General features: G+C 72.1%; 53 protein-coding genes and 3 pseudogenes (1 of these 56 only partly in view). 37 read left to right on the top strand and 19 right to left on the bottom strand.

The genetic code is table 11. The features are described from left to right. Positions 1-2019: pseudogene (locus ACZ60Q_RS22915) on the top strand (3-keto-alpha-glucoside-1,2-lyase-like domain-containing protein); its annotated part reaches 263 nt to the left of the window's first position; the annotation flags it as partial. Between the two features lie 216 nt (positions 2020-2235). On the opposite strand, the gene ACZ60Q_RS22910 reads toward ACZ60Q_RS22915, so the two are convergent. Further along, positions 2236-2820: a DUF998 domain-containing protein gene (locus tag ACZ60Q_RS22910; RefSeq protein ID WP_469637552.1), complete on the bottom strand. Its 585-nt coding sequence runs from the start codon at positions 2818-2820 to the stop codon at positions 2236-2238. 390 nt (positions 2821-3210) lie between these two features. Between ACZ60Q_RS22910 and ACZ60Q_RS22905 the strand changes: the two genes are divergently transcribed. The 7 genes from ACZ60Q_RS22905 to ACZ60Q_RS22875 all read left to right on the top strand — a co-directional run bounded on the left by ACZ60Q_RS22905 (position 3211) and on the right by ACZ60Q_RS22875 (position 11494). After that, on the top strand, positions 3211-3618 hold the full coding sequence (locus ACZ60Q_RS22905) for a YciI family protein (protein WP_469637549.1): 408 nt from the start codon (positions 3211-3213) through the stop codon (positions 3616-3618). A 7-nt stretch (positions 3619-3625) separates the two neighbouring features. Further along, positions 3626-4771, top strand: a complete 1146-nt coding sequence (locus tag ACZ60Q_RS22900) for an RNA polymerase sigma factor (protein WP_469637546.1) — start codon at positions 3626-3628, stop codon at positions 4769-4771. Between the two features lie 436 nt (positions 4772-5207). Next, positions 5208-5486 carry a polyprenyl synthetase gene (locus tag ACZ60Q_RS22895; RefSeq protein WP_469637544.1) on the top strand — a complete coding sequence of 93 codons (279 nt, stop codon included), beginning with the start codon at positions 5208-5210 and terminating at the stop codon, positions 5484-5486. Next, entirely contained in the window at positions 5476-6531 is a 1056-nt protein-coding gene (locus tag ACZ60Q_RS22890) for a polyprenyl synthetase family protein (RefSeq protein ID WP_469637541.1), read from the top strand. The genes ACZ60Q_RS22895 and ACZ60Q_RS22890 overlap by 11 nt, the downstream gene beginning before the upstream one ends. A gap of 59 nt (positions 6532-6590) precedes the next feature. Continuing rightward, positions 6591-7775 (top strand): oxygenase MpaB family protein, encoded by a 1185-nt coding sequence (locus tag ACZ60Q_RS22885; protein ID WP_469637538.1) that lies wholly within the window; start codon positions 6591-6593, stop codon positions 7773-7775. 144 nt (positions 7776-7919) lie between these two features. Then, complete coding sequence (locus ACZ60Q_RS22880; protein WP_469637535.1) at positions 7920-9848, top strand: HtaA domain-containing protein; 1929 nt, start codon at positions 7920-7922, stop codon at positions 9846-9848. 503 nt (positions 9849-10351) lie between these two features. Then, positions 10352-11494 carry a PQQ-dependent sugar dehydrogenase gene (locus ACZ60Q_RS22875; protein ID WP_469637532.1) on the top strand — a complete coding sequence of 381 codons (1143 nt, stop codon included), beginning with the start codon at positions 10352-10354 and terminating at the stop codon, positions 11492-11494. Between the two features lie 153 nt (positions 11495-11647). Here the strand turns inward: ACZ60Q_RS22875 and ACZ60Q_RS22870 are convergent, their stop codons facing one another. Beyond that, entirely contained in the window at positions 11648-12259 is a 612-nt protein-coding gene (locus tag ACZ60Q_RS22870) for a helix-turn-helix domain-containing protein (RefSeq protein ID WP_469637529.1), read from the bottom strand. 290 nt (positions 12260-12549) lie between these two features. On the opposite strand from ACZ60Q_RS22870, the gene ACZ60Q_RS22865 reads away from it, so the two are divergent. Then, positions 12550-13476, top strand: a complete 927-nt coding sequence (locus ACZ60Q_RS22865) for a LysR family transcriptional regulator (RefSeq protein WP_469637526.1) — start codon at positions 12550-12552, stop codon at positions 13474-13476. 60 nt (positions 13477-13536) lie between these two features. Here the strand turns inward: ACZ60Q_RS22865 and ACZ60Q_RS22860 are convergent, their stop codons facing one another. Then, positions 13537-14565 carry an aminoglycoside phosphotransferase family protein gene (locus ACZ60Q_RS22860; RefSeq protein WP_469637523.1) on the bottom strand — a complete coding sequence of 343 codons (1029 nt, stop codon included), beginning with the start codon at positions 14563-14565 and terminating at the stop codon, positions 13537-13539. A gap of 123 nt (positions 14566-14688) precedes the next feature. Between ACZ60Q_RS22860 and thpR the strand changes: the two genes are divergently transcribed. Then, positions 14689-15318 (top strand): RNA 2',3'-cyclic phosphodiesterase, encoded by a 630-nt coding sequence (gene thpR, locus ACZ60Q_RS22855; protein ID WP_469637520.1) that lies wholly within the window; start codon positions 14689-14691, stop codon positions 15316-15318. A gap of 254 nt (positions 15319-15572) precedes the next feature. Here thpR and ACZ60Q_RS22850 read toward each other — a convergent pair whose 3' ends face one another. Next, positions 15573-16061, bottom strand: coding sequence for a MarR family winged helix-turn-helix transcriptional regulator (locus tag ACZ60Q_RS22850; protein ID WP_469637517.1), 489 nt, complete (start codon positions 16059-16061; stop codon positions 15573-15575). 113 nt (positions 16062-16174) lie between these two features. Here ACZ60Q_RS22850 and ACZ60Q_RS22845 point away from each other — a divergent pair, with 113 nt between their 5' ends. Next, positions 16175-16585, top strand: coding sequence for an Ohr family peroxiredoxin (locus tag ACZ60Q_RS22845; RefSeq protein WP_469637514.1), 411 nt, complete (start codon positions 16175-16177; stop codon positions 16583-16585). 91 nt (positions 16586-16676) lie between these two features. On the opposite strand, the gene ACZ60Q_RS22840 is transcribed toward ACZ60Q_RS22845, so the two are convergent. Further along, positions 16677-18206: an alpha/beta hydrolase gene (locus ACZ60Q_RS22840; protein ID WP_469637511.1), complete on the bottom strand. Its 1530-nt coding sequence runs from the start codon at positions 18204-18206 to the stop codon at positions 16677-16679. A gap of 95 nt (positions 18207-18301) precedes the next feature. On the opposite strand from ACZ60Q_RS22840, the gene ACZ60Q_RS22835 reads away from it, so the two are divergent. Then, positions 18302-19372, top strand: coding sequence for a helix-turn-helix domain-containing protein (locus ACZ60Q_RS22835; protein WP_469637614.1), 1071 nt, complete (start codon positions 18302-18304; stop codon positions 19370-19372). On the opposite strand, the gene ACZ60Q_RS22830 is transcribed toward ACZ60Q_RS22835, so the two are convergent. Next, entirely contained in the window at positions 19361-20272 is a 912-nt protein-coding gene (locus ACZ60Q_RS22830) for a LysR family transcriptional regulator (protein WP_469637508.1), read from the bottom strand. The two genes, ACZ60Q_RS22835 and ACZ60Q_RS22830, sit on opposite strands and share 12 nt — an antisense overlap. A 233-nt stretch (positions 20273-20505) precedes the next feature. Here ACZ60Q_RS22830 and ACZ60Q_RS22825 point away from each other — a divergent pair, with 233 nt between their 5' ends. The 13 genes from ACZ60Q_RS22825 to ACZ60Q_RS22765 all read left to right on the top strand — a co-directional run bounded on the left by ACZ60Q_RS22825 (position 20506) and on the right by ACZ60Q_RS22765 (position 33815). Beyond that, a complete protein-coding gene (locus ACZ60Q_RS22825) occupies positions 20506-21000 on the top strand; it encodes a hypothetical protein (RefSeq protein WP_469637505.1) in 495 nt (164 codons plus the stop codon). A gap of 233 nt (positions 21001-21233) precedes the next feature. Next, entirely contained in the window at positions 21234-21884 is a 651-nt protein-coding gene (locus tag ACZ60Q_RS22820; RefSeq protein ID WP_469637503.1) for an MOSC domain-containing protein, read from the top strand. A gap of 227 nt (positions 21885-22111) precedes the next feature. Then, positions 22112-22324, top strand: coding sequence for a hypothetical protein (locus tag ACZ60Q_RS22815; protein ID WP_469637501.1), 213 nt, complete (start codon positions 22112-22114; stop codon positions 22322-22324). Between the two features lie 115 nt (positions 22325-22439). After that, entirely contained in the window at positions 22440-23378 is a 939-nt protein-coding gene (yhfZ, locus tag ACZ60Q_RS22810; RefSeq protein WP_469637498.1) for a GntR family transcriptional regulator YhfZ, read from the top strand. Positions 23379-23472: 94 nt separating this feature from the next. Beyond that, on the top strand, positions 23473-23859 hold the full coding sequence (locus ACZ60Q_RS22805) for a PRD domain-containing protein (protein WP_469637495.1): 387 nt from the start codon (positions 23473-23475) through the stop codon (positions 23857-23859). A gap of 76 nt (positions 23860-23935) precedes the next feature. Beyond that, a complete protein-coding gene (locus ACZ60Q_RS22800; protein ID WP_469637492.1) occupies positions 23936-24292 on the top strand; it encodes a DUF2620 domain-containing protein in 357 nt (118 codons plus the stop codon). Between the two features lie 43 nt (positions 24293-24335). Then, positions 24336-25670 carry a YhfT family protein gene (locus ACZ60Q_RS22795; protein ID WP_469637489.1) on the top strand — a complete coding sequence of 445 codons (1335 nt, stop codon included), beginning with the start codon at positions 24336-24338 and terminating at the stop codon, positions 25668-25670. A gap of 48 nt (positions 25671-25718) precedes the next feature. Continuing rightward, on the top strand, positions 25719-26675 hold the full coding sequence (locus ACZ60Q_RS22790; RefSeq protein ID WP_469637486.1) for a phosphotriesterase family protein: 957 nt from the start codon (positions 25719-25721) through the stop codon (positions 26673-26675). Position 26676: 1 nt separating this feature from the next. Next, entirely contained in the window at positions 26677-27804 is a 1128-nt protein-coding gene (locus ACZ60Q_RS22785; protein ID WP_469637483.1) for an aminotransferase class V-fold PLP-dependent enzyme, read from the top strand. A gap of 2 nt (positions 27805-27806) precedes the next feature. Further along, a complete protein-coding gene (locus ACZ60Q_RS22780) occupies positions 27807-28970 on the top strand; it encodes an alanine racemase (protein WP_469637480.1) in 1164 nt (387 codons plus the stop codon). 11 nt (positions 28971-28981) lie between these two features. Then, positions 28982-30262: a phosphopentomutase gene (locus ACZ60Q_RS22775; protein WP_469637477.1), complete on the top strand. Its 1281-nt coding sequence runs from the start codon at positions 28982-28984 to the stop codon at positions 30260-30262. Between the two features lie 131 nt (positions 30263-30393). After that, a complete protein-coding gene (locus tag ACZ60Q_RS22770; protein ID WP_469637611.1) occupies positions 30394-32607 on the top strand; it encodes a HelD family protein in 2214 nt (737 codons plus the stop codon). A gap of 83 nt (positions 32608-32690) precedes the next feature. Further along, positions 32691-33815 (top strand): AI-2E family transporter, encoded by a 1125-nt coding sequence (locus ACZ60Q_RS22765; protein ID WP_469637475.1) that lies wholly within the window; start codon positions 32691-32693, stop codon positions 33813-33815. Here the strand turns inward: ACZ60Q_RS22765 and ACZ60Q_RS22760 are convergent. Together ACZ60Q_RS22760 and ACZ60Q_RS22755 are read right to left on the bottom strand one after the other, a co-directional pair. Beyond that, the gene (locus tag ACZ60Q_RS22760) at positions 33725-34195 is read right to left on the bottom strand and encodes an alpha/beta hydrolase-fold protein (RefSeq protein ID WP_469637472.1); all 471 of its coding nucleotides are present in this window, start codon (positions 34193-34195) and stop codon (positions 33725-33727) included. The two genes, ACZ60Q_RS22765 and ACZ60Q_RS22760, sit on opposite strands and share 91 nt — an antisense overlap. A 164-nt stretch (positions 34196-34359) precedes the next feature. Further along, positions 34360-35997 (bottom strand): alpha/beta hydrolase, encoded by a 1638-nt coding sequence (locus tag ACZ60Q_RS22755; RefSeq protein WP_469637469.1) that lies wholly within the window; start codon positions 35995-35997, stop codon positions 34360-34362. 209 nt (positions 35998-36206) lie between these two features. Between ACZ60Q_RS22755 and ACZ60Q_RS22750 the strand changes: the two are divergent. Beyond that, positions 36207-36961: pseudogene (locus ACZ60Q_RS22750) on the top strand (helix-turn-helix domain-containing protein); the annotation flags it as partial. Here ACZ60Q_RS22750 and ACZ60Q_RS22745 read toward each other — a convergent pair. The 4 genes from ACZ60Q_RS22745 to ACZ60Q_RS22730 form a co-directional block, all read right to left on the bottom strand. Then, the gene (locus ACZ60Q_RS22745; protein WP_469637608.1) at positions 36953-37699 is read right to left on the bottom strand and encodes a class I SAM-dependent methyltransferase; all 747 of its coding nucleotides are present in this window, start codon (positions 37697-37699) and stop codon (positions 36953-36955) included. The pseudogene ACZ60Q_RS22750 and the gene ACZ60Q_RS22745 overlap by 9 nt on opposite strands. 249 nt (positions 37700-37948) lie before the next feature. Further along, a complete protein-coding gene (locus tag ACZ60Q_RS22740) occupies positions 37949-38806 on the bottom strand; it encodes an NmrA family NAD(P)-binding protein (RefSeq protein ID WP_469637467.1) in 858 nt (285 codons plus the stop codon). A gap of 12 nt (positions 38807-38818) precedes the next feature. Continuing rightward, entirely contained in the window at positions 38819-39763 is a 945-nt protein-coding gene (gene afsA / locus ACZ60Q_RS22735) for a 2-oxo-3-(phosphooxy)propyl 3-oxoalkanoate synthase (RefSeq protein ID WP_469637464.1), read from the bottom strand. Between the two features lie 548 nt (positions 39764-40311). Then, a complete protein-coding gene (locus ACZ60Q_RS22730) occupies positions 40312-40923 on the bottom strand; it encodes a LysE/ArgO family amino acid transporter (protein WP_469637461.1) in 612 nt (203 codons plus the stop codon). Between the two features lie 66 nt (positions 40924-40989). Between ACZ60Q_RS22730 and ACZ60Q_RS22725 the strand changes: the two genes are divergently transcribed. From ACZ60Q_RS22725 to ACZ60Q_RS22705, 5 genes are all read left to right on the top strand, one after another. Further along, positions 40990-41901: a LysR family transcriptional regulator ArgP gene (locus ACZ60Q_RS22725; RefSeq protein ID WP_469637458.1), complete on the top strand. Its 912-nt coding sequence runs from the start codon at positions 40990-40992 to the stop codon at positions 41899-41901. Positions 41902-42009: 108 nt separating this feature from the next. Further along, on the top strand, positions 42010-43080 hold the full coding sequence (locus ACZ60Q_RS22720) for a methyltransferase (RefSeq protein WP_469637456.1): 1071 nt from the start codon (positions 42010-42012) through the stop codon (positions 43078-43080). Positions 43081-43162: 82 nt separating this feature from the next. Next, on the top strand, positions 43163-43837 hold the full coding sequence (locus ACZ60Q_RS22715; protein WP_469637453.1) for a response regulator transcription factor: 675 nt from the start codon (positions 43163-43165) through the stop codon (positions 43835-43837). Next, positions 43837-45162, top strand: a complete 1326-nt coding sequence (locus ACZ60Q_RS22710) for a sensor histidine kinase (RefSeq protein ID WP_469637450.1) — start codon at positions 43837-43839, stop codon at positions 45160-45162. The genes ACZ60Q_RS22715 and ACZ60Q_RS22710 overlap by 1 nt, the downstream gene beginning before the upstream one ends. Positions 45163-45216: 54 nt before the next feature. After that, entirely contained in the window at positions 45217-46065 is an 849-nt protein-coding gene (locus ACZ60Q_RS22705) for an endo alpha-1,4 polygalactosaminidase (RefSeq protein ID WP_469637447.1), read from the top strand. A 15-nt stretch (positions 46066-46080) separates the two neighbouring features. Here ACZ60Q_RS22705 and ACZ60Q_RS22700 read toward each other — a convergent pair whose 3' ends face one another. Beyond that, positions 46081-46884, bottom strand: coding sequence for a VOC family protein (locus tag ACZ60Q_RS22700; protein ID WP_469637444.1), 804 nt, complete (start codon positions 46882-46884; stop codon positions 46081-46083). A gap of 315 nt (positions 46885-47199) precedes the next feature. Here ACZ60Q_RS22700 and ACZ60Q_RS22695 point away from each other — a divergent pair, with 315 nt between their 5' ends. Beyond that, positions 47200-47784 (top strand): DinB family protein, encoded by a 585-nt coding sequence (locus ACZ60Q_RS22695; RefSeq protein ID WP_469637441.1) that lies wholly within the window; start codon positions 47200-47202, stop codon positions 47782-47784. A gap of 25 nt (positions 47785-47809) precedes the next feature. Here the strand turns inward: ACZ60Q_RS22695 and ACZ60Q_RS22690 are convergent, their stop codons facing one another. The 5 genes and pseudogenes from ACZ60Q_RS22690 to ACZ60Q_RS22670 all read right to left on the bottom strand — a co-directional run bounded on the left by ACZ60Q_RS22690 (position 47810) and on the right by ACZ60Q_RS22670 (position 50934). Then, positions 47810-48475, bottom strand: coding sequence for a lysophospholipid acyltransferase family protein (locus ACZ60Q_RS22690; protein ID WP_469637438.1), 666 nt, complete (start codon positions 48473-48475; stop codon positions 47810-47812). Between the two features lie 421 nt (positions 48476-48896). Continuing rightward, positions 48897-49001 (bottom strand): annotated as a pseudogene (locus ACZ60Q_RS22685) (sugar ABC transporter permease); the annotation flags it as partial. Positions 49002-49386: 385 nt separating this feature from the next. Continuing rightward, a complete protein-coding gene (locus tag ACZ60Q_RS22680) occupies positions 49387-49548 on the bottom strand; it encodes a hypothetical protein (protein ID WP_352242116.1) in 162 nt (53 codons plus the stop codon). Positions 49549-50035: 487 nt separating this feature from the next. Continuing rightward, positions 50036-50227, bottom strand: a complete 192-nt coding sequence (locus ACZ60Q_RS22675; RefSeq protein ID WP_469637435.1) for a hypothetical protein — start codon at positions 50225-50227, stop codon at positions 50036-50038. After that, positions 50224-50934 carry an alpha/beta fold hydrolase gene (locus tag ACZ60Q_RS22670; RefSeq protein WP_469637432.1) on the bottom strand — a complete coding sequence of 237 codons (711 nt, stop codon included), beginning with the start codon at positions 50932-50934 and terminating at the stop codon, positions 50224-50226. The genes ACZ60Q_RS22675 and ACZ60Q_RS22670 overlap by 4 nt, the downstream gene beginning before the upstream one ends. 311 nt (positions 50935-51245) lie before the next feature. Between ACZ60Q_RS22670 and ACZ60Q_RS22665 the strand changes: the two genes are divergently transcribed. The 4 genes from ACZ60Q_RS22665 to ACZ60Q_RS22650 all read left to right on the top strand — a co-directional run bounded on the left by ACZ60Q_RS22665 (position 51246) and on the right by ACZ60Q_RS22650 (position 54813). Then, the gene (locus ACZ60Q_RS22665) at positions 51246-53279 is read left to right on the top strand and encodes an ATP-binding protein (protein WP_469637429.1); all 2034 of its coding nucleotides are present in this window, start codon (positions 51246-51248) and stop codon (positions 53277-53279) included. 115 nt (positions 53280-53394) lie between these two features. Next, the gene (locus tag ACZ60Q_RS22660) at positions 53395-53898 is read left to right on the top strand and encodes a GNAT family N-acetyltransferase (protein ID WP_469637426.1); all 504 of its coding nucleotides are present in this window, start codon (positions 53395-53397) and stop codon (positions 53896-53898) included. 191 nt (positions 53899-54089) lie between these two features. Next, complete coding sequence (locus tag ACZ60Q_RS22655) at positions 54090-54632, top strand: serine hydrolase (protein ID WP_469637423.1); 543 nt, start codon at positions 54090-54092, stop codon at positions 54630-54632. Then, on the top strand, positions 54613-54813 hold the full coding sequence (locus ACZ60Q_RS22650) for a hypothetical protein (RefSeq protein WP_469637421.1): 201 nt from the start codon (positions 54613-54615) through the stop codon (positions 54811-54813). The genes ACZ60Q_RS22655 and ACZ60Q_RS22650 overlap by 20 nt, the downstream gene beginning before the upstream one ends. 66 nt (positions 54814-54879) lie before the next feature. Here ACZ60Q_RS22650 and ACZ60Q_RS22645 read toward each other — a convergent pair whose 3' ends face one another. Continuing rightward, positions 54880-55683 (bottom strand): PepSY domain-containing protein, encoded by an 804-nt coding sequence (locus ACZ60Q_RS22645; RefSeq protein WP_469637418.1) that lies wholly within the window; start codon positions 55681-55683, stop codon positions 54880-54882. Positions 55684-55880: 197 nt separating this feature from the next. Here ACZ60Q_RS22645 and ACZ60Q_RS22640 point away from each other — a divergent pair, with 197 nt between their 5' ends. After that, entirely contained in the window at positions 55881-56129 is a 249-nt protein-coding gene (locus tag ACZ60Q_RS22640) for a DUF6296 family protein (RefSeq protein ID WP_469637605.1), read from the top strand. The last annotated feature ends 119 nt before the right edge of the window (positions 56130-56248 follow it).

Genomic DNA, 56248 nt, shown 5'->3' with positions numbered 1-56248 from the left:
CGTGCTGAGCACCGACGCCGACGTCGTACGAGTGACGGCGCCTTCGGCCTGCTCTACCGGGACGGCTACTTCTACCTGAACCTGTCCGTGGCGATCGACCTGGGCGGGGCGACGACCGACCCGCAGCCCGTACCGAACCGCGGTTCGACGATCAAGGTGAACAAGGAGACCGGCGAGGTCGACTACATCGCCGGGGGCCTGCGTACACCCAACGGCATCGGCTGGGGCCCGGAGGACGACATGTTCGTCCTCGACAACCAGGGCGGCTGGCTGCCCTCCTCGAAGCTGATCCACATCAAGCAGGACCGCTTCTTCAACCACCGCACCAACCCGTCGGGCCCCTTCGACGCGAAGCCGGTGACCAAGCCGGTGCTGTGGTTGCCGCAGAACGAGATAGCGAACTCCCCCAGTACGCCTCTACGGTTGGACGAAGGCCGGTTCGCCGGGCAGATGCTGTTCGGCGACGTCACCTACGGCGGCATCCAGCGCGCTTACCTGGAGAAGATCGACGGCGAGTACCAGGGGGCGGTCTTCCGCTTCACCCAGGGCCTGGAGGCGGGGGTCAACCGGTTCAGCATGGGCCCGGACGGCGCGATCTACGTCGGCGGCCTCGGCGCGGGCGGCAACTGGGGCCAGGAGGGCAAGCTGACCTACGGGCTCCAGAAGCTCTCCCCCAGCGGCGACAAGGCCTTCGGTATCCTGGCGATGCGCGCGAAGCCCGGCGGCTTCGAACTGGAATACACCGAGCCGCTCTCCGAGGAGACGGCCGCGAAACTCGCCGAGAGCTACCGGGTCGAGCAGTGGACGTACGCCCCGACCCCTGGCTACGGCGGCCCCAAGATCGACGAGGAGTCCCTCGACGTCGGTGCGGCCACCCTTTCCGAGGACCGCAAGAAGGTCACACTGACCATCCCCGGGCTCAAGGCGAACCGTGTGGTCCACGTCCGCTCGCCGCGCCCCTTCAGCTCCGCCGACGGCACGGAGCTGTGGAGCACGGAAGCCTGGTACACCCTCAACTCCCTGCCCGGCGAGCAGCCCCCGGCCACCCGGTACGAGGCGGAGGAGGCCGCCCTCAGCGGGGGCGCGGGCTTCGACACCGAGCACGCGGGCTACTCGGGCGGCGGCTTCGTCGACAACTTCGGCAACGAGGGAGCGGCGGTCACCTTCGATGTGGAGTCCGGGAAGACGGGAACCCACGACGTGGGTCTGCGCTACTCCAACGGACCCGATCCGGGGCCCGGCACCAAGACGGTGAGCGTCCACGTCAACGGGGAGAAGGTCCGGCAGACCAAGCTGCTGTCGACCACCGACTGGAAGACCTGGTCGACGGGGACGGAACGGCTGGAGCTGCGCGAGGGCCGCAACACGATCACCTACTCCTACGACAGCGGGGACACCGGCCATGTGAACCTGGACATGATCACCGTCCACCCCCAGGGCGCCCGCGTCCAGCTCTTCGACGGCACCGACCAGGCGGCCTGGCAGCATCCGGACGGCCGCACACCCAAATGGCCGGTGAACAGCGGGGAGATGGAGGTCGCCGGCGGGGACCTGCGCACCAAGCAAGGCTTCCAGGATTTCCGTGCGCACGTCGAGTTCCGGCTACCGAACCTCCCGCCGGACGTGACCGGCCAGGACCGCGCCAACAGCGGCGTGCATCTGCTGGAGCGCTACGAGATGCAGATCCTCGACTCGTACGGCGACACCACGCTCGCCGACAACGAGGCCGGGGCGATCTACACGAAGAAGGCCCCGGACGTGAACGCCGCCACGGCCCCGGAGACCTGGCAGAGTTACGACATCACCTTCCGCGCCGCCCGCTTCGACACCTCGGGCGCGAAGACGCAGGACGCCCGGGTCACCGTCGTGTGGAACGGTGTCACCGTCCACGACGACGTGGCCGTCGATGGCACGACCGGCGGCGGAGCGGCCGAGGGTCCGACGGCCGGGGCGATCAAGCTCCAGGATCACGGCAGCAAGGTCCGCTACCGCAACGTGTGGGTCGAGCCGCTCACCTAGGGGCCTCCCGTCCGGGACGATGCCGGGCTCGACGTACCGGTTTCGGGGTGGCAGCGGCCGACTGTCACCCCGGAGCCGTCCGCACCGGCGCTCCCGCCGCGCGCCGCACCGCTTCTGGTCCCGCCGCCGGTTCCGTGCCCGGCGGGGCCACCGCAATAGTGCGCCCGTGAGTCTCACCGCGCAGCGTCCGCCGCTGCTCCTCGACGTCGAACTCCGTCAGGCCGCGGCTCTCCGGCAGGAGACAACCACCAGGAACGGCCACAGCGCCTGGGCGAACGTCACCACACGCTCGGCGACGCCGGGCGCCCCCGCGCTCTGCAGTTCCGCCAGGAACCACAGAGCGCTCGCGCACATCAACGCGCTCGCGACGAGCGACACATCGAGCCTCAGCCCCCACGGCACCGGCCTGCCGTTCCGGACCGCGGCCAGGGGCGGCCACACCGCCAGCAGCACGAGGCCCGCAGTGGAAACGGCCCCGTGCTCCAACGCCCCGCCGTCGCTCGGAGCGGGCACCAGCGTCAGGGCCAGTGCGCACAGTCCGCCGCCGGCCAGGGCCACCCGCCCTGCGGACGCCGCCGGGCGGAGCGCGTACGCCGTCACCACGTAGCACGTCCCCAGCACCAGCAGTATCCCTGTCATCAGCCAGTAGCTGGCGGCACCGTAGGAGGCCAGCACGCTCAGGGTCTGCGTCGCGGGGTCGTACGCCGGTCCTTGGCGCAGCTGCGCAATCATCCAGGAGCCGACCAGAAGGACGGGGGCGCATCCGGAGGAGACCAAGGCCCACCAGGGAGCAGATCGCATCAGGTCAGCATAAATGTATAGATATCGCCCTACGCTAACTTCCGCCTGCTTTCAGTCGGCCGCGTCACCGGCCACGCGGGGACGCCCGGCAGCCAGGTCCTGACACCGGGCAGATCCACGTACTCACCCATCGTTCCGGGCCTCTCCGGGGCAGTCGCCCTTGCCGTCCCCATCTCCGTCCAGTCTGCGCCGTGGTCCCGTGGGGCGCCATGCGGAGCCCGTGCGGTTCGCGTCCGTGGGGCCTCGGCGAGCGGTGGCCCCCGGCCCTTCCCCGGCCCGTCGAAGAGATTTCGAGGAGTTTTCGGGCGACGATGTCGAGAACCCGTATCCGTCTCCGTCCCTGTAGTGGAAGCGGCCACAACGGGCCGCACAGCACCGAGGAGCGACATCATGGCCAAGTACCTTCTGCTCAAGCACTACCGTGGAGCCCCGGCCGCGGTCAACGACGTACCGATGGACCGATGGACGCCCGAGGAGATCTCGGCGCACATGCGGTACATGCAGGACTTCGCGGACCGGCTGGAGAAGTCCGGGGAGTTCGTCAACGGCTCGGCGCTCGCCCCCGAGGGCGCGTGGGTCCGGTACGACGGCGAGGGCCGCCCGCCGGTCACCGACGGACCGTTCGCCGAGACCAAGGACCTCATCGCCGGCTGGATGATCATCGACGTCGACGGCTACGACCGCGCCGTCGAGCTGGCCGGCGAACTGTCGGCCGCTCCGGGAGCGGGCGGGAAGCCCATCCACGAGTGGCTGGAGGTCCGCCCGTTCCTGTCCGCGCCGCCCACCGTGACGGAGTGACGCCACGATGAACGAGGCCCTCCTTCGGAGCCTCACTCCGAGCGTCCTCGGAATCCTCGTCCGCCGCGGAGCAGACTTCGCGGCGGCCGAGGACGCCGTGCAGGACGCCCTGGTCGAGGCGGTCCGCGTATGGCCGGACGAGCGACCGCGGGACCCGAAGGGCTGGCTGGTCACCGTGGCCTGGAGGCGATTCCTCGACGCGACCCGGGCGGAGACCTCCCGGCGGCGGCGGGAGGACCTCGTCGAAGAGGAGCCCGCGCCCGGACCCGTACCGGCGGTGGACGACACGCTCCAGCTCTATTTCCTGTGTGCCCACCCGTCGCTGACGCCGTCGTCCGCCGTCGCGCTCACGCTGCGCGCCGTCGGCGGGCTCACCACCCGCCAGATCGCCCGGGCCTATCTGGTGCCCGAGGCGACCATGGCGCAGCGCATCAGCCGGGCGAAGCGCACCGTCTCCAGCGTGCCGTTCGATCAGCCCGGCGATGTCGCCACCGTGCTGCGCGTCCTCTATCTGGTCTTCAACGAGGGCTATTCCGGCGATGTCGACCTCGCTGCAGAGGCGATCCGGCTCGCCCGGCAGCTCGCGGCAGCGATCGACCACCCGGAGGTGGCGGGGCTGCTCGCCCTCATGCTGCTCCACCATGCCCGCCGCGCCACCCGGACCGCGCTCGACGGAAGCCTGGTGCCGCTCGCCGAGCAGGACCGGGGCCGCTGGGACACCGGGGCGATCGCCGAGGGCGTCGAGATCCTGCGGGCGGCCCTCGCCCGCGACCGGCTGGGCGAGTTCCAGGCCCAGGCCGCCATCGCGGCGCTCCACGCCGACGCGCCGACCGCCGGGGAGACCGACTGGGTGCAGATCGTCGAGTGGTACGACGAGCTCGCGGGCCTGACGGACAGCCCGGTCGTCCGGCTCAACCGTGCGGTGGCCGTCGGCGAGGCCGACGGGCCACGCGCCGGGCTGGCCGAACTCGCCGCACTGAGCGACACGTTGCCGCGCCGTACGGCGGTGGCGGCGTATCTCCACGAGCGCGACGGCGACCTGCCGACGGCGGCCCGGCTGTACGCGGAGGCTGCCCATCAGGCTCCCACGCTCGCCGAGCGTGACCACCTCACGCGCCAGGCCGCGCGGCTCAACGCCGGCCTCCGGCGCTGACGGATCGACCGCGCCCACCGCGTCCGGAGGTGGTGAACGGCCGGTCCGGCGTACACCTCGGGCGCGGCAACAAGGCATCTCCAGCCAAGGGTTGGCGAGGACGGCCTCCAGAACTCCGCACCGCACGCGCGCGGATCGCCCTCGGCTCGGCAGCTCCGCGTCCAGGTTCCTCGCGCGGCCCCTGCGGCCCGTCTCGTGCGCCCCGGCGCACCGTCGTGCCGGCGGAGAAGACGGGAGCGCGAGGCTCCTCCCGATATCACGTACGGGTCGGCGGGCTTCCGCGACAGCGCCGGCGCCGTCGCCCGGCGAAGAATCGTACAGCCGAGCGAGTTGATCACTCGATCGTGACTTCCGCCCCTTCGGCGCCCGGTGCGTCGCGATGCTGTGAGACGGGCGCGCGACCTGCGCCGTCGGCAGTTCCGGGGTGGGGAGTGGCATGACGCGAGAAGCGGGACGTTACGGGGAGCTGGACGAACGGGTGGTCCTGCTCGTGGCGGGGGCGGCCGATCTGGCGGTGAGCGCGGCAGGGTCGGCTCTGGAAGCGGTACGCGGGCTGCTGCGCCGCTCGGACGCCGCAGAGCTGGCGGCGGAGGCCGAACACGAGCTGACGGCGCGCGGGCGCCTGGTGCTGGACCGGTATTCCGCCCCGCCGCCGGCCCATCTGGAGCTGCTCGCCCGGCATGCCGTCGCCCGGCGGGCCGCCGATGACGTCTGACCGGTGGGACGCGGCCGCGTTCAAGGCCCGGGTCGATGAGGTGCTGCACCCGTTCGTCGCCCGGGAGGCCGATCTGTTCGCGGCGATCGACCCGGTCCTGGCCCCGGTGGCCGCGCAGGTGGAGGCGGTCGTCGCGGACGGCAAACGGCTGCGGGCGGCGTTCTGTTACTGGGGCTGGCGGGCGGCGGGGCAGCCGGACAGTGCCGCGCTGGTGCGGGCGGCGGCCTCCCTGGAGCTGATCCACGCCGCCGCTGTCGTACACGACGATCTCATCGACGACAGCGCTCTGCGACACGGCCGCCCCACCGCGCACATCGCTCTGCGCGGGGCCGTGCGCCGTCGCCCGCGTTCCGTCGCCGCCGCCAGGTCGCTGGCGATGCTGGTGGGCGATCTGCTGCTGGGGATGGCCGGGGAGCTGTTCACCACCAGCGGTCTGCCCGTCGCCTACCTGGGCCGGGCCCGCCCGTTGTGGACGGTTCTGGGCCGGGAGCTGATCGCGGGCGAGTGCCTGGAGATCCTGCGCACCGGAGCGGTGCCTGACACCGAGACCTCGCTGAAGGTCATCCGGTACAAGACCGCCAAGTACACCGTCGAACAGCCTCTGTTGATCGGCGGCGCCCTGGCCGGGGCCGGCGGTCGGCTGCGCGAGGGCTACTCCGCCTACGGGCTGCCGCTGGGCGAGGCCTTCCAGCTGAGGGACGATCTGCTCGGGCTGTTCGGAGACCCCCGACGCACCGGCAAGGCCAACACCGACGACGTGTGCGGCCACCGGCCCACGGCCCTGCTGGCGGAGACCTGGCGAGTGGCAGGTGAGGACGACCGTGACCGGCTCCGGACCCTTCTGGGCCGGCGTGATCCGGACGAGGACGGGCTGCACGCGGTGCGCGCGGTCATGCGCGGGCTGAAGACCCCCGGCCTCGTCGAAGACATGATCACGGCGCGCGTCGAGGAAGCCCTCGACGCCCTCCATGAGCTGGACGTACCGCCGCGTGCGGCGGACGCCCTGACCGCGCTGGCGAACTCGGCGACCGTACGGCTGTCCTGACTCCTCGCCCGCCCGTTCCACACCACACCACACCACACCGAGAACAAGGAAGTCCTTTCGTGACCTGTACCGAGGCTTCGATGAACGCCCTGCGGCAGGACGGCGACGAACTGGCCGACGCCACCGTCGCCGCGCTCTTCGAACGTGGGGAGGTGGGCAAGTTCAACACGCTGATGCGCTACGTCTCGACCGCCGGCGCTCCCCTGCCGGACGGACTGCCCGATGTCGCCCGGGAGTACCTTCAGGCCACAAGTGCCCCGCCGGCCTGGGTCGACTGGGGGGAGATGGAGAAGGCCCGGCTGTTCTTCATCGACAACAACGTGCATATTTCCACCGCGCTGTCGTTCGCCTCCATGCCGGCCTGTTACGTGGTCCCGCACGTGGCCAAGCTCCTTTCCGCCACCCACGGACTGGAGTACCCCTCCAAGCGGATGGCGGAGACCGGCCAGTTCACCGTCCACCTGATGCGTCCCGACGCCTTCGAGGCCGGGGGCCGCTTCATCCCCGCCGCCCAGAAGGTCCGTCTTCTGCACGCGTCGATCCGCCATCACCTCCTGCGCGAGCAGCGGTGGGACACCGACGCACTCGGGACGCCGATCTGCCAGGAGGACATGATCGGCGGGCAGATGTTCTTCTCGCTGCTCGTGCTCGACAGCCTGCACCGCCTCGGCATCCACATGTCGGAGGAAGGCGCGGCGGCCTACTACTACGCGTGGCGGGTGGTCGGCGCGATGCTGGGCGTCAGCCAGGAGGCCGTCCCGCGGTCCCTGGATCAGGCCCGCCAGTTCCTCGACCTGTACATGATCCGGCACATGGGGCCCTCCGAGGAGGGCGCGCTGCTGACCCGGCAGCTCATCGATCTCTACGAGGAGGTCGTGCCCGGGACCCTCTTCGACCCGATCGTCTCCGCGCTCATCCGGCACCTGGTCGGCTCCACCTGCGCCGACTGGCTCCAGGTGCCCCGTACCTCGTGGGACACCGTCGTCAAGGCCGTACCCCACCTTCTGGGCGTCCTGGAGACCATCGAGGACCGGTCGCCCCTCGGCGCCTGGGCCCTGGACCGTCTCGGGCATCTCACCACCGTCCTCGAACTGTCCTCCCTCACCCGCGGACGCGTCATGCACTACGCCATCCCCGAACAGCTCAAGAAGGAGTACGGCGTCTCCCCCGGGGCGTTCCGCTCCCGCCGCTGGAAGCCGCCCGTCGTCACCGTCCCCGGCCACACACCCCACCGTGACAATTAGGTAAGCCTCACCTAACATGCGATGTGTCGTCTTCGGGTCCCCACACGCCGAGAAGCCGGTATCCCCCCTTCTTTCGTTCGCCTCCCGGGAACGGCTCCGTCCAGACGTGCGCCGTGCCCCTCCCCCGAAGGAGACATGCAGCGCATGTCCATGCCCCGCCGCGGCCGCCTGGCCGCTCTCGCCGCCCTGACCGTCGTCTCCGTGGGCGCAGGCGCCCTCGCCGTTCCCGCCTCCGCCGCCCCGGGCGTCCACGCCGCCGCACCGGCGCAAGCCGCGGGCACCACGTCCGCGGCCTCCCCGATCCTGGTGTCCGGTCAGTCCTCGTGGGGCTTCAAGGAGTCCTGGGTCCGCTACATCACGGGCTCCGGCGGTTCGGTGAACGTGGCCGGCGGCGCGACCAAGGACGCGGCCGGACTCATCGGCTATCCCGTCAAGCACGGCTCGGTGGATCCCGCGGGGCGCTCCGCGGACGTGCGCTTCGGCGGCTCGGTCACCTACGCGATGCCCAGCCACGGCATCACCGCCATCACCCTCGCCAACCCGCGCGTCCTCATCAAGGACGGCAGGGGCACACTTCACGTGGACGTGACAACCGATCTCGTCGTCGGTGAGGCCCCGGTCACCACGACGGGCGTGCCGCTCGCCACCCTCACCGCGGCGGCCGGCGCCCTCGACGGATCCGCCCTCGACTGGCGGGGCATCACAGCCGCGGTCACCGCCGAGGGCGCGGAGATCTTCACCTTCAAGGGCCGGCCCATGTACCCGGCCGGCACGGCGCTCGACCCACTCGCCGTCAGCGGCGGCGTCAGCGTCCCCACCCTGACGGTCAGCCAGGTCACCGACCTGGGCGCGGAGAACGAGGTCACGGTCACGGGCAAGGGCTACCGGCCCGGGCGCGGGGTCTACCTGGCCCAGTCCATAGCCATGCCCGGCACCACGTACCCCAGCGTCTTCGGCAACGCCGCGTACGTCCGCCAGGTCGGCGCGGACGGTACGTTCACCGTAAAGCTGAAGCTCACCGAGACATTCACCCCCTCCGGGGCTCCGGTCGTCGACTGCCGGACCACCGCCTGCTTCGTCACGAGCTTCAACTCGCACGACGGCGGCGACCCCACCTGGATGCCCTCCCGGGCCCAGGACGTCGCCCAGCCGCTCACGTTCGGCGTCGAGGTCCCCGCCGCCACCGTCATCCAGCACCCCGCGTCGCGTACCGTCCGCTCGGGCACCACCGCCGCGTTCACGGCCGCCGCGACCGGCGCGGACTCGGTCCGCTGGGAGCTCAGCACCGACCGTGGCGCGACCTGGAGCACCGTCCCCGGAGCCGCCACCACCACCCTGTCGGTCAAGGCCTCAGCCGCGCTCAACGGCCACCGCTACCGCGCCGTCTTCGTCAACACGTCTGGTGAGAGCGCCACTTCGGCCGCCGCTCTCACGGTGTCCGCCGTGCCCGCCCGGATCGTCTCCTTCAACGCCTCTCCCGAGCCGGTCGGCAAGGGCGACAAGCTGAAGGTGGTCGCCACGCTCCAGACCGCCGGCGCCACGGACAACGTCTGGCGGCCGCTGTCCAAGACGCCCGTCGTGGTCGAGTTCCGGACGAAGGGCGGCAAGACCTGGGGCCGGGCCGCCACGGTCAGCACCACCAGCAAGGGCGTCGCCTCGGCATCGGTCACCGCCGTCAAGGACGGCACCTGGCGCGCCCGTTACGCGGGGACCGCCGACCGCGCCGCGGCCGTCAGCACTTCCGACAACGTGGACGTCAAGCTGCGGACCGCCGTCTCCGGCTTCAACGCCTCCCCCGAGCCGGTCCGCAAGGGGCGCACCATCACCGTCAAGGGCACCCTGAGGAGTCTGGACGGCACCTGGAAGAACGCCTCCGGCCAGAACGTGATCATCCTGTTCAAGGCCGACGGCTCCAGCAAGTGGAGCAAGTCGGCGACCGTACGCACCAACAGCAAGGGTGTGTTCTCGAAGGGGTTCACCGCCAAGAAGGACGGCACCTGGAAGGCGCAGTTCACGACCACGTCGTCCCGTCTGGGCACGACCGGCTCCGGCGACCAGGTCGACGTGCGCTGACCCGGGCCACGCTCCGCCCGGCATTCGCGCCGCTGCCCCTCTCCCGTCGTCCGGGAGAGGGGCAGCGGCGGTGGCGGAGGCCGTACCGGTGTTGACCAGGCGGAGGACATCCGGATGTGGTGGTCGGCCCTGTGGGTGCGTTCCCGAATCGGCGCGGCGTTCGCCGGCTGTCAAGCGGCACGGCGCGATGAGGGTGCGTGGAAGGGCAGTCGAACGAGATGGGAGCGCTCCCGTCAACGGCCGAACAGGCGCCACGAGCACATCACCGGTCGAGTTCGCGTCGACGATTGGCCGACTACCGACTTGCGAAGGGTGCGAGCGCCGCCGTGGAAGAAGATCCCGTAACGCTGGTCTAGGCCAGGCCACGTCCGTCCCTCTATCCTCACCTGTAGCCGGTGACACACCAACTCCCCCACCCAGGTTGCCTGCCGGCTCGCACCCCCACTCAACCCCGTTCGAGCAGCCGGGTGACCTCCCCCATTCGCCGCCTCCAGGAGGCCACGGTGAAATTTCGCACCAGAAGCTCGGCGATCATCGGCACGCTCTGCCTCGTCACGTCACTGGCTCTGGCTCTGGCCACGGCGTCGGCCGACGAGCCCGCCGACCCGGTTCAGCCGGTGAACGCGTCCCTGACCGAAGTGGCCAGGGCCCAGGGGCCGTCCGCCGGAACGGCCGGACCCGATGACACGCTGTGGATCGCCGAACGCGCGGGAACCGTAAGAGTCCTGGACGACCAGGGCCTCGGCGCACCCGTGCTCGACATATCCGACGAGACCACCATGGACGGCGAACGCGGCTTGCTGGGCGTCGCGTTCGACAAGAACTTCGCACACTTCTACATCTCGTTCACGGACCTCGAAGGCACCAGCACGGTGGACGAGTTCACTGTGGAGGACGGCCGACTCCAGCCGGAGAGCCGGCGCACCGTCCTCACCCAGACGCAGCCGTACGCGAACCACAACGGCGGGGACATCAAGTTCGGCCCCGACGGCTATCTGTACATCGCCTTCGGCGACGGCGGAGCGGGCGGCGACCCGCACGGCAACGGGCAGAAGCTCGACACACTTCTCGGCAAGCTGCTGCGGATCGACCCGAGCGGAGGCGAGCCGTACGCGATCCCGGAGGACAACCCGTTCGTGGACGACGCGAAGGCGAAGGACGAGATCTGGGCGTACGGGCTGCGCAATCCGTGGCGGTTCTCCTTCGACGCGGGCACGGGCGACCTGCTGATCGGCGACGTCGGTCAGAGCGACTGGGAGGAGATCGACTGGGCTCCGGCGGACAGCGAGGGCGGCGAGAACTACGGCTGGTCCTCCATGGAGGGCACCCACCCCTTCCGGGGCGGCACGGAACCCGCGAACCACGTTCCGCCGGTCCACGAGTACGACCGCACGGGCCTCGGCTGCTCGGTGACCGGCGGATTCGTCTACCGCGGCGACGCGCTCCCGAACCTGCGGGGAAGCTATGTGTTCAGCGACTACTGCGACGGCACCCTGCGTACGCTCCGGATGGAGAACGGCGAGGTGACCGGCGTGGGCGACCTCGGAGTCAGCGGCGGCGAGGTCATCTCGTTCGTCGAAGGCGGTGACGGCGAGCTGTACGTCCTCGGCAGCGGTGGCGCCGTCTCCCGCGTCGACCCCGCGTGACCTGCTGAAGCGCACGGGAGGTCAGCCGCGCGGACCGGTGCCGGGGCCCGCCAATCATGATGATCGGCGGGCCCCGTCCCATGGTCCGGCCGTACGCGAGGGGGCTCGGGCCCTCGCGTACGGCCGGCACCCCGACTCACCGCCCCGAACTGATCACGGGAGGCTCCGCCCGGACGGGGCCGCGCGGTTCGCCCTCTCCGCCCCTTCGCCGCGCTGATGGCCACGACGGGCGTCCCGGTCGAAGATGCCCAGCAGCTCGCACGGCCCGCCCTCGGCGCCGATCGCGTGCGGGAGCATCGTCGGGAACTCCGCCGCCTGGTTCGTCTCGATCCGCAGGCGCCGGTTGCCCAGGAGCAGGATCGCGGTGCCGGAGAGGACGACGAGCCACTCGCGGCCCGGATGCGCGCGCAGACGGGAAGGGTTGTCGGGCGGCGGCTCGGTCATGCGCTGACGAATGACGGTCATGCCGGGTTCCGCCTTGATGGGCCACCTCATCTGACCGTGGGCCCCGTCGATCATCGGGTGGGAGACGATGTCGTCGGAGGCGGTCTCGACCAGCTGGTCCAGGGAGGTGTCCAAAGCGCGGGCGAGAGTGACCAACTGGTCCAGGGCCAGTCGGCGCCGACCGTTCTCGATGCGGCTGAGCGTGGACTGACTGACCTTCGCGCGGGCGGCCAGCTCCTCCAGGGACCAGCCCTGGGCCACCCGCAGGGCGCGGATGCGTTTGCGTACCAGGCTGTCCAGCTCACCGTCTTCTTGCGTCATAGGCATGAGCGTATGCCATGAGGGCAAAGCGCACTTGGTGTCGGACCCCCTGGGGCCTCGTCCCCTTCACCCGGGGCACCCGCGTCGCGGGCGTACGCGACGAGCGTCCGGCACGCCCCGGCCGCACTCGCCCGCGACGTCGTTCGACACCTCGGGACGGGCCGAAGCGGGAGTGCCCGTCACAACCGATCGCTGACGGCGAGGTTCGACCAGCGGGACGGGCCCATGGTCCAACAACCGTGTGACCGGTGAGCCACAACCGATGGTTGTGGGCACCTAGGCTTCAGGGCGTGGACATCGAAGCCGTGCGCACATTCGTCGCCGTCGCGGACACCGGGCAGTTCCAGGAAGCCGCCGTGGACCTGCGCATCAGCCAGCAGGCCGTCTCCAAGCGCGTGGCGGGCCTGGAACGCGTGCTCGGGGTGACATTGTTCGTCCGCACCGCGCGTGGAGCGCTCCCCACTCCGGACGGGCGTGCCTTCCTGCCCCACGCCCGCGAGGTCCTGCGGGCCGTGGAGCGAGCTGCTACCTCGGTACGCCCCGGGGGCCGGGTGCTGCGTGTGGACGTGCTCCACCGGCGCATCGCCCCGGCGCTGGCCGTACACGGCTTCTACCAGGCCCACCCCGGCACGGACCTGGACGTGGTGACGCTGGCGGACGCGCATGTGACCGGGGCGGCCGAGGCGGTGCGGGCCGGCGAGATCGACGCGACCTTCCGCGCCGTGCACGCGGGCGCACTGCCCGGCGGGATCAGCGCCGAACGCGTCCTGGACGATCCGTTGCAGCTCCTCGTCGGACCGCGCCACCCGCTGGCCTCCGCCCGGTCGTTGGCTCCGCGGGACTTGGCCGGGCACCGGATCTGGATCCCGGGCATCAGGCAGGGCACCGAGTGGGCCGCCTACTACGACGGGCTCGCGGAGGGCTTCGATCTGCGTATCGACGCGGTCGGGCCCGACTTCGGGACCGAGGCGCTGATGGACTCGATCGCCGACTCCGCCGCGCTGGCCACACTCGTCGGCTCCCGGGACCGGTACGTGTGGCCGGCCTCGCACGACCTGCGGCGGATTCCGGTCGTGGGTCCGACGCCGGTCTACCCGCACGTGCTCCTGTACCGGACGGGCAACCCGCACCCGGTTCTGGGTGCGCTGCGGAGGTACCTCGCGCAGGTGCGGCCGAAGCCGCCGGGCGACGCGTGGACACCGGGCTGGGCCCGCTGACGCCCGTCGACGACTTCACCGCCCCGATGGCCGTCGGCCCGTGCGGCGAGCGCCCTCGACTCAGGGGCGTTGCGAGGGGACGGGCCGGAGCCCGGGCCAGCGGGCGAGCATCTGCCGGCGCATGCCCGTGCAGAGGGTGCCCAGTCCGCTCAGACCATCGCGGCCGGCAGTCATGCCGCCGACGACACCGAGCCGGTGGACGAGGCGTTGCCGGGCGGTCACGGTGCCCCATTTCCAGTCGCGGACCGGGATCCGGGCCAGGTGATCGGTGCCTGTGCGGTGGGCCCTCCGGACCAGGGCGTCGCCCCGGATCAGCCAGCCGGCGCAGGAGTCGGCGAGGCCGCAGTGGAGTTCGTCGCCGGTCTCGGTGCGCCATGCCGTGCGGTAGGCGGCCTCCGCCCGTTCCAGCAGCGGGGCGGGCGCCGCGGTGACACACCAGCAGGTCGGGAAGCCGATGCGCAGGTAGGCGAGTTCCACCAGCCCGCTGCCCAGTGAGGCCTGTTCGAAGTCGATGAACCGGGTCCCGTCGGCGGTGTGCAGGTCGTTGCCGGGGCACGGGTCGCCGTGGAGCAGGGCGTGCCCGGGCACCCCGGCGAGCCGGTGCACCAGTTCGTCGAGCTCTCCGGGCGCTTCGGGAGGGACGGGAGCGCCGAGAGCCTCGGCCAGCCGGAGGAAGGAGGCGGCGTCGGCCCCGTCCGGACCCTGCCAGCGGGGCAGCACTCCGGCGTGCTCGGGGCGGGCGACGGCATGCAGCCGGGCCAGTGCCGCCGCGTAGTCCACGATCCAGTCGCCGGAGGGGTGTTGGTGGTCCAGATGCTCCAGGACCAGCACCCGGTCCTCGGGGGCGGTGCCCAGCAGTGCGGGCACCACGGCCGGGTCGGCTCCGGCGGCAAGACGCAACGCGGCCAGTTCGCGGGCGTACCGCTCATCGGCGTCGGGACCGTCGACGATCTGCTTCACCACCACCGGCGCCCCGGTCGTCTCCACCCGCCACACCCGTGAGCGCGGGCTGCTGCTCAGCCGTCGGGAACGCCTCGGAGCGCCCAGGCCGGCTCGTAGCCCGTCCCCCCACGGCAGTCGCGATCCCATACGCTCATCCTCGCACGGGGTCCATGTCCTGATCCGTGGGATGCGACACGTGCCCGCGCCCCGAGTCCGGCGTCGGGCCCCCGCGTTGCGGTGGGGGCGTGGCCGGCCCGTACGGTACGGCAGGTGAACGAACCGCTCGAAGCCGTGACCGGCCCCCATGCGGACGAACGTGTCCGGGCCGCGACGATCCGCGTGTTCCTGGCGCTCGCTCCGCCCGACGACGCGAAGGACGAGCTGGCACAGGCGTTGCGCCCGACCTATGACGCCTACCCCCGCATGCGGTGGAACCGCGTCGAGGACTGGCACATCACCCTGGCGTTCCTCGGTGAGCTACCGGTCGCCACCGTCCCGCCCCTGATGCCTCCGCTCGCCGAACTCGCGGCGCTGCGAGAGCCCCTGCGGCTGGCGCTGCGCGGCGGCGGGCACTTCGACGAACGGGTGCTGTGGACCGGGGTCACGGGGGATGTCGAAGAGCTGCACCACCTCGCCACCGACGTGCGCGCCCTCGTCAGGGAGTGCGGTGTCTCCTTCCCCGAGCGGCCGCTCCGGCCCCACCTGACGCTGGCCCGGTCCCGCCGGGGCGACCACACGGCCGCGGTGGAGGCCGCGGCAGGGCTCGCCGCGTTCGCCGGCCGGAGCTGGGAGGCCGGGCGTCTCCACCTGGTCGGCAGCAACATCGGCCGAGGCCCGGGGCCGATCCACTACCGCGACATCGAGGCCTGGGACTTCCGCCACGGGGCGGACGGGACCTGAACGAACGCCGTGCTCCGCCACTGCGGTCGCGGCGCCGGCCGAGGACGAACGGGAGAGCAGACGCAAGCCCGCCCGGTTCACGCGTCTCGGCATCGGTCGGGTTCCGCCGCCCGGTGCCGACCAGCAACGGTCCTCGCCGACGACCTGGCTCACCGCGACAGCTGATCACCGGTCACGGATTCGCCGGTTCGCCGGCTTGCGCCGCTCCGGCGCGGTGCGGAGCCCGCTTCCGGCCGGGCGCCGGCCCTCGGGGCTCAGCGCTCCTCGGCAGCCTCGCCCAGGGCATCGGTGAGACGGCCCAGGACTTCCTGCAGTCCGAGCACCTCGTCCAGGGACAGACCGGTGGCGTCCAGCACGCCACGGGGGACGGACAGTGCGCGGTCGCGCAGTCGCACGCCCTCGTCGGTCAGGTCGATCAGAACGGAGCGTTCGTCCTCGCGGCTGCGCTCGCGCCGGACCAGTCCGGCCGTCTCCAGCCTCTTCAGCAACGGCGAGAGGGTTCCGGAGTCCAGATGGAGGCGCTCCCCGATGCCCTTGACCGGCTGGGGGCCGTGCTCCCACAGGACCAGCATGACCAGGTACTGCGAGTAGGTGAGACCCAGGCCCTTGAGAACCTGCCGGTAGAAGCCGCCGAACGCGCGCGAAGCGGCGTGCAGCGAGAAGCAGACCTGGTGGTCCAGGCGCAGCAGCTCCGCGTCGGGAACGCCGGAGAGATCGGGCGAGGCGCCCGGAACGGTGGTCATGAGAACCAGCGTACCGCCGGCCACATCATTGAGTTGTGCGCAATTCAGTTGTGTGCAATCTTTATTCCTGTCGCCGCGACCATCCCGGTCGGGGCTCCAGTGGAGGGTCACCCATGGACGCGTTGTACACCGCCGCCGCCACCGCCAACGGCCGCGAGGGCCGCGCCGTGAGCTCGGACGGCCGGATCGACCTCCCCCTCGCCATGCCCCCGGCACTCGGCGGCAACGGCCGGGGCACCAACCCCGAGCAGCTCTTCGCCGCCGGCTACGCCGCCTGTTTCGCCGGCGCGATGGCCGCGGTCGGTCGCGAGATGAAGGTCGACACCAAGGACGCCTCCGTGACCGCCGAGGTCTCCATCGGCAAGGACGGCGGCGGCTTCGGGCTCGCGGTGGTCATACGCGTGGAACTCCCGGAGGCCCTCGCGGGCGAGGCCGGGCAGAAGCTGGTCGAGGCCACCCACGCCTACTGCCCGTACTCCAAGGCCACACGGGGAAACATCGACGTCGAACTGGTCATCGAGTAGCGCCGCCCTCAGGTCGCCGCCTCTCATCCGGTCGTCCCCCTTTCGGCGGGCCGGCCAGGAAGGCCCCCGGCCGGCCCCGCGCATCAGGGCGTCATTCCTTCAACCGGGCCAGCACCGCGCCCACCGCGCGGTGCACGGCCTCGCGCGCCCCGTCGGTCGGGTCGAGCGTCTCGAAGCCGTGACGCCCCTCCGGTACGTCGATGACCTCGACGTTCGCTCCGCAGCGAGTGGCCTCGGTCAGGAACTCCTCGACGGTAGCGGCGATTTCGGCACTCTCGCGTTCCGCCCGGACCAGCACGATGGGAAGGCGACCGGCGTGGGAGACCACCCTGACCGGGTGGAAACGGGAGCCGCCCAGCCCCCAGCTAGGCAGCGGCGAGAGGATCGGGTAGTTCGCTGCCACGCAGCGCAGCCACGCCGGCGGATTCATCAGCCAGTCCGCCATGATCGGCCCCCCGCCCGAGAAGAACCACAGGACGACCCGGTCCGCGTCCACCCTCGGATCGGCGCGCACCCGCTCCACCGCGTCGGCCACGTCCGCGGCGGCCACCTCGTAGTCGGTCACGGCGCGCAGGCGGTGGTCGAACGTCACGCCCACGACTCCCTGCCCCGCGACGTGGCGCGCGTATCCCGCCAGCGTCGGCCAGTCCCGGGGCGTCGGCCGCGCCTCGGCGGGCACCGGTCCGCCGTGCACGAACACCACGGCCGGGTGTGGGCCCGGACCGTCCGGCAGGTACAGGTCGGTGTTCCCGGTCCGTTCGCGGGGCCTTTCGGGCAGGTCGAGGAGGAACGGCCGCAGATGGGCGGCCGTACGGGCGGCGTCGGCGGTGGCCAGCCGGTGTCCCCCGCCGGACGCGGCCTCGATCAGGGTCTCCGCCAGCGCGGCGGGGCAGGACAGCATCGGCCAGTGCCCCGTGGGCAGTTCGAGGAAGGGGACCCGGGCCTCGGCCAGGGCCACGAGGGCCGGATCGCCGACGTCCACCAAGATCTGGAGCATCTCGACGCCCGGCCCGTTGCCGGTGCACAGCACCCCGGTCACCGGCACGTCGGTCACGGCTCCGGTGAGCCGCAACGGCTGGAGCAGCGTGCCCAGCGGCTGCGGTGCCGCGAGGGCGGTGAGCCCGTCGAGCGCCGCCCCGGAGAGACCCGCGGTGCTCCCCCAGCGGGACCACGCGTCCCGGGCCGGGGGTGGCAGCTCACCGCCGGCCCCCCGTTCCCCGTTTCCGGCGGCGCGCTCCACCACCTCCTCGCGCAGACGTTGGTCGCTCACGGCGGCCAGGGCGGGGACTCCGTCCCGCGGCATCCCCGCGTCGAGGTAGACGATCCGGGCGATCGACCCGGCCCTCCGGTCGGCAGCGCCGACCACCGGGTGGATGCCGTAGTCGTGGCCGACGAGGACGATCTTCCGGCCGGCCTCCGCAGCCACCGCGTCGATCACCGCGAGCACGTCCGCGACATGGGTCCCCAGGTCGACGGCCTCGCCGGGATCTCCGGGGCGTCCGCCGAGTGCGGTGAGCGCCACCGTTCGCACCTCGGCGCCGTCCGCGGTCAGCCGAGCGGCGGTGTCCCGCCACACATGCGGTCCGGTGAACGTCCCGGCCACCAGGATGAATACGGTCATGGTCCCTCCTTGTCACGGTGTCCTTCCGCGCTCCGGCCCCGATCCCCCGGCAGCGCTCGCCGGTATCGTAGGAACTCCCCCTGGTGGAGGTTCCAGTGTTCTCGTCGTACGACGGTCTCTGCACCATCGGCGAGCTGGCCGAGCACACGGGCGTGAGCGTCAAGACCGTCCGCTTCTATTCGGACCGGGGGCTGCTTCCGGAGACGTCCCGCAGCACCGGCGGGCACCGCAGGTACGCCCCGCAGGCAGTCGAGCGGCTGGGCATGATCCGCTCCCTGCGCGGCCTCGATCTGTCGGTTCCCGAGGTGCGCCGCATCCTCGACGAGCAGGACGAGCGGGACGACGGGGCCCGGGAGGGTGGCGCGTTGGAGGATGCCGTGGCCGGCCGGCTGCGCTCCCTGGGCACCGAGCTCGCCGCGCTGCGCTGGCGGGAGGCCGCGCTCAGGCTGGTGCAGGAGAGCCCACCGGCCGAACGCCCGGGCCGGCTGCGGCTGGTCGGTGCGGTCGCCGTCCCACCGAGCACCGCCTCGCTGGCCCGGTTCTGGCGTTCGTGGCTGCCGCCCCGCATGCCCGCCCGGTCCGTCACCGCGTTCCTGGAGACGGCGGTGCCGCACCTGCCCGACGCCCCCCGGCCGGCCCAGGTCCTCGCCTTCGCCCGGCTGCACGCCTACGTGACCCGTCCGTGCGACGGCGGCGGGGGCGGTGGCTCCTGCCAGCCCCGGGCGCACGGCGTCGCGGGGGCCCGTGCGTCGGCCGTGCTGTACGCGGGTCTCGCCACGGCGTACGACCTGGCGGGCGGGGAGCTGCTCCGTGGTGCGGAGCCCTGTCCCGGCGAGGCGCTGGACGGATTCGTGGACGCGTACGCGAACACATACGGCGCCCCCGACACGTCCGCCTTCCGCCGTGTGCTGGCCGGGCGGCTCGCGGCCGATCCGCGTATCGACCGGTACTGGGACCTGACGGCCGAGGTGGTCGGTGTCCCCGGCGGCCGCCCCGAGCCGACTCCGGGCTCCGCGCACGACTGGCTCCTGGCTGCCCTGGAGGCGCAGTTGGAGGCGATGGACGGCCGTGCCGGTGCGCGGAGCGTGGCCGTGGGTGAAGGGCAGGCGTCCACCGCCCCCGCACCCGACGTACCCGACGGGACAGGGGCCGTGTCACCCCGGTGAGCGGGGCTGTTCGCGCTCCGCGACCGCCCCGAGCAGGAAATCTCCCAGAGCCAGGGCCGCCGGGAGCGGTGTGTCGGGCAGTGCCACGTGCACGGTCCGGCGCAGGGCGGGGTCGGTGAGGGGGCGCAGGACGAGTTCGCCGGGAACCGCCGGCGCCGCGAGCGAGGGGACCAGGGCCACGCCGAGCCCGGCGACCGCGTAGCCGAACTTGCCTGCCCATCCGGCGATCCGCATGACCCTTCGCGGGGTGAAACCCGCTCGGGCGCAGGCGTCGGCGAGCATCGTGGGACGGTCGCCGTACGCGCTCTGGATCCAGGTCTCGTCGCGGAGTTCGTGCAGGTCGACGGCGTCGGCTCCGGCCAGGGGATGTCGGCGCGGGAGGGCGACGAGGAGCGCGTCCTCGCACAGCACGGTGGTCGTGATCCCGTCGGCCGAGGGCAGGCCGTAGGGGTAGTCGCTCACGACGGCGAGGTCCAGCGTTCCGTCGGCGAGTTGCCGCACCAGCGTGCCGGTCGGGCTTTCGGTGGCCACCACCTCGATCCCCGGCCGGGCGTCCTTGAGGGCGCGCAGCGCGGCGGGCAGAAGTGCGATGTTGGCGGTGGCGAACGCGCCCGTGTGCAGCGGCCCGCCGTCTCCGGCGTGCAGCACGTTCAGGTCACGCTCGGCCCGGGCCAGCCGGTCGAGCACGTCCACGGCGTGCCGGTGCAGCACCCGCCCCGCCGGGGTGAGCCGTACGCCTCGCGGGAGGCGTACGAGCAGCGGTCCGCCCGCCCGGTGCTCCAGCGCGGCGATCCGCCGGGACACCGCGGACTGCGTGTAGGCGAGCCGGGCCGCCGCCCGTGTGAACGATCCGGTCTCGGCCACGGCGACGAGCAACCGGAGCGATTCGTTCTCCCACATGTCTTCCCCCTGCCGCCGCACGCGTCGCCCGGACACCGGCATCCTCCCCGATCGCATTCCGATCGCGCATGGATTCCATGCGATTCGGTCGCTGGTGTCATGTCTCGGGCAGCCATAGCGTCGGACAGGCGGCGGCGCCGAAGGACGGTCGCGCGGCCGTCCGGGGCCCGCGGCTCGCTCGGTCGAGGACGCGCGGGTCCCGGTGGTTTCGATCCCGAGAAGGCGGTTTCCTTGTGCGACAGACCCGGAGCGGACCGGAGTTGGGGCAGCGCATCGGCACGTACCACGCCGTGCGGCTCGCGGGTGCGCTCGCCCAGTTCGCGGTACGGACCATCACCCTGCTGGTGGTCGTCATGATCGTCGCGCTGGTATGGATCAGGCCGAACTCCGCGCTGCTCAAGGGCACCGTGGCCGCCGCGGTGGTGCTGGTCCTGTTCGGCCTGCGGCTGGTCTGGCGCCTCGTCACAGCGCGGTACGGCGGCAACCAGTGCCGGCTGCACCAAGGGGGCATCGCCGTCACCGGCCCGTTCGGCGGGGTGCGGGACGCGGTGGCGTGGCAGGAGGTGACCGGTCTGCGCAGGATGAGCAGCGCCTCCCTCTTCATGGCCATCCACCGCGTCGAGGTCGAACGGCGAGGCGGACCGCCACTCATCTTCACGGCACTGGGTCTCGAACCCGCCCTGATCGGGGCCCTGTTGACGCTTGCCGCACGCAACGGCCTGGAATAGGCGACCGGCCCGGCCCGCGGGATCGCCCCCGGAACGTTTTCGCCCGGTAGCAGTCCGGTCCGCTCGATCACCGCCGCCGGCCCTCGCCGCCGATGTCACCTGCGACCACAGCCCCGGCGCACTGGGCAGGATCAGCATCTGGCCGCCCCCGGCAGGCACCCATACGATCGATCTCAAGGGGTCGGCAGGGAAATGAGTCGCCCCGGCGCGCAGGTGACCGTACCGTCGCGCGCATGAAACTGCTCTCCGTCAACGTTGGTAAGCCCCGTCCCAACCTGTGGAAGGGTCTCGGTGCGACAGGCATCGACAAGCGGCCTGTCGACGGACCGGTCGCCGTGAGCGCACCCGGCCCCAAGGGCACCGGCGAGGTGGGACTCGCAGGCGACCGCGTCTACGACGTGAAGCACCACGGCGGTTTTGACCAGGCCGTCTACACCTATGCCCGCGAGGACCTCGACGGATGGGAGGCCGAGTTGGGCAGGCCGCTCGCAGCCGGCGTCTTCGGGGAGAACCTCACGACCCTCGGCCTCGACGTCAACGGTGCCCTGATCGGTGAGCGTTGGCGCGTCGGTCCCGATGTGATCCTGGAGGTGTCGTGCGCACGGATCCCCTGCGCGACGTTCCAGGGGTGGCTGGAGCGAGAGGGCTGGATCAAGCGGTTTACCGAGGCCGCGGTGCCGGGCGCCTATCTTCGCGTGATCGAGCCGGGGGATATCCGGGCTTCCGACCCCGTCGAGATCGTGTACCGGCCCGACCACGACGTGACCGTCGCGCTGGTCTTCCGCGCGATGACACGCGAGCCGCACCTACTGCCGCGACTGCTGGTCACTGACGCGCTGCCCGAGGAGAGCAGGGAACTGGTACGCAGGCGCACGACCGCGTAGCTGATCGATCTTCTCAGGAGATCGGCCGCACGCAAGAGAGGCCGAGCGGGCCGGATCCCAGCTGCTCAAGCCTCTACGGCAGGTCATCGAGTCATCGTCCGGACACGAACCCACGGGGCGCGCGCCCACGCCGGCATCCACGAAACCGGGCGCGCCGGGCACCGCCCACGCCCGACACATCCCCCTATGCTTCGCCTTCTGCCAGTTCGCCCCCTTCAGGAGGCCCCGTGCCGGCCCGCGACATGTACTGCCACACGTGCGATTCCGATGAGCAGCACCGCTCCCTCACAGCCGACGAGAAGACCTGGCTGCGCAGCCGGACGGGCCGCCGGAGCGTCGACGAGTTCTTCGTGTGCAAGGCGCCGAGCTGCCGCAATGTGCGCAGCGGTTTCAACAAGCACCCCTTCGACCCCGTGATCCGCGTCCCTCCGACGGACTGACACGGCGCCGCCACCAGGCTCGGCCGAGGTTTCCCGGAGTGCGCATGAGGGACCCACGCGGGCCCGACGACGAGCACCCTTGTCAGTATCCAGAATCCTGTTTACTGTTTGATCTGTGAACGACCTCGACGACCGCCTCCTCACGCGCAACGGCCTCGCCGCCCGGCAGCTGGCCGTCCTGCTCCTGCACCACGAGCCGGACACGCGCCTGCCCCGCGTGCGCGACTTCGCCGAGGAGCTGGGCTGCGGGAACGGAACCGTCCAGGCGGCCCTCCAGCTACTGGAGGAGGCCGGAGCGATCTCCACGACCGCACGCGGCCACCTGGGGACTTTCCTGGTCCGTTCGGACCGCACCGTCCTGTGGCGGCTGTCCGGCCTCGGCACTCTGCTCGCGGCCATGCCACTCCCCTACTCACGCAGGTACGAGGGGCTGGCGACAGGGCTGCGCAGCGCTTTCGAGGAGGCGGGCGCACCGTTCGCGATCACGTTCATGCGGGGCGCCGGAGCCAGGACCGCCGCCCTGCTGGAGGGCAAGGTCGATCTGGTGGTGCTGTCGCGCTTCGCCGCCGACCAGTTGATCGCCGAACACCCGGTGGAGCTGGTGGCCGACCTCGGGCCCGCCACCTACGTCGGCGCGCACGGCATGCTCGTACGGCACGGGGCCGACCTGGCCGCACCGGGGCTCCGCGTGGCGATCGACCACGCCTCGGAGGATCTGCGCATGCTCGTGGAGCGGGTGTTCGCCGACCGGGAGGACATCGAGTGGCGGGAGGCCTCCTACATGCAACTGCACGACCTGTTCGCACGGAACGAGGTGGACGCGACCGTCTGGAACCTCGACGAGGCGCAGGACCGGCTCGGGCTCGGCGTCGACGTGGTGCCGCTCGGCGACGAGGTCACCCGGGAGCTGGCGTTGCGCAACTCCACCGCCGCCGTGATCGGCCGGACCGAGGGAGCGAAGGCGCTCGCCGCCGTCCGCGAGTCGCTCGACCTGTCGACGGTGACACGGCTGCAGAGTGAGGTGCTGCGCGGGGAGCGCGTTCCCTCGTACTGATCCGTCGGCCCGGCCGCCGCGACGCGGATCTTCCGGAGCACCGCACACGTTGAAAATACAGAATCCTGGTTATTGTTGATTGAGGAGGATCGTCATGGACGACCAGCTCGCGCTGCGGATCCAGCTGTTCCGCGAAGGCGGTCAGGTCAAACCCGAGGTGGTCGACTTCGTCGCCGCCGAACTCACCGCCCTGGAGGCCGAGGGACACCTCGTCACCGAGGCGACCGCGTCCATGCTGACCAGCCATCTCATGATGGCGATCGGACGTCTGCTGAACGGCGAGCCGATCGAGCAGTTCCTCACCGACGGCCAGGTCGCCGCCGAACTGGCGGAGCATCCGGAGGCGGTCGCCCGCGCCCGCGCGGTCGCCGCGCGGGCCGAGCGGGAGCTGGGGGCCGCGCTCCCCGGATCGGAGATCAACTTCCTCGGCATGCACCTGGCCGTACTGGGCCGGCAGCCCCCGCCCGCCCCGACGTCCTGACCGGTCACAGCTCTCCTCTCCCGTACGCCCCTCTCGCTGCCTCACCCCGCAGGAACGCGTAGAAAGCAGAACAGCCATGACGAAGATCCTCACCGGTGGAGTCGGCAAGGTCGAGGTCACCCAGGCCATCGGCAGACTCGGCATCGACTCCCTCGACGTCGTCCCCTCCAGCGACATGGACGCCGCGATGAAACTGCGGGTGGGCCAGGCCGACTACTACCTGGGCACCTGCCACACCGGCGCCGGCGCGTCGCTGGGTGTGCTCGTGGGACTCCTGGGCAGCGCCTCCTGCCACACCTTCGGCCGGAGCGTCCCCACCGAGGACGCGATCGCCACCCTGCTCGCCGACGGCAAGAAGGCCTTCGGCTTCTCGATGGACCAGATCGACGTCGTCGCCCCTCTGATGGCCCGCGCCATCGCGGCCCGCGGCTGATCGCAGCCACCTTCTCACCATCCCGGGCACCAAGGAGTGACTCGTGAGCACCACCTTCGCCGCCGGCGCCGAACTCGACTTCACGCTTGCCCAGCAACTGACCGTGATAGCGCTCTGCGCGCTCACGGCGTTCATCGCGCACATGGCGCTGGCCGTCTTCAACGACGGCGTGCGCCCCTTCCTGCTGGACTTCGTCCAGGGGCGCACCACCCGCAGCGCGACAACGGCCGTCTCCTTCGGGCTCTCCGCCGGGTTCATCTTCGGGCTCGGCGCGCCGATGGCGCTGTCCACCGGAGTGCTGAACCCATGGCTGCTCTTCCTGCCCACGGACATCCTCGGGATGCTGTCCCCGAAGAAGTGGCTCGCCCCGATCCTCGGCGGCGCGTGGGGCGCGGTGGTCGTCTTCGGACTGAACGGCGCCAACAACATCGCCCATGACCTCCCGGTCGACTTCCTGACCGCGATGCAGCAGATGTCGACGCCGATCCTGTTCCTGTTCGCGCTCTTCCCCGTGCTCGCCATCACCAAGCAGTTCGGCCGCAAGTGGGGCGGCATCGCGGGCGTCCTCGAACTGGCCCTGGTCGTCACGACGATGAAGCTGTGGTCCAACATGTTCGCCGGAGCGCTGGCCATGGCGGTCGGCGTCCTGATGCTCATCGGACTCGCCGTCACCAAGGACGTGAGGCAGCGTCGCGCCGACCGGACGGCGGGCGTCGTGGAGGAGGTGTCGGGGGACGACCCCATGGCGTCCCTCTTCAGCGCCGGCGCGACCCGGCTGCGGAAGTACCTGCCCCTGTTCATGCTGCTGGGCGCGGGCGTGTGCGTCCTCGCCCAGATGCACATATTCGGCGGCGGCGAGGCGACCAGCTTCCTGATCGCGAAGGGACAGTACACCGAGGCGGCACAGGTCGACTTCTACCGGGTCTTCGGCTTCATCCCGCTGATCGCGACCACCGCCCTGGCGTCCGGCGCGTACGGCATCGCGGGCTTTACCCTGGTGTACCCGATCGGGTATCTCATGCCGAACCCCTTCCTGGCCGCCGTCGTCGGTGCGCTCGTGTTCGCCGTCGAGGTGCTGGCCCTCTCCTGGATCGGCAAGGTGCTCGGCAAGCTGCCGAGCGTCCGGGACTCCTCGGAGCACCTGCGCAGCGCCATCGGGGACACCCTCCAGCTCGCGATCCTGTTCGGTTCGCTGCTGGCCGCCAACGTCATGGGGGGCGGGCTCGGCATCCTCGTCGTCGGCGGGCTCTACCTGCTGAACGAGTCGATGGGCCGGCCCGTCGTGAGGATGGCCGCGGCCCCGGCAGCCGTGATCATCGGCGGCGTTCTCCTCAACATCCTGTACTGGCTCGATCTGTTCACCCCGGTCAAGGGCTGAGACCCGAAGGGATCCGGCCGTGCCGTGCACGGAGAAGGGAACCTCACCATGAACCACCCCGCACCGCACACCCTGCGCACCGTCACCGGAGAGCTCCAGGCCGCTTCGGTACGCGGCCCCGCCCTCGCCCACGAGCACCTCGTCCTCGATCTGGACCGCGTGGGCGACGGCGCGGCCGTCCTCGGACCGGGACGCCACGCGGCGGCCGCGGCCGCCGAACTCGCCGCACTGCGCGAGGAGTACGGCCTCGCCCTCGTCGTCGAGCTGACCTGTCGCGGCATGGGGCGCGACGTGCGGACCCTGGCCCGAATCGCCCGGGAGACCGGTGTCGCCGTCGTCGCCGCGACCGGCTGGTACTACGAGCCGTTCCACACGCCGGAGATCGACACCCTGGACGTGGCGGCGCTCGCCGCGGTCCTCGTCCGGGAGATCGAGGACGGCATCGACGGGAGCGGCGTCCGGCCGGGCGTCCTCGGGGAGATCGGCAGCCACGGCGGCGTCCCGACCCCCGCCGAGGCCAAGGTGCTGCGGGCCGGCGCACGCGCCGCGCTGGCCACCGGGCTCTCCGTCGCCACCCACGCCCAGCTCGGCCGGGGCGGCCTCGCCCAGTTGGAGCTGCTCACCGGCGAGGGCCTGCCCGCCCACCGCGTGAGCATCGGGCACCAGGACCTCCTGGACGACCCCGGTGTCCACCGGGAAGTGGCGGCGAGCGGGGCGTACGTCGCGTTCGACACCGTGGGCAAGACCGCGTACCGGAGTGACGAGACCCGGCTGCGGCTGCTGCTCGCGCTGCTGGAGGCGGGCCACGCCGACCGGGCCCTGCTCAGCTGCGACATCTCCCGCCACGCCTATCTGCGCGACGAGGGCGGTCAGGGGTACGGGCACCTCTTCGCGGGCTTCCTGCCCCGGCTGCGGGCGGCCGGGGCCGACGACGACCTGATCGACCTGCTGACCCGCCGCAATCCGGTGCGCTTCCTGACCGGCGCGACCGTGGAGGAGAACTGACATGAGCCCCGCACCCCCACCCACACTCCCCGCGACCTTCCCGCTGCCGACGGTGGCCCTGGAGGACGCCGCGGCCCGGCAGTTCCGGCTGCTGGAGGCCACCGCCGCGCACTTCGAGGGCGAGCAGTTGTTCTCCGCCGACGCGGGAGTCGTCCCCGGCCTCGGCCGGCCCCGCACCACCGCCCGCGTCGAGGCGGTCCTCGCCGACTTCTTCGGCGCCGAGGACGCCGCCCTCGTACAGGGCGCGGGCACCGGGGCGATCCGGGCCGCGCTCAACGCCGTCGTCCGGGCGGACGACGATCTGCTCATCCACCGGGCCCCGGTCTACCGCACCACCGAGGTCACTTTCAGAGCCATCGGCGTACGCACCACGGAGGCTGACTTCAACGACCGGGCGGCGCTCGACGCCGCCCTGGCGTCCGGACGGTTCCGGTGGGCGTACGTCCAGCACACCCGGCAGCGGCTGGCCGACTCCTACGATCCGGCCGAGGTCATCGCCGCCTGCCGGGCGGCCGGAGTCCGCACGATCGTGGACGACAACTACGCGGTCATGCGCACCCCCGCCGCCGGGGTCGAACTGGGCGCCGACGCCTCCTGCTTCTCACTCTTCAAGCTCCACGGGCCCGAGGGCGTCGGCCTGGTCGTGGGCGCCCGCGACCTGGTCGAGGGCGTCCGGCGGGCCAACTACTCCGGCGGCGGGCAGGTCCAGGGCCACCAGGCGCTGGACGCCCTGCGCGCCCTCACCCACGTACCGGTCCTGTGGGCCGTGCAGTCCCGGGTGGGGGCCGAGGTCGCCGAACGGCTCGCTGCCGGTGAGGTGGCCGGGGTGGCGGAGGTACGCGTCGCCAATGCCCAGGACCGCTGCCTGCTGATCCGTCTGGACCGGCCGGTCGCCGCCGAACTGCCGTCCGTCGCGGCGCGGTTCGGCGCCGCTGCCTACCCCGTCGGCTCCAACTCGCGCTACGAGATCGCGCCGCTCTTCTACCGGATGTCCAGCTCAACCCTGGAGGACACCCCGGAGCTGGCCGACTGGACCGTGCGTGTCAACCCGATGCGGGCCGGCGCGGACCTCGTCATCGACATCCTGCGCCGCTCGCTCGCCGCGATGGCCGACCCGAAGGACCACTGACCGTGTTTCTCGACACCGTGCTCACCCGCAACCCCGAGCTCGTCGACGCCGCGGCCACCCTGCACCGGCGGGGCGAGATCCCGCCCGACACCTATGTGATGGACCTCGACGCCGTCGAGGCCAACGCCGCCCTGCTGGCGGCCGAGGCCGAACGCCTCGGCATCGGCCTGTGGTTCGTCGTCAAACAGCTCGGCCGCAACCCCGAGCTGATCCGGGCCGTCGCCCGGCACATCCCCCGCTCCGCCGCCATCGACCCGGCCGAGGCCCGGACCCTGCACGCGGCCGGGGCGAGGCCGGGCAACCTCGGCCACCTCGTCCAGATCCCCCGGCGGGCACTGCCCGGCATGCTGGCGTGGCGGCCGGAGAACGTCACGGTCTTCGACCTGGCCAACGCCCGTGCCGTCTCGGACGCGGCCCGGGAACTGGGCTTTGTCCAGGACGTCCTGATCCGGCTGGAGGGCGCCGAAGGACTCGTCCACCCGGGGCAGGAGGGCGGTGTTCCGGTGGAGCGGCTGGACGCCTTCGCCGAGGCGGCCGAGGCGCTTGCGGGTATCCGGATCGCGGGCGTCACCGCCTTTCCGTGCGTGCTGTGCGACCCCGCGACGGGGCTGCCCGCCGCGACGGCCACCTTCGACCTGGCGCTCAAGGCCCGTGACCTGCTGATCGCACGCGGCCACCAGGACCTGAGGCTGAGCGCGCCCGGTGCCACCTCGGTGGCGTCCCTCCCGCTGCTCGCCGGACGCGGGGCCACGCACGGGGAGCCGGGCCACGCCCTCACCGGCACCACTCCGCTGCACGCCCTGGACCCGGGCCAGCCGGAGAAGCCGGCGTACGTGTACGTCAGCGAGGTCGCCCACACCCTCGACGACGGCCGCCCCGCCCTGTTCGGCGGCGGGTTCTACGCGCGCTCCCACATCCGCGGCGCCCTCCTGCCACGCACCGGCGCACGTCTGGGCGTGCGGGACACCCCCGCCGAGAACATCGACTACTACCGGCTGCTCGACCCGCCCCCGCCCGGCTCGGACGTCCGGCTGGGCGACACCGCGCTGCTCGCCTTCCGGACCCAGATCTTCGTCACCCGCTCGACCGTCGCCGTCGTCTCCGGACTCACCTCCGGCAGGCCCCGGCTGAACGGGCTCTACGACGCCCACGGCCGAGCCCTGTAAGGAGCGATCCCATGGCCAGGACCGTCATCGTCGTCATCGACGGATTCGGCGTCGGCGCCATGCCCGACGCGGGCACCCTGCGCCCCGGCGACCTCACCGCCGACACCTGCGGGCATGTCCTCGACCACGCCCACGCCGCGTTCGGGCGGCCGCTGCGGCTCCCGGTCCTCGGGGCGCTGGGCCTCGGCCTGGTCCACCCGCACCGGGACCTGGCGCGGAGCACCCGGCTGCCCGTGGCGGCGGGCCGGGCCGCCCTCGGCTACCCGGGAGCGGACACCTTCGCGGGCCACCAGACCATGATGGGCGCGGACTTCAGCCGGGTGACCGTGGCCCGGCTCGCCGACCACCTCGACGAGGTGACCGATGCGCTCACGGCGGCCGGTCACCGGGCGGAGCGGCTCGACGGGAAGCCGCTGCTGCTGGTCGACGGGGCGGTGCTGGTCCACGACAACCTGGAGGCTGACCCCGGGATCAACTGGAACGCCTCGGGGTGCCTGGAGGATCTGCCGTTCGACGGTCCGGGCGGGATTCTCGCCGTCGCCCGTACGGTGCGGACGGTCGCCCCGGTCGCCCGGGTCATCGCGGTGGGCGGGCACGCGGACGGCCCGCTCGGCTCCTACGTACGGCGCGGGGGCGCCGGCACCGTCGGCCTGGACACCCCGGCCACCGGTTTCTACCGCAACGGCGGCCTGGAGGTTCGGCATCTGGGCGCCCCGCTCGACCACACCCGTCAGCTCCCCGGTCTCGCGGCGCGGGCCGGCATCCCGGTGACGCTGGTGGGGAAGGCCGCCGACATCCTGGTGTGCGAACAGGCGGACCACCGGCCGGCCGTGGGAACCGCCGACGTCCTGGCGCACACCCTGGACGCGGTACGCGCCGGGGGCGACGCCTTGGTGGTCGCGAATGTCCAGGAGACGGATCTGGCGGGGCACCAGCAGGACACCGGGCGCTACGGGCAGGTGCTGGAGCAGGTGGACTCGGGGCTCGCCGGGCTCCTGGCGCTGCTCACCGACTCCGGCGACCGGCTGATCGTCACCGGCGACCACGGCAACGACCCCTCGATCGGACACGCACACCACACCCGGGAGTTCGTGCCGGTCCTGATCCACCGCCCCGACGGGGCCGGGGCGGAGCTGCTGCCGGACGCGCGGAGTCTCGCCGACGTGGGCGCGACGGCCGCCCGGTCGCTGGCGCTGTCCCCTCGGGACCTGGCGGCCGGAACGCCGATCGGCACGGACGGGCCGCCGCACTCCGGAGGTGGTCGCCGGGCGCGAAAAATCCCCGGACCGTAATTGCGGTCCGGGGATTATCACGGGTATATTGGATTCTTCTGCGCTCACGCAGAAAGACCCCCAATCGGGGGCCTTATGAGTACGAATATATCTGTCGGGGAGCCGTTTTGTCAAACCGGGAAAGCGACGAATTGCGGGAAGAGCAGGAATTCATCGACCGGCTCCATGCCCGGGTCGACGCCCTGCGCGGAGTGGCCGCCGATGGCGTCGAGCACGCGCTGACACCGGTCGGGACGGGCCAGCAGGCGAGGCTGGAGCGCGACATCCTCGTCGCGGAGCGCTCAGGTCTGCTCGCCGCGCTCAACGCGGTGGACGGCTCGCTGTGTTTCGGCCGCATCGACCGCTCCGACGGGCTCGCGCACCATATCGGCCGTATCGGGATCCGTGAGAACGACACCGAGCTCACCCCTGTCCTGATCGACTGGCGTGCGCCGGTGGCGCGTCCTTTCTATCTCGCCACCGGGCACACGCCGATGGGTCTGCGCCGCCGTCGGCACATCACCACCGAGGGCCGCACGGTCACCGAGCTCCATGACGAGATCCTGGATCTCGGGGACCGCGACCGCACCGGCTTCGAGGATCCGAACGGCGACGCCGTGCTGCTCGCGGCGCTCAATTCCGCGCGCACGGGACGCATGGGCGACATCGTGCGGACCATCCAGGCCGAGCAGGACGGCATCATCCGGGCCCCGCACCGGGGCGTCCTCGTCGTCGAGGGCGGACCCGGCACCGGAAAGACGGCCGTCGCGCTGCACCGGGCCGCCTTCCTGCTGTACGAGCACCGCGAGCTGCTGGCGAAGCGGGCCGTGCTCATCGTGGGGCCCAACCCGGCGTTCCTGCGCTACATCGCGGAGGTGCTCCCCGCGCTCGGCGAGACCGGGGTGCTGCTCGCCACCCAGGCCGAACTGTTCCCCGGGGTGCACGCCACCGGTACGGACTCCCCGCGCTCGGCGGCCGTCAAGGGCGGAAAGCCGATGGCCGAGGCGCTCGCCCTGGCCGTACGCGACCGGCAGCGGCTGCCCGAGCCCGGGGCGGCGATGGTCGTCCCGCACGAGGACGGCGGGGATCTGGTCCTGGACCGGGAGATCGCGTACGAGGCCCGGCAGGCGGCCAGGGACACCCGCCTGCCGCACAATCTCGCCCGCCCCCACTTCGTCTTCCGGGTCATCGACGCCCTCACCGCACAGTTGGTGGAGCGTATCGGCGCGGATCCCTACGGCGGGCCCAACTTCCTCGGCCCCGACGACGTGGCCCAGCTCGGCCGGGACGTAGCGCTGAGCAAGGAGGTGCACACGGCCGTGGACGAGCTGTGGCCGCCGCTCTCCCCCGAGGCCTTCCTCGCCGACTATCTGGCCGACCCGGTGTACCTGCCGGACGAGGACGCCGACGCGATCCGCCGCCCGTCGCTCACCGGGGCGTGGACGCCCGCCGACGTACCGCTGCTCGACGAGGCGGCCGAGTTGCTCGGCGTCGACGACAGCGCGGAGAAGGCGGCTGCCGAGGCCGCCCGTCAGGAGCGGGTCGGCTACGCGCAGGGCGTGCTGGAGCTGTCGCGCGGCTCGGAGAGCTTCGAGTTCGAGGACGAGGAGTCCGAGGTCCTCGCCGCCCACGACATCATCGACGCCGAGCGGATGGCGGAGCGGCACGAGGAAGCCGACCACCGCACCGCCGCCGAGCGGGCCGCCGCCGACCGCACCTGGGCGTTCGGGCACATCATCGTCGACGAGGCGCAGGAGCTCTCGCCGATGGCGTGGCGGCTGCTGATGCGCCGGGCTCCGGCCCGCTCGCTGACCCTGGTCGGCGACCCGGCCCAGACCTCCGAGGAGGCGGGCGTCGGGTCCTGGGAGAAGATTCTCCGGCCGTACGTCGGCGACCGCTTCGAGCACGTCACGCTGGAGGTCAACTACCGTACGCCCGCGGAGATCATGGAGCTGGCCGCCGGGGTCCTGAGGGAGAAGGATCCCTCGTTCACCGCCCCCGTCTCGGTGCGGTCGACCGGCGAGAGGCCGTGGACACGGGATGCCGGAGAGGATCTGGCGGGCGAGGTGGCCCGGGCGGTCGCCGAGCTGACACCCCGGGAGGGGCGCCTCGCGGTGATCGCGCCGCGTGCGCTGCACGAGGAGATCGCCGCCCCGCTGTACGGCGTCGCCGCAGGTGAGGCCCCCGACCTGACGCGCCCGGTGGTGTTGCTGGATCCGCGCCAGGCCAAGGGGCTCGAGTTCGACCATGTGCTGGTCGTCGAGCCGGCCCGGTTCGGCACGAGCGATCTGTACGTGGCGCTCACCCGCGCCACCCAGCGTCTGGGCATCGTCCATCGGGAGGATCTGCCCCCGGCGTTGCGGTGACGGGTCCTGGCGGCCCGCCCTCGTGGTCGTCGGCGTCGGTGGGCGTGGCCGGAACACGGTGGGCGAAGCCATAAGGTGACGCCATGTCTTCGCCATTGAGTTCGACAAAGACCGCGGCCGCTCTCCGCACGTCGGCACGGGTTTCCGCAGAGGTGCTGCTGATCCTCGTGGCGGCGGCGGTCGCGCTGTGGGTGCTGGGCCGGATGTGGCCGGTCGTATGGCCGCTGATAGTCGGCCTGTTCCTCACCACGCTGACCTGGCCGCTCGCCCGTTTCCTGCGCCGTCTCGGGTGGTGGCCTTCGGTCGCCGCGTCGGTGGTGACGGTGTTCTCCCTGCTCGTGGGGGCGGGCATCGTGGCGCTGATCGCGGTGCCGGTGGCGGGTGAGTCCGGCGAACTGGCCGACGGAGTGGTCGCGGGCATCGACAAGCTCCGCGAGTGGGCGGCCGGTCCGCCGCTGAACATCGGCGACGACCAGATCACCGGTGCGCTCGACACCGCGACCACTCAACTGCAGGACAGTGTCGGCAGTGTGGTCACCACCGCGGTCACCGGGGTGAGCACCGTGGTCAACGGGCTGGTCACAGCGGTTCTGGCGATCTTCCTGATGTTCTTCTTCCTCAAGGACGGCCCGCGCTTCCTGCCGTGGCTCACCCGTCAGCTTCCCGGCCGGCTCGCCACCGATGTTCCCGAGGTGGCCTCCCGCAGTTGGGACACTTTGGGCGCGTTCGTACGGTCCCAGGCGTTCGTCGGTCTGCTGGACGCGGTCTTCATCGGGCTCGGCCTGTGGATCCTGGGGGTACCGCTGGTCCTGCCGCTGGCGGTGCTGACCTTCGTCTGCGCGTTCGTGCCGATCGTGGGGGCGCTGTTCGCCGGATTCGTGGCCGTGGTCATCGCGTTGGTCTCCAACGGGCCGATGGACGCCCTGCTCGTGCTGGCGATCATCGTCGTGGTGCAGCAGTTGGAGGGCAACGTGTTCCAGCCCATGATCCAGAGCCGGGGGCTGGGTCTGCACGCGGCCGCGATCCTGCTCGCCGTGACGCTGGGCGGCAGCCTGGCGGGAGTGGTGGGGAGCCTGCTCGCCGTGCCGGTGGCAGCGGTGCTCGGGGTGGTCTGGAACTACGTCCGTGAGCAGCTCGTGGAGGAGCCGCGTGAGCCGGAGGCGGGAGACCCGGCCGACGCGGCCGGCGGTTCGCCGGCCCCGGCGTAGGACCTTCCCCTCGCCGCGCGGAACAGGCCGGGGTGCCGTGCCGCGTACGCGAGCGCGCCGAAGCCTCCCTGGGACTCCCCTGCCGCGACCCGTCGCTCTCCCGCTCCGTACGAACGTTCCAGCAGCGGGCGCACCTCCGCGAGGTGGAAGGTCTCCACGCGCGGCGCACCGCCGTGGCCGTGGTCCCGCCAGCCGTCCGGGGTGAGCAGCCGGACCGTGGCGGGCTCGTCCAGCGACGGTGACCGCACGGTCAGTTCGAGCAGCCGGTCGCCGATCCATCGCTCCTCGGTCACCCGGATGTCCCCGGTTCCGTCTCCCGGCGGGGCCGCTGCCGCCGCTCCGGGGGCGAGCAGCAGCAGGGCCGCAGCCCATGCGATCATCCTGCGCGGAACTCTCCTCACCGCAACCTCCCGACAGCGTCGGCCGGACTTCGCCCGACGCCTCGAACGGTACGGCGCGGGGCGGCGGTCCGGCATCCTCCGGCGGGAGTCGGCCTGTACTCCGCCGGGAGGGGGTGCTCGCCGAGGCCGGCCCCGCCCTCGCCTCACTTCACGCAGGTCTCGTTCACGTCGGGGAGGCGGCCCGTCGCCAGGTAGCGGTTGACCTTGGCGTCCACGCAGGCGTTCTGGTACTCCCCGTACAGGGCGTGACGGTTGGCGTTCTTGAGGGTGAGGAGCTTGGAGCCGGCAAGCCGGGCGTGAAGGGTGGTGCTGCTCCGGTAGGTGGTGCGGGGGTCGCCCGTGGCGGCGACCAGGAGGACCGGGGCGTCGTGGCTGACGCGGGTGGGGGCCTCGCGTGGGGTGTTCCAGAAGGCGCAGGGGCCTATGTTCTCGGTGAGGGGGCCGAACAGGGGGTGCGCGGTCCGGCTGCGCTGGATGTCGCGCCAGTAGCGCTCGGGGTCGCGCGGGGCCGGTACGTCGCCGCAGATGATCGCCATCTGGGCGCTGCCGGAGGCCGAGCCCGCGCCGGTCAGGAGGGACCGCAGCGTCTCCGCGAACTCCGGTGACAGCGGAGCCTCTTGGCCCTCGGCCGCTTGGGACAGTGTCGCCACCTGCTGGGCCAGGGAAGCCCGGGACCCGTCGCCGTCGTCGGCCACGCCCGTGAAGAGCAGCGTCGGTATGTGGGTGTCGTCGACCTGGTAGAGGTCCGGGGCGGTGCCGAGGGCCAGGGGGCGGCGTGCCGCCTTTGCCATGACGTGGTCGATGGTGGCGAGTACCGCCGCGTGGGAGCGGCCCAGGCCGTACGTCGTGTGGCGGGCGGCCGCCCAGGTGGCCCAGGCGGAGAGTGCCTGTTCGTTCTCCCTCACCGTGTTCCTCAGCAGGCGCGGGCCGTAGTCGTCCGGACCCACCGCTCCGTCCAGGACCATCCGGTCGTAGCGGCCGGGAAACATCTGGGTGTAGACCGTGCCCAGGTACGTGCCGTACGAGTAGCCCAGGTAGGAGATCTTCCGCTCGCCCAGTGCGCCCCGGATCACGTTCATGTCCCTGGCCGTGTTGCGGGTGGAGATGTGCGGGAGCACCGAGGCGTTCGTGGCACGGCACTTGGCGGCCAGGCTCTTGCTCAGGGCCACCTGGCGATCGAATCCGGTCCGGCCCGCTCCGGCCGAGAACCAGGTGAAGCTGACCGGCCAGCCGCAGTCCAGCGGGGTGCTCCGGCCGACGAAGCGCGGGTCGAAGCCGACGATGTCGTAGCGGGGGCCGACCTCCTTCATCGCCTTGCGGACGGTCGGTGGGGAGTCCACGGCCGGGCCGCCGGGGCCGCCGTTGTTCAGGAGGATCGCGCCGATGCGGCGGCGGGTGTCGGTGGCCTTCAGTCGGGAGAGCGCGACCGTGATCGTCCGGCCTCGCGGGGCCGCGTAGTCGAGCGGGACCGTGACGTCCGCGCAGTGCACGCCCGCCTTGTCCAGCTCCCTGCCCGTCTCGTCCTGCGGGGACCGCACGCACGTGCCCCAGGCCGGTCGTTGGTGGTAGTACCGGTCGAGCCCTTCGGCCGCCGCCGTCGTCACGGCTGCGCCGGGGGCGGGAGCGGGAGGAGCCGTGGCCAGGGCTGGGGAGGCGGTGAGGCCCAGGACCAGGGCGAGGCCCGCGGCGGCGGTCCTGGCGGTGTTCGGGGCAGCCGTGGTGGTGCGGGCAGCGGTCGGGGTGGGCAGGGTCGTCTTCTCTGCGTCTTCTGCGTAACTCACACCAACAGACGCTAGAAGAAGGAGCGTTCGGACACACGGTGGCTGGCACCCCCCTGCGACGGGGGCCACCTCCCCCCATCAGGATCAGGACCGTTGAGCCATTCCTCAGAGTTCCGGCCGCCGACATGGCGGGCGGGGCGAGCAGGGCGGCGTGCACGTCGGTGTGCCGGCCCAGCCCGAACGTGAGCGCCCCGGCCCCGCCGACGCGTCTGCGCCGGGAGGAGCTGGCACAGCTGGCCGGGGTGTCCGTGGCGTACTACACGCGCCTGGAGCAGGGCAACGGGCGCAAGGTGTCGGCCGAGGTGCTCGACGCGATCGCGCGTGCGCTGCGGCTCACGGACGCCGAGAGCGCGCGTCTGACCCACCTGGCCAAGCCCGCGCGGCACAAGAAGAAGCGCGCCGCCCGGTCAGGGTGCGGCGCGTGCGGAAGGGCCTGCTGTACCTGCTCGACAGCATGGACGGCATCCCCGCGTACGTGACCGGGGCGCGGTCCGATGTCCTCGCCTGGAATCCGGTGGCGGCGTCGGTGTTCGGTGACTGGGGTGCGCTGCCGCCGGGTGAGCGCAACTGGGCGCGACGGGTGTTCCTCTCCCCCGCCTCCCGGGACCTGTTCGTGAACTGGGACTCCAAGGCCTCGGACGTGGTCAGCTATCTGGGGCTGTACGCGGGCTGCCACCCGGACGATCCGGAGCTGTCGGCGCTGGTGGGCGAACTATCGGTCAAGAGCGACGAGTTCCGGCGGCTGTGGGCCACGCACAACGTCAAGGAGAAGGGCCACGGCAGCAAGCTGTTGCGGCATCCGCTCGTCGGGGAGCTGACCCTGTCGTACGAGACGCTGAACCTCCCGGACGACGAGGAGCTGGTGACCTACCACGCGGAGCCGGGCTCGGAGTCGGCCCAGGCCCTGCGCCTGCTGGCGAGCTGGGGAGCGGAAGCGGGCCGGGCCGGGCCGACGTCATCGGCGACGCGAGGCGGGGCCCGGCCGGCGAGCGATGAGGACGAGCTCCCGGCCCGGCCGGTCCGGCGCGCCACGCACTTCACGTACGACGAATCCCTGTGCCGTCAGGTCCGCCTCGGCCTCCTGACGTGGACGGAAGCGCAGGGTGGAGTCGGAAGTGAGGAGCCGCCCGTCGCCCCGGAAGACGTAGGTCCATCGGAACGACACGAGCGGCCCGACGACCTCGGTCACCTCGACCCAGGTCTCGACTGGGCCGACGCCGGGGATCTCGGTGACGCGGTGGGAACTCTCCCGGTTCCACTCCTCCCATGCCCGCCGGGCCGGGAGGCGGGTCTCGAAGACCAGATGCCCGCCGGGCCTCAGCGCCTCGTAGGCGCCGCGCAGTGTCGCCCGCCAGTCGCCCGGGTCGATGATCTCCTGCGCGACGTTGGCCGTCATGGTGACCAGGTCGACCCGTAACGGGGGAAGACCCGCGGCGTCACCGAGGATCCAGCGGACCCGATCGCCGCCCGGCTTGCCGCGCGCCACGTCGAGCGAGGCCCGAGCGGGGTCGACCCCGACCACGTCGATCCCCCGATCCGCCAGCAGCAGAGCGAACACGCCCGTACCGCAGCCGATGTCCAGCACCCGCCTCGCGCCGAAGTCCTCGGCGAGGCGGACGTACGGTTCCAGGTCGCCCCGGTCGGGTTCGAGTGGGTCGTAGAGAGCGGCCAGCCGAGGATGCACGAAAATCTCGTGAGCCATGCGGCAGAGGGTACTGGGTGCTGTCGCCGGAGCAGCGCGCGGAGCTGGATCCGCGCATTTCGGAGATCGGCATATGCCGAACCCACTCACCGGTTCCCTTTTCGGGTAACGGAAGAATACGGGAGAGCCTTCCGGGTTCTTTCCGGTCACGCCTCTTCTGCGGGCCATAAAAGCGGACCGGGAAAGGGAATACGCGCGTCGACGCACTTATCTGCGGTCCTCGAGGAGCCAGGCGCTCTCCTTACCCGCTCAGCGACCGTATTCCGGCGCGAACACTCGTGCGTGCTCGGTCGACCAGATACGGAACGGCCTCGCCGGACGGCCCGTCATTTCTTGGATCGTGGGCACCACGGCCGCCTTCGCTCCCGCCCGCTGCCGCTCCGCGCTCTGGAGGAAGGCCTCCGCGACGGGCGACGGATACTTCGCCAGCAGGGCCGTGCGCGCGGCGTCCACGCCCAGTTCCTCGAAGCGCAACGTCCGCCCCAGCACCCGGGAGAGCTGCGCCGTCTGCTCCCGCGCGGTGATCGCCTCCGGGCCCGACACGGCGTACGCCCTGCCCTCGTGCCCCGTACCGGTGAGAACGGCTACGGCCACTGCGGCGACGTCGCGCGGGTCGACGCACGCGACGGGAGCGTCACCGTACAGGGCGCGCACCACTCCCTCCGACCGGATGCCGGGGGCCCAGGAAAGCGTGTTGGACATGAACGTCCTGGGGCGCACGAACGTCCACGGGACCCCCGAGTCCCTGACCGCCTGTTCGTTCTCCCGCTGACGCCGGGTGATGAAGTCAACGGCGCCCGGCTCCTCCACCGCCATCATGGACAGCTTGACCAGGTGACCTACGCCCGCCGCGGCAGCCGCCACAGCGACCCGTTCGTCGTCCGGCTCCGTGGGGCTGTTCGTCACCAGGAACACCGAAGTGACGCCCCGCAGGGCCCGGTCGAGAGCGGCGCGGTCCCCGTACTCCCCCTCGACGACCTCGACTCCAGCTCCCCGTACCGTGAGCCGCTCGGGCCGGCGCGCGAGAATCCGCACAGGGCCGACCGCCGCCAGCTGTCCGGCGACCTCACCGCCCACCGCTCCGGTCGCACCCGTCACCAGAATCACTCGAGGAACCTCTCAGCCGTCGACCCGGGGGCCGGACAGGACCGCGGAGAACACTGTTTCGCCGTCCTGATGGCCTGTCACCTGGACCGTCACCGTATCCTCGTCCGCCCCCGGCAGGACCACCGCCCCGATCCAGCACGGGCTGCCGAACTCGGAGTACCGGTGGAACCGGGTGCGCGCCTCCGCCGGAACGATTCCGGCGGACCCTGCCACCAGGCATGCCGCCTGGCGGGCCGCCTCCAGCAGCAACATGCCCGGGACATGGTCATTGGGGCGCTGGAAGAGGGTGGGATGCCGGGTGTCCACGCGCAGTTCCCAGACTCCGTCCTGCCCGGTCTCCGAGAGCACCACGTCCTCGACGCGGGCACGGCCCGCCAGGAGGGCCGGGACCGGCGCGGTCTCCGGTATGGATATCCCCTCGGCCGGGACGTCGCCGCGCATCCGCCGGTACGCCTTGGGCGTGCTGAAACGGGTCGCCGCCACCCCCGTCGCGGCGAGTCGGCCGTCCCGGTGCACCGCCCAGCCGACGCGCCCCTGTGCCGGGAGCCCGCCCCGCCACCTCAGGTCGGAGCAGAACACCTCCAGGTCGATCTCGGTGGGCTCGCCCCCCACGGCAAGGTGCTCGGGATGACAGACGTAGTCCAGCTCCGCCAGGAGGAAGTGGTAGCCGAGCGGAATCCCGTACCCGGCGTGGAAGGCGAGCATGGCCGCCTGCCGCATCGCCTCCGCGACCAGCAGCGGGTCGTGCCGGTCGCCGCCCACCGGAGCGAAGAACGGGTGGTCGTGCGGAAGGACCGCCGCCACTGAGAAGCGGTCGCGCTCCAGGCGTACCCAGTTCCGCGGAAAGGCGTCCTCCGGCCTGGTCCGGTGCACCATGTCGATCCCCACGGGATGCGCCACCTCGGCCTCCGAATCCCTAGTCGGCACCGGATCGATCAAGACTGCTGCTTCGGGCATAACTCCCCCCAGGGGTCATGTAATGGCGAGCCGTTTCTGCGATGCGCATACTGGTAGGACCAGATACAGACGCATCAGTCTTTCTCTATCCCGGGCGGGATCCCCCCACACCGCCCCGGCCACCCCCGGGCCCAGCACGAGAATCCGGATGACAGCGGCGTAGGCATCCGGAATATGCGGCTGCCGGGGTGCGAGAATCACTGGAATTCCCAAAAGCGCCGACTTCACAGGAGGCGGTATCCGCTCTCATTCCCCGTGCACCCCTAGGCACCCGGCTCGGGATATCGAGCTCGAACGGATGCACCCCGTCCAGGGCGAGAACGACGGCCCTCTGCGCGCTTCCCATGACACGATCCCGTCGAAAGATGGCGATCATGGCATGGTACGCCGGGCGAGCACCCTCGGCCCTGAACGCGTGGAGCGCCCGGAGAGGCGCTGGAGGAGGTCCGGCCCTCGACCCGTAAAGGGCTGGACTACAGGAGAGCTCACCCTCGCGGCGTTCAGGCGTTCAGGCGTTCAGGCGTTCAGGCGTTCAGGCGTTCAGGCGTTCAGGCGTTCAGCACCAGCTTCGTGCCGAGGCCGATCATCATCGCGGCGACCAGGCCGTCCAGCACCCGCCACGCGGAGGGCCGCGCGAGGACTCCGCTCAGCAGCCGGGCGCCGAACCCGAGCGCGGCGAACCAGCACACGCTGGCGAGGATCGCGCCGAGGCCGAAGGGCCAGCGCAGCGCCCCCCGGTCGGCGGCGACGGACCCGAGCAGGAACACGGTGTCGAGGTACACATGCGGGTTGAGCCAGGTCATCGCCAGGCAGGTCAGCACCACACCCCGGCGCGAGGCGGCCGGGGCGTCCCCGGTGTGCAGGGCCGACGGACGCAGGACCCGGCGCGCGGCGAGCAGACCGTAGGCGAGCAGAAACACGCCGCCGAGCAGCCCCACCACCGTCAGCGCCGACGGCCAGGCCACGACGAGAGCGCCGACGCCGGCCACTCCCAGCGCGATGAGCACCGCGTCGGACAGGGCGCAGATCCCGACCACCGCGAGCACGCCGTCGCGGCGGACGCCCTGGCGCAGCACCAGGGCGTTCTGGGCTCCGATGGCGACGATGAGCGAGAGGCCGGTGCCGAAACCGGCGGCCGCGGTGGTCAGGGCGTTCGTCATGCGCCGACGCTACGGAGCACAGGAACTCGGCGTCCAGCTAAAGATTCTTACGTAACATTAGCGTCTATGATGTCCGAGCTTCCCCTGGACCACGTGCGGACCCTGCTGGCCGTGGTCGACGAAGGCACGTTCGACTCGGCGGCGAACGCCCTGCGGCTGACGCCGTCGGCGGTCAGCCAGCGGGTGAAGGCGCTGGAGCAGCGCACGGGCCGGGTGCTGCTGATGCGCACGAAGCCGGTGCGGCCCACCGAGTCCGGTGAGGTGGTGGTGCGCTTCGCCCGCCAGCTGGCCAGGCTGGAGCACGACGCGCAGGTGGCGCTCGGGATGTCCGGGCCGGGCGAGCCGACGCTCCTGCCGATCGCGGTGAACTCCGATTCCCTGGCGACCTGGTTCCTGCCCGCCCTGCGGCGCGTGCCGGAGGAGCTGGGGCTCTGCTACGAGCTGCGCCGGGAGGACCAGGACCATACGGCCGCCCTGTTGCGGGAGGGGTTGGCGATGGCCGCGGTGACCTCGTCGCCGGAGGCGGTGACGGGCTGCTCGGTGCGTCGGCTGGGCCGGATGCGGTATCTGCCGGTGGCCAGTCCCGATTTCGCCGACCGGTGGCTGGGTCGCCGGGAGGGTGCCGCGTTGCGCGGGCTGATCGGTGACGCCCCGGTGATCGGCTTCGACCGGCGCGACGACCTTCAGGACGCTTTCGTGCGCCGGCTCGGCCCCGGAGCCCGGCCGAGCGCCCGGCGTCACCTGGTACCCACGTCGGAGGGGTTCGCGAACGCCGTGGCGTCGGGCATGGGCTGGGGCCTGCTGCCCGAGGTCCAGGCGGAGCCGTTGCTGAGCGGCGGTCGGCTGGTGCTGCTCACCCCGGACCACAGCGTGGACGTTCCGCTGTACTGGCAGCAGTGGAAGCTGGAATCACCTGCCCTGGCGGCTGTCGCCGAGGCGGTGGCGGCGGAGGCCGCCGAGGCGCTCGACAGCGACTGACCGGCGCACCCACCCGCCACCGGAAACCCGCTCGCCCCACCTGTGGGTGCTTGCCACCCCCTCCCGCTCAAGGTTAGGTTTACCTAACTCAAGCGAGAGGGGCGAACCATGACGGACCGTCATGACCAGGACTCACGCACCAGCCAGGCCCCGGAAGCGGATGGGCAGGTGCGAGCGGCGGTGTCCCGGCTCGTACTCGGCCAGATGGCCACCCAAGTACTGGGCACAGCGGTGCGGTTGGGCGTCTTCGACCGGATCGGGCCGGGTGAGCTGCGTGCCGAAGCGCTCGCCGGTTCACTCGGCACCCACCCGCAGGCGACGCTGCGTCTGCTGCGTGCCCTGGCCGGACTCCACCTGCTGTCCGAGCCGGAACCGGGCGCCTTCCGGACCACCGCGGCGGGCGACGCCCTGCGCACCGACACACCCGGCACGATGGTCGCCATGGCCCGGATGTTCACCGACCCGGTCATGCTGCGGGGCTGGGACCTGCTCGACGAGAGCGTCCGTACAGGAGAGACCACGTTCGACACGGTGTTCGGGACCGACTTCTTCGGTCATCTCAGAGAACACCCCGAGCTGTCCGCCGCGTTCAACGAGGCGATGAGCCAGGGCACACGGCTGACCGCCACGGCCGTCCCGCACCACTACGACTTCGGTCGCTTCCGTACGCTCGTGGACATCGGTGGCGGTGACGGCACGCTGCTGGCTTCGGTCCTTCGCGAGCACCCGAAACTACGGGGCGTCCTGTTCGACACGGCCGAGGGACTCGCGCAGGCTCCGCGACGGCTGGCCCAGGAAGATCTGACCGGACGCGTCACGCTGGAGACCGGCGACTTCTTCGCCTCGGCCCCGGCCGGCGGCGACCTCTATCTGCTCAAGAGCATCATCCACGACTGGGACGACGAGAGGTGCGTGGCCATCCTGCGGCACATCCGGGACGTCATCCCCGACCACGGCTCCCTGCTGATCGTCGAACCGGTGCTGCCCGCCACCGTGCCACCGGACCGGCCGGACAACGTCTACCTCAGCGACCTCAACATGCTGGTCAACGTCGGCGGCCGGGAGCGGACCGCGGACGACTTCGCGGCCCTGTGCACGGCGGGCGGCTTCGACCTCCGGAGCGTGACACCGCTGCCCGCGCCCAACGTCTTCCAGCTCGTCGAGGCCTCACCGGCCTGACGGGGCGACTCCCTGCGGGTACGCGGGACACCATAGGATGGCTGGCCTCTCCCCCCGGAACAGACTCGGAGGCATCCTCCCCATGCGTGTGCTGCTGGTGGAGGACGACGACGACCTGCGGGACGTGATCGCGTCCGGGCTGCGGGACGGTGGCTTCGCCGTGGACTGCGCGTCGGACTGGCCGGAGGCGGACGTGCTGCTGCACGTCACCGCCTACGACTGTGTGGTGCTGGACCGCCTGGTGCCCTCCGGCGACACCCTCGCCCCGCTGGAGGGCAGGCGCCGGGCGGGCTGGTCGGTGCCCGTACTGTGCCTCACCGCCCTGGACTCCCTGCACGAGCGGCTGCGGGGGCTGGAGAGCGGGGCGGACGACTACCTGGCGAAGCCGTTCTCGATACGCGAACTCGTCCTGCGCGTCCGGAGCCTGAGCCGGCGGGCGCCGGCCCGGCTCCCGTCCTTCCTGACCTGTGCGGATGTGGTCATGGACGTCGCGCGTCACGAGGTGCGGCGCGGTGGTGTGCTGCTGTCGCTGAGCCCGAAGGAGTACGCCGTGCTCCAGCAGCTCCTCGTCCACCGGGACGCCGTCGTCACCCGTACCGGGCTGCTGGAGCACTGCTGGGACGAGATGGCCGATCCGGTCTCCAACGTGGTGGACGCCGTCGTCGCGGGCCTGCGGCGCAAGCTCGGCTCCCCCGGGCCGGTGCACACCGTGCGGGGGCAGGGGTTCCTGCTGTCCGCGAAGCCGGGGCCGTCCTGATGGCGAAGCCCGTACGGCGGCGCCACTCCCCGGCCAGGAGGCGGCTGCACCGGCTGCGGCTGCGGCTGACCGCCGCGTACACCCTGATCACCGTCGTCGGGCTGGCCTGCCTGTCCTGGCTGGTGATCCGTACCGACGACCGGGCGCGGCTGGGCGCCGAGTACGACGAGATGCGCCGCCGGGCGTCCGTCGCGGCCTCGCTCGTCTATTACGAGGACGACCGGATCCATCTGGACGGGCTCCGGGACGACGAGGCGACCTCGGGAACCCCGCAGGTCCTGGTGGTGGAGGGCCGCCCCGGCGGTGATCCGGTCACCGTGTTCCAGGGCCGCACCGCGCAGTTCGCCGTGGAGGCCGGAACGATCCGGGCGGTGACCCGTTCGGCGATGGACGAGGAGGGGCCGGTGCGGGCCGAGGCACGCGATCGCACGGGAGAGCCCGTGCGTCTGCTGGCCGTGCCCTTCTACCACGACGCCACCGACGAGGTGGCGGGAGCGGCCGTCGCGGTCGGCGATCCGGAGCGTGGGGCTGCCGAGCACCGCAGTCTGGTCCTCTCCCTCGCCGTCGGAGCCGGTGCGCTGACGGCGCTGGCCGCACTGACCGGGCATGTCCTTTCCGGGCGGAGCATGCGGCCGGCCTGGGAGGCGCTGGAGCAGCAGGAACGGCTGCTGGCCGACGCGGCGCACGAGTTGCGGACCCCGGTCGCGGTGATGCGCGGTTCGGTGGAGGTGGCCGCCGGGGCTCCGGGTGGGCTGAGGGCGCACCTGCCCCGGATCCGCCGGGCGGCGGACCGGATGGCCGATGTCGTGGAGAACCTGCTGGCCCGGGGGCGGTTGGAGGCCGCCGTGGATGTCGTACGGTCGGAGCCGCTGCGCTTGGACCAGCTCGTCGAGGAGGTGTGCGCGGAGCTGCCGGAGGGTGGGCACCGCCTGGAGTCGCGGCTGGAGGAGTCGGTGGTCGAGGCGGACGCCTCGCTGGTGCGGGTCGCTGTGCGCAACCTGCTGGACAACGCCGTACGGCACGGCCGGGCCGCCGGCGCGTCGGACGGGGCCGATCTGCTGGTGACCGTGCGCGGACCGGAGGTGTGGGTCGCCGACCGGGGCCCTGGAGTGGATCCGGCCCGGCTGCCGGCGTTGATGGAGCGGTTCAGCTCGCCGGGCGGGGGAACGGGGATCGGCCTCTCGCTGGTACGGCGGATCGCGGATGCCCACCGCGGGTCACTCACCGTCCGGGCCCGCCCCGGCGGTGGCGCGGAGTTCGTCCTGCGGCTCGCCCCCGCCCGGTCGCGGCGCGGCGTCGGACGGACGCTCACGATTCGCTCATGATCGGCCGTCCATGATGTGGGGACAGGTTCCGAAGCCCACGCACGGGAGTCACGTATGTCACAGCGCGCCGTCCGTCCGTTCCTCCGCCGCGGAAGCACGCTCGCCGGTCTGGCCGGCGGCGTCGCTGTCGCGACGGGAGCGGGACTGCTCCTGTCCAACGCCTTCGCCTCGGGGGCCGCGCCCGAGGTCGTGCCGCCCGAGGCCGACGTGACCTTCGACTACCAGATCGGCGGCGCCTACACCCCGTCCGCCGGGGTCGGGGCGGTCTCCCGCGACCGTGGCGACGAGCCGGCCGAGGGCCTGTACAACGTCTGTTACGTCAACGCCTTCCAGACCCAGCCCGACGCACTGGACCGGTGGGAGAAGGACAACCCCGACCTGCTGCTGCGCGACGGCGACGGCGACCTGGTCAATGACGAGAAGTGGGGCGAGGCGTTGCTCGACACCTCGACCGCGGACAAGCGCACCCGGCTGGCGGACATCGTCGGGGGCTGGGTCGACGGCTGCGCGAGGTCCGGTTTCCAGGCGGTGGAGCCGGACAACCTGGACTCCTACGAGCGCTCGGAAGGCCTGCTGACCCGGGCGCACAACGCGGCGTTCGCGAAGCTCCTGGCCGACCGGGCGCACGCCGCCGGGCTGGCGGTCGGCCAGAAGAACACCACCGATCTGCTGGAGCGGCGGCGGGAGATCGGGTTCGACTTCGCCGTCGCCGAGGAGTGCGGCCGGTACGACGAGTGCGCCGACTACGCCTCCGCGTACGACGGCAGGGTATTCGTCATCGAGTACACCGACGACGACTTCGCGAAGGCGTGCTCGTCCGTGGGGGCGAAGGTCTCGGTGGTGCGCCGGGACCTCGATGTCGTCCCGGCCGGGGAAGCGGGATACGTGTTCCGCGTCTGCTGAGGCCCGGCACGGTGGCTAAGGGCCGTCCCGTACTCCCTGGCGGGCGCAGACGGTGAAGATGCCGCCGTCGGGGTCTCTGATCACCGCTTCGGTTCCGTCGGCGGGCGAGTCCACCGGCGGTTCTGCCGTACCGCCCGCCGCGCGGGCCGCCTCGGTGGCCGCTTCCAGGTCCGCGACCGGGAAACGGACGTGCCAGCGCGGGCGCAGCCGGGGGTCGGGGGACGACGCGTCGCCGCCTCCGCGCAGGGTGGCCATGGTGCGTCCGCCCTGCCGTACGACGACCGTGTCCTGTTGGTACGCGTAGCCGACCTCGCAGCCGCCGGGTTCCTCGGAGGCCCAGCCGAACACCTCGGCATAGAAGATCGCGCAGTCGAAGGCGTGGCTCGTCCGCAGCTCCAGGGAGGCGGGCGGGTTGTCGCGGCCGAACGACCAGGGCGGGGTCCGGCCTTCCCAGAAGCCGAATCCGGCTCCTTCACGGTCGGCGGCCACAGCTCCCCGCCCGGGGCCCAGCCGGATCGGGCCGACGGCGATGGTGCCGCCCCGTTCACGGACCCAGGCCGCTGTGGCATCGACGTCCTCGACGGCGAAGTACGGGGTCCAGGAGACGGCCGTGGGCAGTCCGGGGGCGATCTGGCCGATCCCGGCGACCGGCAGGGCGCCGGCGTGGGCGACGGTGAAGCCCGCGCCGAGGGTACCGGAGCGGAAGGTCCATCCGAGGACGGTCCCGTAGAAGTCCTGGGTGGCCCGCAGGTCCCGGGTCATGAGACTGACCCAGCACGGAATCCCGTGCACCGGGGTGCTCTGCTCTGCCGCGGTCATCGGGATCCGTCTCCTCGTCCCCGGTGGTGAGCCGCCGGACGCGGGCGCCGGTCCGGCGGGTGGGCCTGCTGGTCACCGGCCGTCGCAGGCCGGAACGCTCCGTGACGTCAGGCGTCCTCCGGAGCGGCACGCTTCCATACCTACGCCGTTGGGATCGCCGCCGCCACCCGGGCCGCGTCCCGGAACGTTGCGGAGCACGCCCCGGCTGCCCCGGACAAAGGCCCGCAGACGCGCGTACGGTGCTCGCGAGCCCGGCATGATCAAACAAAAAGCCCCGAGCCCCTGTATGTCAGTGCCCGGTGGCAGACTGCCGTCATGACCGCCTCGCAGCCGAAGGCTGACCTCCAGCACTATCTGCAGTCCGCTCGCGGAGCCCTCCTGTGGAAGCTCGAAGGGCTTTGCGAGTACGACGTCCGTCGCCCCCTGACGCCGACCGGCACGAACCTCCTCGGGTTGGTCAAGCACGCCGCCGGGGTGGAGCTGGGCTACTTCGGCGAGACGTTCGGGCGGCCGTTCGGCGAGAAGCCGCCCGCCTACGGGGACGACGCCGAGGCGAACCAGGACATGTGGGCGAGTGCCGACGAGTCGCGCGAGGACATCCTCGCCCTCTACCGCCGGGTGGCGGAGCACGCGGACGCGACGATCGCCGAGCTGCCGCTCGACGCGGTCGGGCACGTCCGGTGGTGGCCCGGCGAGCGGAGCCGGGTGACGCTGCACCAGATCCTGATCCATGTGATCGCCGACCTCCAGCGGCACGCCGGGCATGCCGACATCGTCCGGGAGCTCGTCGACGGGACGGTCGGGCTGCGGTCCGGCACCGACAACATGCCGCCGGGCGACCGCGCCTGGTGGGAGGAGTACCGGCAGCGTCTGGAGCGGGTGGCGCGGGAGGCCGGGTAGCCGCGCCTCCTGGTCATCGCCCGTTTCAGCGCCAGGCGAGCGCCGCGGGTTCGCCGAGCTGGTGCGCGGCGGTGCGCCAGGCGGCGGTGACGGCTTCGCGGGCCGTGGCGGTCGCCGCCTCGACCTCCGGCGGGAGCCGCAGTGGGGCGCCGACGTGGACGTGGAGCCGGGGGCGGCGGGCCGGAGCGGTGAGGATCCCGGAGATCTGCTTGGCGTAGGGACCCGAGGTCACCCGGCGGGCTCCCGCCTGGCCGAGCGGCACGACGAGCGCGCCGGACGCGTGCGCGAGACGGGCGAGGCCGCTGCGGAAGCTCTCCGGCGGGGCCTCCGCCGCGTCGTCGCGGGAGGGCAGCCGCCCTTCGCCGTAGATGAGCAGATGACGGCCGTCCCTGAGAACGACGGCTGCCGCGTCGAGGGCGCCCGCGGCCCGGCCGGTGTTCCGGTGCACGGGCACATGGCCACCGCGTTCCAGGAGACGGCCGAGCACCGGTATGCGCCACAGGCCCGCGGTGGCCATGACGACGGGTTCGACGCCCAGGCGCAGCAGTGCGGCGAGGACGATGCCCGGGTCGGCCAGCGAGGTGTGGTTGGCGACGATGATGCTGCCGGCGGCCGGGACCGTGGCGTGGTCGGACGTGACCGTGAGTCGTCCGAGTGAGGGGACGACGGCGGCGGCGATGCGGCTGAGCACGGTTCTCCCGGGGTTCGGCGGGCAAGACCGTCGTGGTGACGGCGGTGTGGTGCGAGGTCCGCCTCTCCCGGCTTCGCCCGCCACACCCTCATCGTCGTGGCGGCCGGGGCGTGGGGCCTGAGTGCGGGTACTCAGGCTCCCTGGTCGATCGCCCCTGCCTCCGGGCGCTCCCGGCGTGCCGGGACCCTCCGGGCCCCGTGCCGTACCGGTTCGGACGACCGGCCACACCGCCGTGTCCCGGGGCAGCCTGCCTTCGGCGTCCAGGGGGCCGCTGGTGAGCGGTGGGCGGTTTCCGTACCGGGGGCGGAGCTGTCCGGGTCATGGCGGGCGACGCTCCTCTCGGTCGGTGCGGGTGAGTCGCGGCTACAGGGCGGAGAACGCGCTGAGCACCAGCAGGAGCATCATGCTGAGGGCGGCGAGGTATGAGGACGGTGCCGACCGTGTTGGCCCAGGTGGCGACGGTGACGGAGGAGACGAGTGCGGTGTCGGCGCCGTTGGTCCAGTTCGATGTCGGCAGGTGGAGGAAGCGACCGGACGTGGGCCACCACGGGAACGGGCGAGAAACCACCCCGGGGCGAAGGCCCGGCCGATGGCGCCCACAGCGCCGGCCCTGGGGCCTCGCCACCCCTCGGCGACCGGCTGGGAGCGCTCTCCACGCGGTTGCGTGGACCGCTCACCGAAGCACGGCCGCCGGACGGTCGCGAGGGTGGCCGGGGGGCTGCGGTGGCATCGGGCGCAGGTGTCGGACACCCGGCCTGCCACGGCCTCACCCGCTTCCACTGGCGACGGTTCTCAGCGAACCATCGCGTCACGAACGCAAGAATATGGCAAGAGTCGCAGGACGTTCACCGTCCCGTGATGGACCTGACCGCAACGAGGCGGCTGCGGCCGGGGTTCCGGCCTGCGGGACCCTAGCGTGCCGCGGCGGCCGTCCGCACCGTGCCGAAGTCGATGGCGCGGTCGGCTTCGCGCAGGACCTCCTCGGCCACTCTGCGTACTTCGGCGAGCACGTCGCCGTGCTCCTCCACGAGGCCGGCGTAGATCGGTGCTTCGGTGCTGTCTGCGGAACTCATACGGTTCTTCCCCGTCGGTCTGGTGCGAAAAGCCCCTGCCGGTCGGCGGAGGCGGGGGCGAGTGTACGTGGTGGGCGGCGGCGGTCGCGATTCCATTCCGGCGCGGACCCCACCGCACCTGCTGGAGCAGCCGCCCCGCCCCCGGAGGGCGCGGGGCGGCTGCTCCGTCACCGCCTGCGCCGGCCCGTGCCGAGATGCCGCACGGGAAGAGCCCGAACGGCCGGCGAGCGCGGTCAGCTCGTCGGCACGGACCGCCCGCGGGCCCACCACCGGACAGCAGTCGGACTCGATGTCGAGGACGGCAAGGAACGCGCGGATCAGGTCGGCGCCGCCCGGCGCCGACCCGCCCGGCGCGGATCAGGTCGGCGCCGGGCGGGTCGGATATGTCATGCCCTCCTCCAGGGAAGTGGTACGGGCCGGGGCGCGGGTGGGACCGGGAGCCGGGCAGCTGGGCCGGGTAGCTCTAGGTCGTGTCCGCCGAGCGCCGTCACCGGGCCTCGGGCAGGGGACGGTGGCCCTCGGTCCACTCATTGACCCAGCCGCAGCCCGAACAGGCGTACCGCCCGTCGAGGCCCGCGATCAGGGTGCCGCAGCGCGCGCATCCGATGTAGGTGATCTCCGGGTGCTCCGAGGCCGCTTCGTCCGGGGATCGCCGCTCCGGGCGGGGCGAGCCCGTCATCGTCGGGCGTCCGTTCCCGCGGCGTCCAACAGGATCCGGGCGAGCTCGCCCGGCTGCGAGAACATCGGCCAGTGGCCGGTGTCCATCGTGACGAGCCGCCACCGCTCACTAGTCAACAGCTCGGCCACCTCAGGGCTCGGCTCGGGCCAGTCGAGCAGGCACTTGACGTATGTCGCGGGCAGCAGGCCCAGGGGACGGGCCAGGACGGCGGGATCGGTGAGGGTGGCGCCGGGGTGGGGTGTCGAGCCGCCGAGGAACCGGGCGAGCTGTTCCCCGGTGAGGCCCTGGTCCGCGCAGTCGGCGGCGGCCGGTGGCGGCCAGAAGCCCCCGTTGGCGGCGATGGCGGCCTCGACGCCGGCCCGTCCGTCCGGCCAGCCGGCGACGAAGGAATCGCCGTCGACCGGAACGTTGGAGTCGACGAACACGACGCGGGCGAGCCGGTCGCCGATCCGCTCGGCGGCCTGCCCGACCGGAATGCCCGCGTAGCTGTGGCCGACCAGCACCACCTCACGCAGACCGAGACGCTCGACCACGTCGACGATGTCCTGGACGTGCGCCTGCTGCCCCGCCGCCACTTCCTGTCGGTCGGCGAGGCCCGACAGGGTCAGCGGGTGGACACCGTGACCGGGCGCGCGCAGGCCGGGCTCCACGTCACGCCACGCCCACGAGCCGAGCCAGGCACCTGCCACCAGTACGAATTGCGTCATGCCAGCAACGTAGCGCAGGGGTACGACAGAGCCTCCCGGCCACCGTTTCGTCAACCGTCGGCGCTTCGCTGTCCTCGCAGCACCGGGACGGGGCGTCGTCGGCGGCGACACCGCCCTCGTCCCGGCCGGTTCCGACCCGGTGGGGTTCTGGGGTCACCGGTCGCTGTTCTCGACGGCTGAGGGCGTCGGCACGCCATCCCCTTCTGACCTACGCCACTTGGCGACTGAACAGGATGCGTTGTCGGCCGTTTCTGACTGCTTTTCGCTATGAACGGAGGCGGTGGGCCTCGGCGAGGCAGGATGTCCCCGTGATGGGCAACCTCCCCGCCGTGACGACCAGCTTCGTCGGACGCGACAACGAACTGGGCGGCGTCGAACGGGCACTTCGAGATCATCGGCTGGTCACGCTCACCGGCCCCGGCGGGGTCGGCAAGAGCCGGCTGGCCCTGCGCACCGCCGAGCGCGCCCGGGACCGCTACGCCGACGGCGTCTGGTGGGCCGACCTTTCCCATCTGCACGACGAGCAACTGCTCGCCACCACGGTCTGCGACGGTGTCGGGCTCCTGGACCACAGCCCCCGCCGGCCGGTGGCCGCGCTCGCTGAATGGTTGTCCGGCCGACATCTGCTCCTCGTTCTCGACTGCTGCGAGCGGATCGTCGGCCCCTGCGGGCAGCTCGTCGCCGAACTGCTCGCCTCGGCACCGGGGCTGACGGTCCTGGCCACCAGCCGGGAACCGCTGGGCGCGACGGACGAGAAGTGCGTCGAGGTACCCCCGCTCTCCGCGGGCGACGACGGCGACGAGGCCGTTCGGCTCTTCCACGAGCGGGCAGCCGCCGTCGCCCCGGGCCTCTCGCTCGATGACCCGGGGAGCGCGGCAGCCGTCGCCGAGATCTGCCGTCGGCTCGACGGCATACCGCTCGCCGTCGAGCTGGCCTGCGTCCAGCTCCGCGAGAGCAGCGCGCAGGAGATCACCGGACGGCTGGCCTCCCGGATGGAAGAGCTCACCGACGACACCCTCTGGCCCCGCCGCCACCGTGCCCTGCGCACCACGATCGGCTGGAGCCACGAGCTCTGCGCACCGCTGGAGCGGCTGCTGTGGGCGCGGCTCTCCGTCTTCCGCGGTGTGATCACGATTCCGGACGCGGAGGTGGTGTGCGCGGGCGGGCCGCTGGACGCCGCGGCCATCGCCCCGGCCCTGGAACGCCTGGCCGACCAGTCCGTCCTCCGGCGGACCGGGGACGGCTACCGCATGCTGGACACGCTGCGCGAGTACGGGGCGATGTGGCTGGCGGAGCTGGCGCAGGACGCGCTCCTCGTGGACCGGCACGCCCGGCATTTCGCCCATGTCGCCGTCCAGGCGTACGCGGGCTGGCTCGGGCCGTCGCAGGTCCTCTGGTACCACCGGATCGCCGACGCCCACGCGGACCTGTCCGCGGCCCTGGACCACCTGCTGGCCGAGGACCCGGAGATGGCGATGGAGATGGCCGGGTGCGCGGGCCTCTTCTGGAGCTGCTGCGGCCATCTGCATCAGGCCCGCACGTATCTGGAACGGGTGCTCGCCCTGCCGCTCTCCGCCGGTCCGCACCGCACCCGGGCGCTGTGGGCCCTGGGCATCACGCTGACCCTGCAGGGCGACCACGAGGCGGCCCGCCGCACCGGCGAGGAGTGCCGGCACGCGGCACGCCGCGACGAGGAACCGGAGGCGGTGCTGCTCGCCGCCCACTCCATGAGCTTCACGTATCTGATGATGGGCCGGCCGCTCACCGCGTACGCCGTCAGCGACCGCGCGCTGAGCCACCACGCCGGCGACCCCGCCGACGCGCCCTCACAGCTGCGCTGCCGGGTGATACGCCTGTTCGCCCTGTCCGCCCTCGGCCGGCTCGACGAGGCGTACGAGGAAGCCATGCGGCTCCAGCGGATCAGCCTGCGGTTCGGCGAGCACTGGGCACGGGCGTATGCCGATCACCAACTCGCCCTCATCCACCTGCTCCAGGGCCGCCCCCGTCATGCCGAGAGCCACGCGCGCGCGATGCTCGCGAGCAAGCACGAACTCCATGACAGCCTCGGCATAGCGCTCGGCCTCGATCTGCTCGCCGGATCCATCGCCGCACAGGGGAACGGAGTGGCCGCGGCCCGTGCCTCCGGTACCGGGCACACGTACTGGCGCATGGTCGGCCACCCGCACCGGGGCACCCCGGAGCTCGGGGCGATCCGCGAGCAGTGGGAGCTCCGGGCCCGGCAGGTTGCGGGCGACTCGGCATACGAGCGGGCCTATCGGCGCGCCTCGGCCGACGACGCCGAACGCGGCCTGGCGCACGCGCTGGAGCGCGGGAATCCCGGATAGCGGGATCCGTCCCCCGTCCGGCCTCCCCGCCCGGCCGGCGGACGGGGAGGCCGGACACGGAACGCCGGACGCCGGACGCCGGACACCCCGGCGAGACACCACTTAGCATCCCCGTATGACGTCCATCAGTCGGCTCCGTCCCGACCACGCAGAGGCTCTGCTCGCCTTCGAGCGGGAGAACCGGGCCTACTTCGCCGCATCCATCACCGACCGGGGCGACGACTACTTCGCCGCGTTCGCCGAACGCCACCGCGAGCTGCTCGCCGAACAGGACGCGGGGCTGCACCACTTCCACCTCATCGAGGACGAGGACGGCGGCGTCCTGGGCCGGATCAACCTCCTCGGAGTGCGGGACGGTTCGGCCGAGCTGGGCTACCGGATAGCGGAGAAGGCCGCGGGGCGCGGGCTGGCCACCTGGGCGGTCGAGCAAGTCCGCGTCCTGGCGGTCCGGGAGTACGGTCTCACCGCGCTGCGCGCGGAGACGACGCTGGACAACATGGGATCCCGCGCGGTGCTGGCGCGCTCCGGGTTCGAACCGCTGGAGGACGTCATGTTCGGCGACCGCCCCGGGCGGCGGTACGTCCTTGATCTGATCGGGGGCGCTCCCCCGGCCCATTGAACGGTGCCGCAGGAGGAAGTGGCGGCATGGAGTGGGCGGGTGAACGGTGTGCTGTCCGGCGTCGGCGGTATGGCGGTGATCGGCCGGATGGTTCACCTCGGGGGGCAAACCCCGTCCGGCCGCCCGATGCTGGGGCTCGCGGGAGCGGACGCCACCGCGCCGCCCGACACCCACCGCCTTCAGGAGGCCCCGTGCCCGTACGTTCTCATCGTGACGCCTCGCTCCCCCGCTGCCGCAGTCGGTCACGGCGGCGAGGAGCCTTCGTCGCGTCCCTGGCCGCGGCGTCGCTCGCCGGGCTGATGACCTGCCCGGCCCACGCGAGCGGGGACGGGGGCGTCGGCCCGCACGGGTCGATCGACCCCGCGCTGCGGCGCGGGCTCCAGGCGCTCGTGGACACTCCGGGAGGGCCGCCCGGCGCCATCGCCGTCCTCACGGCGGGTGGCCGGCGCGAGGTGTACCGGGCGGGTACCTCGCAGCTCGGCACCGGGCGTCCGCCCAGGACCACCGACCACATGCGGATCGCCAGTACGGCGAAGGCCTTCAGCGGTTCGGTCGCTCTGCAGCTGGCCGAGCGGGGCACGCTCGGTCTGGACGACACTCTCGGCCGGCGACTGCCCCAGCTCCCCGCCGCCTGGCACCGGGTCGGAACCGGCCGGCCCGGGGCGCAACAGGGCCGGCCTCGCCGTGTTCTCGTACACGACGCGCTGCGGCACCGTGTACGGCCACACCGGTAACTTCCCCGGCTACACACAGCTGGCCGCGGGGACCAAGGACGGCGATCGGTCGCTGACCGTCTCCCTCACCTCCCAGGTGAACAGCGCGACGAACCCCCGACTGCTGGCCACGCTCCGCGACCTCCAGGAAGGCTTCGTCTGCCGGCTGCTCGATCACCGCGAGCCGGGCGGCGCGCACTAGGCAGAAGGCGGGAAGGGGTACGCCGGGCGTCCGGCGTACCCCTTCGCGGGTCGGGCGGGGCGGCGGTCAGTCGTTGTCGGTCTGCTCACGGACGATGGTGTCGTTCTTGGCGTCCACGTCGAAGGTCGTCTTCTTCCAGTCCGAGCCGACCACGTCGACCTGCCAGACGACGCCGTTACCCTCGTTGTCGTCGAGGCCGACGGAGGTGACCGTCCCCTTCTTCTTCTCCGTGGCGACCTTGGCGGCCTGCTGCGGGGTCTGGGTGGCCTGGGCGAGCCGGTCGGCCGTCTGCTTCTTGTCACCCGCGTCCTGATCCGCGTCGACACGGGCCTCGATCACCTTGCCGTCGACCGCGTTGATCCGGACGGTGTGGACCGTACCGTCCTTCTCCGCGACCTCCGCGACCCAGACCGGGCCCTCGGAGCCCGGACTCGCGCTCGGGCTGGACGTGCCGGTTCCGCTGGGGCTCGCGGAGCCGCTGGGGCTCGCGGAGCCGGCCGAGCCGGTGGGGCTGCCGGACCCGGTCGGGCTGGGGCTCTGGCCGCTGTCGTCGTCCACACCCTCCAGGTCCAGGTCGACCAACTTGCCCCCGGCCACCTCGCCGGCGGCAGTGGTGGCGGCGTCGTCGAAGGTGACCTTCGTGGCGTCGATCACCTTCTTGCGCTCCTGCTGGTCCTGGGTCAGCTGGGCACTGGCCGAGGGCGACGTCGTCTGCTTCTGCGGGACGACCTTCGCGGCTTCGGAGGTGGCGGCGCTCGTCGCGCTGTCCGAGCTCTGACCGCATCCGGTCATCAGAACGGCCGTGGCGGCGGCCATGCCGAGGGCACCCACCGTCTTGAGGGTGCGGGAACGGGAAGAGGCACTGTTCATTCGTCGAGGCTCAAGTCTCATACACGCATGCCTAGCCCTCCGGGCCATCGGTCATGTTGTCCTACCGGGGAGTCACCCGATCGACCGGGCGGGTCCGCCCGTTGGCCGTCGTTCCCCGGGCGGTGGACGCCGGGATGCGAAACAATGGCAGCAGGGCCGTATTCTCCGCGCCCGGCCCGGAGGCCGTCATGGATCACATGGTGCACACCGAGCGTTACGAGCTCGTCTTCCAGCTGTCCGGAGCCGCGGACGACGTGGTGTGCGTCCGGCTCACCGACCGGCTGGGGGCCGGCGGATTCCCGGTGTACGAGGACGAGACGGGGATCGTGCGCGCCGAGATCAGCGACCGGGGCGAGGTCCGCATGCTCGCCAGCGGCGGCCACCAGGTGCCCGGCTCTCCCCTGCTGGCCCGCCCCCTGAGCGAGGACACACCCGGAACGCCGTGACCTGACCCGCGGGGGGGGGGGGGGGGGGGGGGGGGGGGGGCGCCCCCCCCCCCCCCCCCCCCCCCCCCCCCCGGCCCCCCCCCAGCCGGGCGAGCCCGCCCCCCACCCCACCACGCGGC

The organism is Streptomyces sp. NPDC104313 (assembly GCF_055583985.1).
Note: the sequence above shows the minus strand (reverse complement) of the source record. Positions and strands in the feature narration are given on the sequence as shown.

Excerpts from the sequence above, each read along its gene's own strand:
- ACZ60Q_RS22765 (WP_469637475.1), top strand. The coding sequence starts at position 32,691 with ATGTCTTCGCCATTGAGTTCGACAAAGACCGCGGCCGCTCTCCGCACG.
- ACZ60Q_RS22805 (WP_469637495.1), top strand. The coding sequence starts at position 23,473 with ATGGACGACCAGCTCGCGCTGCGGATCCAGCTGTTCCGCGAAGGCGGT.
- ACZ60Q_RS22895 (WP_469637544.1), top strand. The coding sequence starts at position 5,208 with ATGACGCGAGAAGCGGGACGTTACGGGGAGCTGGACGAACGGGTGGTC.
- afsA (WP_469637464.1), bottom strand. The coding sequence starts at position 39,763 with ATGCCCGAAGCAGCAGTCTTGATCGATCCGGTGCCGACTAGGGATTCG.
- ACZ60Q_RS22870 (WP_469637529.1), bottom strand. The coding sequence starts at position 12,259 with ATGACGCAAGAAGACGGTGAGCTGGACAGCCTGGTACGCAAACGCATC.
- ACZ60Q_RS22660 (WP_469637426.1), top strand. The coding sequence starts at position 53,395 with ATGACGTCCATCAGTCGGCTCCGTCCCGACCACGCAGAGGCTCTGCTC.
- ACZ60Q_RS22890 (WP_469637541.1), top strand. The coding sequence starts at position 5,476 with ATGACGTCTGACCGGTGGGACGCGGCCGCGTTCAAGGCCCGGGTCGAT.
- ACZ60Q_RS22715 (WP_469637453.1), top strand. The coding sequence starts at position 43,163 with ATGCGTGTGCTGCTGGTGGAGGACGACGACGACCTGCGGGACGTGATC.
- ACZ60Q_RS22790 (WP_469637486.1), top strand. The coding sequence starts at position 25,719 with ATGAACCACCCCGCACCGCACACCCTGCGCACCGTCACCGGAGAGCTC.
- ACZ60Q_RS22760 (WP_469637472.1), bottom strand. The coding sequence starts at position 34,195 with ATGATCGCATGGGCTGCGGCCCTGCTGCTGCTCGCCCCCGGAGCGGCG.
- ACZ60Q_RS22820 (WP_469637503.1), top strand. The coding sequence starts at position 21,234 with ATGAAACTGCTCTCCGTCAACGTTGGTAAGCCCCGTCCCAACCTGTGG.
- ACZ60Q_RS22775 (WP_469637477.1), top strand. The coding sequence starts at position 28,982 with ATGGCCAGGACCGTCATCGTCGTCATCGACGGATTCGGCGTCGGCGCC.
- ACZ60Q_RS22705 (WP_469637447.1), top strand. The coding sequence starts at position 45,217 with ATGTCACAGCGCGCCGTCCGTCCGTTCCTCCGCCGCGGAAGCACGCTC.
- ACZ60Q_RS22840 (WP_469637511.1), bottom strand. The coding sequence starts at position 18,206 with ATGACCGTATTCATCCTGGTGGCCGGGACGTTCACCGGACCGCATGTG.
- ACZ60Q_RS22665 (WP_469637429.1), top strand. The coding sequence starts at position 51,246 with ATGGGCAACCTCCCCGCCGTGACGACCAGCTTCGTCGGACGCGACAAC.
- ACZ60Q_RS22725 (WP_469637458.1), top strand. The coding sequence starts at position 40,990 with ATGATGTCCGAGCTTCCCCTGGACCACGTGCGGACCCTGCTGGCCGTG.
- ACZ60Q_RS22850 (WP_469637517.1), bottom strand. The coding sequence starts at position 16,061 with ATGACCACCGTTCCGGGCGCCTCGCCCGATCTCTCCGGCGTTCCCGAC.
- ACZ60Q_RS22695 (WP_469637441.1), top strand. The coding sequence starts at position 47,200 with ATGACCGCCTCGCAGCCGAAGGCTGACCTCCAGCACTATCTGCAGTCC.
- ACZ60Q_RS22745 (WP_469637608.1), bottom strand. The coding sequence starts at position 37,699 with ATGGCTCACGAGATTTTCGTGCATCCTCGGCTGGCCGCTCTCTACGAC.
- ACZ60Q_RS22845 (WP_469637514.1), top strand. The coding sequence starts at position 16,175 with ATGGACGCGTTGTACACCGCCGCCGCCACCGCCAACGGCCGCGAGGGC.
- ACZ60Q_RS22700 (WP_469637444.1), bottom strand. The coding sequence starts at position 46,884 with ATGACCGCGGCAGAGCAGAGCACCCCGGTGCACGGGATTCCGTGCTGG.
- ACZ60Q_RS22680 (WP_352242116.1), bottom strand. The coding sequence starts at position 49,548 with ATGAGTTCCGCAGACAGCACCGAAGCACCGATCTACGCCGGCCTCGTG.
- ACZ60Q_RS22905 (WP_469637549.1), top strand. The coding sequence starts at position 3,211 with ATGGCCAAGTACCTTCTGCTCAAGCACTACCGTGGAGCCCCGGCCGCG.
- ACZ60Q_RS22860 (WP_469637523.1), bottom strand. The coding sequence starts at position 14,565 with ATGGGATCGCGACTGCCGTGGGGGGACGGGCTACGAGCCGGCCTGGGC.
- ACZ60Q_RS22710 (WP_469637450.1), top strand. The coding sequence starts at position 43,837 with ATGGCGAAGCCCGTACGGCGGCGCCACTCCCCGGCCAGGAGGCGGCTG.
- ACZ60Q_RS22670 (WP_469637432.1), bottom strand. The coding sequence starts at position 50,934 with ATGACGCAATTCGTACTGGTGGCAGGTGCCTGGCTCGGCTCGTGGGCG.
- ACZ60Q_RS22880 (WP_469637535.1), top strand. The coding sequence starts at position 7,920 with ATGTCCATGCCCCGCCGCGGCCGCCTGGCCGCTCTCGCCGCCCTGACC.
- ACZ60Q_RS22830 (WP_469637508.1), bottom strand. The coding sequence starts at position 20,272 with ATGTGGGAGAACGAATCGCTCCGGTTGCTCGTCGCCGTGGCCGAGACC.
- ACZ60Q_RS22645 (WP_469637418.1), bottom strand. The coding sequence starts at position 55,683 with ATGAACAGTGCCTCTTCCCGTTCCCGCACCCTCAAGACGGTGGGTGCC.
- ACZ60Q_RS22900 (WP_469637546.1), top strand. The coding sequence starts at position 3,626 with ATGAACGAGGCCCTCCTTCGGAGCCTCACTCCGAGCGTCCTCGGAATC.
- ACZ60Q_RS22910 (WP_469637552.1), bottom strand. The coding sequence starts at position 2,820 with ATGCGATCTGCTCCCTGGTGGGCCTTGGTCTCCTCCGGATGCGCCCCC.
- ACZ60Q_RS22785 (WP_469637483.1), top strand. The coding sequence starts at position 26,677 with ATGAGCCCCGCACCCCCACCCACACTCCCCGCGACCTTCCCGCTGCCG.
- ACZ60Q_RS22730 (WP_469637461.1), bottom strand. The coding sequence starts at position 40,923 with ATGACGAACGCCCTGACCACCGCGGCCGCCGGTTTCGGCACCGGCCTC.
- ACZ60Q_RS22675 (WP_469637435.1), bottom strand. The coding sequence starts at position 50,227 with ATGACGGGCTCGCCCCGCCCGGAGCGGCGATCCCCGGACGAAGCGGCC.
- ACZ60Q_RS22640 (WP_469637605.1), top strand. The coding sequence starts at position 55,881 with ATGGTGCACACCGAGCGTTACGAGCTCGTCTTCCAGCTGTCCGGAGCC.
- ACZ60Q_RS22800 (WP_469637492.1), top strand. The coding sequence starts at position 23,936 with ATGACGAAGATCCTCACCGGTGGAGTCGGCAAGGTCGAGGTCACCCAG.
- ACZ60Q_RS22720 (WP_469637456.1), top strand. The coding sequence starts at position 42,010 with ATGACGGACCGTCATGACCAGGACTCACGCACCAGCCAGGCCCCGGAA.